The following is a 57,226-nucleotide window of genomic DNA, read 5'->3' as shown; positions in this document are numbered from 1 at the left end:
GTGCGAACGCACCATCCGCAACTACGACCCGTGCATCTCGTGCTCGGCACACTTCCTCGCACTCGACGTGGTGCGCCGGTGACCGGGCCGCAGGCCGTCGTTATCGGCGTCGGGAACGAGTTTCGCCGCGACGATGGGATCGGCCCTGCCGTGGCCCGAGACATCGAAGCGCTCGATCTGCCCGATGTTGTCGTCACCGTGCGCGACGGCGAACCGACCGGACTGCTAGATGCGTGGGACGGCGCCGAGCTCGCCGTCATCGTGGACGCCGTTGAATGTGAACCGTCCACTCCGGGCCGCGTCTGGTGTACCACTGTCGACGCCCTGCGTGAACTCACCACCGCAACCAGCTCCCACGCCCTCGGCATCCCCGACGCGGTGCCACTCGGACGAGCGCTCGGCCGCCTCCCCCGTGAGCTCGTCGTCATCGCCGTGGAAGCAGCGACCCTCGACCTCGGCGTCGGCCTGTCCGGTCCCGTCGCGGCAGCGCGCCCACGAGTCGTTCGGGCGACCTTGACCGAGCTGGCGCGCGCCGGGATCGCAACCGGATAGGTGCATCGGTGCGCGGCCGGACCACGCACCGTCACATGCTCTTGGTCATCGCGGCCGATGACGTTCGGCACCTCACAGCCGAGTCGGTCGGGCGAGATGCTTTGTTCGACACTCCGATACACGCCGACTCGAACGTCGCGACCTGAAGGGCAGCGGAATGAGCACCCGACATGATGCGGATCGACACCAGTTGACATCGGCTGCGGTGGTGGTGGGGACCGATGGGTCCGCGTCCGCCGATGCCGCCGTCCGATGGGCGGCCGAAACGGCGGCTCGGAAGGGACGGCAGTTGCTGATCGTGCACGGCCTCGACCTCGCGGTCTCGCGCGCGGTCCTCGGGACCCACCTCATCATGGTGTCGTCGGTCATCGAGGCGATGCACGGTCATGGCAATCGCATCCTGGCCGAGGCTCGCGCCCTTGCGCGCGACATCGCTCCGGATCGGACCGTGGCCACCGAACTCTCCGAAGCGAACCCGGCGAAGTTGCTGATCACGCTCTCGGAAGGCGCGCACCTCGTTGTCATGGGTGCCACCAGGGGCGTCGGCACGCTCGCGCACGTCGGATCGACATTGCTCGCGGTGGCAGGGCACGGCCACGGCGCGACCGTGGTCGTGCCCGGCACCGGAGAACCGACGCATCGCGGCGGGCCCGTTGTGGTGGGCGCGGACGGCAGCCCGGTCGGTGAGGCCGCCCTCGGCGCGGCATTCGCCGAGGCGTCCGAGCGCAATGCCGAACTCGTCACCGTGCACGCCTGGAGCGATCTGACCATGGGCGAGTACGCCGGAAGTTCATATCTCGAAATCCCCATCGTCGACCTCGAGATCGCCGAACACGCACTGCTGGCCGAGCGTCTCGCGGGTTGGCAGGAGAAATACCCTGACGTCACCGTGACCCGCAAGGTCTCCGTTGCCGGGCCGCGCGAGCAGTTGGCGAACTGGTCGAAGTCCGCACAGCTGCTCGTGGTCGGCAGCCGCGGCCGCGGCGGATTCCGCGGTCTACTCCTCGGCTCGACCAGCAGTTGGCTCGTGCAGCATGCGGACTGTCCGGTCATGGTCGTGCACCCGAATTAGTTTCGCGTGCGCCGCTTCGTCCGAGCGCAGACCGGGTGATCATGTGTCGGATCAATCAGAAGTGGCGGTCCCCTGGACGATCCGGCCCAACCGACCAACGGCAATCGTTCGGGGTCCTTCGGCACTGTGCGACCGGGCCCGCCGCGGCCGAAGCTGAGTCGTACGCCCCAGGTAGAGACCATGTGCCCTCGAGAACGGGCGCAAGTCCCTTATCGACCGATATAGCGGCGGTCGACACTCGAAGCTATGACCGACAGCAACCCCTCTCCCACCGCCAACGTGCCCGACCATCCGACGGTGCTGGCGGCCATGCGGCTGGCCAGCCGGGCGCCGTCGGTGCACAACACCCAGCCGTGGCGCTGCGAGTTCGACGGCACTCGGCTGCACCTGCGCCGCGATAACGACCGGCTGCTGAGCGCGACGGACCCGCTGGGCAGGCAATTGGTGATCAGCTGCGGCGCGATGCTGCACCACGTGCGCACCGCGTTCGCGGCGCAGGGTTGGCACACCGATGTCACACGGCTGCCCGATCCGGAGCAACCCGACTACCTGGCGGTCATCGACTTCCGACGGTGGCCCGACCCACCGGACAGCGTGCGTGCCCGCGCCCGCGCTATCGATCAGCGGCGCACCGACCGGCTGCCGATGCTGGCGCCGACCGACTGGCCGCAAGTCGTGCACACCGTACAGATGCTGGTGATACCCCACGACCTGGAGCTGACTGCCCTCGACGACAGCGTCCGCCCCCGGCTCGCGGCCGCCTCTGAACACGCCACCGCAACGCGCCGCTACGATATGGAGTACCAGTCCGAATTGCGTTGGTGGTCCGGACATTCCAGCGGACCGGAGGGCGTTCCACGCAATGCACTGGTCTCCGACGCCGAATTCGCCCGCGTGGGTGTGGGACGCACCTTCCCGTCCGCGCCGCATTCGGCCCGCCGCGGCACACTGGAGGACCGGTCGCGACTGCTGGTGCTCAGCTCGAGCAGCGATTCCCAACCCAACTGGCTGCACACTGGAGAGGTGCTGTCCGCGGTGCTACTCGAGTGCACAGTTGCCGGATTGGCGACCTGCGCACTGACCCATATCACCGAATTGCCCACGGGCCGAAGGGTCCTCGCGAGCCTGCTTGCTTATCCCGGCGTGCCGCAGGTCGTGATCCGCATCGGCACAGCGCCCGACAATGAACCCGATATCCCGCCATCGCCCCGCCGCCCCCTCGTCGAAATCCTCAGCATCCGCAGGTGACGCCGCGCCGTCTTCACGATGCGAGCCGACGATCGGGTCGGCTCACGTGGCCGCGAAATGGATCACACTCCCGCGATGTCGCGGCGGTCGAAGACCGGCAGGGCGGCCACCAGTGCCACCGCACCGGCCAAAGCCAGCCAGCCGTATTCCGCGGGGAGCCCGGCGCCGAGTGGGCCGCCCTCGATCGCCTGATGGAACGGCGACGCCGGTCCCCATGGCCGCACGGCCTCGACCAGTTTGCTCGCGACGTAGAGCACATACGCGCCGACCGCGAACACCGACGTGATGGCAAGTGCCACAGTGCGTTTACCGGTGGCCGCGCCGACAGCCAGCGCGAGCCAGCCGAATTCGATGCCGAGCAGCACCATCGACAATGCTCCGGTGAGCGCGGCGCCGATTGCGATGTGCAGACCGAAGATCGCCGAACACACCACGATCGCACCGAACAGCACCGCGCCCAGCGTGAGCACGGCGGTCGCGAGCACGGCCGCCTGTTCGAGCGCCAAGCGCACCGGCGAGACCCTGGTCACCAAGAGCACCTCGAGTGTGCCGAGTTCCTCTTCACCCGCGATCGCCCGCGCGCCGCGGCTTATCGCAAAGACCAGGAAAAGGATCGGCAGCAACATGCTGAACAGTTCCGCGTTCAGGAAGCCGGTGCCGGTGCCGAAGGCGTCCAGATTTAACAGCTTGCGCAGCGGCTCGGGATAGTTCGCCAGAAACTCGCGCAAACCAGCCATGCCCGAGATCGACGGCCACAATGCGCTTTCCATCAGCACCAGCGCGACGATTCCGATACTCCAGCCGATCAGCCCGCGCCGCTGATCGCGCAGACTCTTCAGATAGACGTTGCGCAGCATGGTCTTTCACTCCTGTCCGTAGTAGGTGAGGAAGACCTCTTCGAGATCCGGTTCATGGCTGGCAATGTCGACCACGTCGTAGGGCGCGACGGCTTTGAGAAGTTCCGCGGTCGAACCGTCCACGTCGATGTGCACGGCGACGGTGTTCTGTTCGACCCGCCGCACGCCCTCGATTCGGCGCAGCGTGCTCAGGTCCGGCGGCTCGCCAGCGAAGGTGAGGTCGATGCGGTGGCGTGCCCGGGTGGTCAGCTCGGCCACCGAATGCTCGGCGATCACTCGTCCTTCCCGCAGCATGGCGACGGTATCGGCGACGGCCTGCACCTCCGAGAGCACATGGGAGGACAGGAAGACCGTGCGTCCGGCGTCGCGCGCTTCGCGTACCATCGCGAGGAATTCGCGCTGTACCAAGGGATCCAACCCCTGTGTCGGCTCATCGAGCACCAGCAGATCCGGCTCGGACATGAACGCCTGCACGATGCCGACCTTTTGCCGGTTGCCGTGCGACATCGCGCCTATGCGGACCGTCGGATCCAGGTCCAGCCGTTTGACCAGCGCGTCACGTACCGCAGGATCGACGTCGCCGCGCAGGTTTGCCAGATACTCGAGATACTGCTGCGCGGTCAGATCCTGATATGCGACGAATTGTCCGGGCAGATAGCCGATGCAGCGCTGGGCCGCCTCGCGTTCACGGACCGTGTCCGAACCCTGTACCCACGCCGAACCGCGCGTGGGGCGCATGAGTCCGACCAGGATTCGGATCGTGGTCGTCTTGCCCGCGCCGTTGGGCCCCAGGTAGCCGAAAACGACCCCGGGCGGGATCCGCAGCGTGACATCGATCAGCGCAGGTTTGCGACCGTAGTATTTCGTCAGCCCATCCATCCGAATCATCGGGGGCACCCTTCCTTCTCGCAGGCGGCAAGGCGCCGGCTATCTCGACTATCGGCCGACGTACGTCCTTGTCCCAGAGCCCGATGACCCGCTCACCGAGGACGTTCGTCCCCGCTCCCCCGGCGCACCGCCACCGCCGTCACCTTGTGCTCCGACAACTTCCGCCGCGGTGAGCTGCCGCGTCGAAGGCCGTATGGGCGACGCAGGCGGGCGCGCTCACTTTCGCGGGACCGCACCGCCGTGCGTGCGCAGGGTGTCGAGCCGACTCGCGTACTCCTCCGCATCGATCTCTCCGCGTGCGAAACGCTCCGCCAGCAGGTCTTCCGCGCTGCGCAACCGGTCATCGGTCGAGGTCGCGCCGTCGGGCCGGGTGACCATTCGGATCACGAGCACGAAGGCCGCTATCAACAACCCCCAGAACACCACCATCCCGATGCTCATCCAGGCATATCCCCAGCCGCTGAGATCATGGTCGTACCAATACATCATGTCGGACATCTCCTTCACCCACGGACCGGCCCACCACGGGTCTCGGTTCGTTCGGGGTCACCCCACCGTGCGCTCCGCTGGACCGCCGGGAGCAGGGCCGATCGCCCCATCTTTCGGGTACCAACGACCAGGAAACGGGGCCGACGGGGAGAACAGACCATCGGGCGCCTGTGATACCGATGAACGATCTTGTGCCGCACTGGATTACCGAGATGCGCCAGCCGTGATGGTGTGCGCGGACGACGGCGCAGGCCCAGCCCAGCCAACCCGGATTACGAACTCGAGTTCGGAAAGCCGTTGTGGGACGTTACGAATGAGGACCTTGGTCCCACAGCCATGGGGGACGACGCCTCTCTCTCGGTGGGAACGTGCTGACAACGGCGGCTCTTTCAGCCGACCGACTCATCGACGTCGCCGTCCCGAGTCGGTCCGGCGGCGGGTGCCGGATGTGCCCGCAACTGCTCGGCGAACCACATGGCCGCCACGTAGGCAGCCCGCTGCGATATCCGCAGATCGGCCGATCCGGGACCGTGCCCGGCCAGCACGGTGACCCGGTGCTCGCACCGCATCGTCTCGGCCGCACGATGATTGACGGTACGCACGCGGATGTCGAGGCCACCGACAAGGAACAGCGTCGGTGCCATGACACCGCCCAGCCGTGCACCAGCCAGGTCGGGTCGGGCGCCCCGCACAACCACGGCGCGGATCTTGTCGCGCGGTTCCGCCGCCGCCCAGAGCGCGGCGGGGGCCTCGGAACCGGCACCGAAGTATCCGACCGGAAGCTCCCGGCAGATCGATGAACTCCGCAAACATCGGCGAGTGATGGCGAGGCGAGTGCCCAGCAGTTCGACGTCGAAAACTTTGGCGCCAACGATCGCCTCGGCCGATGTCAGCAGATCGATCGACAACGTCGCCAGGCGATGTCCGGCGAATACCTCGACCACGGAGGTATTACGTGGGGTATGCCGGTTGCTCCCACTGCCGTGTGCGAAGACGACAATGCCGACAGGGTGATCCGGTATCCGCAGATGCGCGGCGAGTTCGACCGCGCCGATGGGGATCGCCACCTCTTGGTCGCATACTGCGGCGGTATCGACTGTTGTCATGACGGACCAACCTCTCTGTGCCGCTGCTCATTCGGCGCTGGATCGCAATCGCAGGCCAGCGCGAACAGGCGGGTACGGTATTCGAACCGACCGATCCGGCCCGTCCACAGTTCGGCGAGTAACGCGTTCTCCATATCCAGTGCCCGCCAAACCTGTCCTGGATCGGCCCACTCGACGGTCAGCCGCGCGGGGAGCCGCGGCGGCGAATCATCGACCTCGGCCGATGTGCCCGGATCGGTGCTGCGAGTAACCGACCGGGCGCCGGGACCACGCTGCTCACCGCTGCCGGAGCTGACAAACCACCACAGCGCCAGCAACACCGTCGGGAACCCGATCACGGCCACGACACCTGCGATCATCATGAACCTCCCGGTCCTGCCCACTGTCGCTACGCCCAGAGCGGGCGCCATGCGGCGGACATCACCTGAGTGTCGATTCCACCTGCTGGCCGAGCACCCGAGTAGGGCATCCCGTAGTCCGGTGTATCGACTGTCGGCCGGTCCTGAGTGACTAAAGTCCACACCGCGGAGTTCCAGCGAGGTGACCAAGGACTGCGCCCCGATCGGGGTGCATGCGATCGCGCCGCTCCTCGCCGATGCCATCGCGCGCATTCATCACCAGCATGCGCTGCGCGAATTGCCTCCCCGGGTAGCACTCCATTCGGACAGCGGCTCAGGCCGCCGGTAGCCGCCAGCCGGTGGCGATCGACACGAAAGGACCAGTCGGTGTCCGGCTCATGGTGTCGCAAGACCATCGCGGACAAGGGCTTTGGGCCCTGTGCAGCCCAGTGGGGGCAGCGCAGGCTGAGGCGGTACCGATCGGCATCCGAGGAGCCCGTCATCCGTCGCCTGTCGTGCGCCGCCCGGGCGGATGACATTGGTCAACGCCGCCGCTACCCGGTGGCCCTACCCCGCGCACACGGCTCGGTGGACAGTGACGGTATGGCTACCGGCGACCACGGAACGTGCTGTGCTCGTCGTGTACGCCATCGCACAGGCAGCCACCTTCAACGCGGCACGGATGCGTCCGTCGTACCTACACCAACGCACCGCTGACGAACGCGGAGTGGGCTGTCGAGGAGTGAGGTCCGATGGTCACCAGAGCCGACCACAACACCATCGTCGTCGGTGTGGACGATTCCGCGACGGCGTTGAATGCGGCGCGCTGGGCGGCCTACCTCGCCGGCGCACTGCACGCGCCGCTGCTGATCGCCCACGCGCTGCCGCACCCGCACACCGTCGCGCAGCAGCTGGCCGACCGCGTCCATGCGCCGCACGCATACGACGCCGCCACCCAAACCCTGGATCGAACCTGCCGACTCGTGCGCACCTGCGACCCGGAACTGACGGTCGAGGCCACACTGCCCGGTGGCCCGCCCACCAAGGCGCTCGTGGAGCTGAGTGCGCATGCCCGCATTGTCGTGGTGGGTGCGCAGAGCGCCTACGAGGGAAGGCTGATCGGATCGACCACAGTGCATGTCGCCGAGCATGCGCACTGCCCGGTCGGGGTGTGGCGCGGCGCGAACGGCAGGCCCATTCCCCGCGGTAAGCCGGTGGTGGTCGGCGTGGACGGGACCGAGCTCAGCATCCCGGCCATCGCCCACGGTTTCGAGATCGCCGCGGCATTGGGGGTGCCGCTGGCCGCGGTGCACTGCTGGCCCTCGCGTATCGAACCGGTGGGCCACCATCTCGACCGTGGCGAGCAGGAACGTACCCTGCTGGCCGAGTCCTTGGCCGGATGGTGCACGGAATACCCGGATGTCGAGGTCATCGAAATGCCCGTCCCCGGCCTGGCCCGCTCAGTGCTGAACGAGATGGCGCAGGATGCGCAACTGCTCGTCGTCGGCAGCCATGGCTACTCGACCGCGACGGCTTTGCTATTCGGGTCGACCAGCCGGGACCTGCTCCACCACACGAGCTGCCCGGTACTCGTATGCCGGTCGTAACGATGCGGTCGCGCACCATGTCCATTTCCGGCGCGCCCGCGCAACCGGAGAGTGAGCGTGAACCCAGCGCGGGGAAATGCCTTGAACGGCCGCCGTTCTCCCGTGGTCGACCGGCGCACAGCTACCGCAGCCGAAACCGGGACCATCGGCTCACACCGGGGCAACCTTCGGCCCTTGGATGGTGGCCGAATGGGACACAGGCTGAGCGATAAGAATCCATCATCGCACCGGGGCAGCACCCAGGAGGCCAACCATGTCGCATCACGACGATCCCCTCGCGCCCGCTGTGCAGACTGCCCGCGACTGGCTGCGCGCTGTCGCCGACAGTCTCGACACCGATGACCGGGCCTTCGCCTACCGGGCGCTGCGCGCGTGGCTGCACACCGTGCGCGACCGCATCAGTGTCAGCAGCTCGGCGCATCTGGCGGCGCAACTGCCCGAGGTCCTGCGTGGGGCCTATTACGAGGGCTGGGTGCCGAGCCACGTGCCGGTCCGGCATGGCATCACCGAATTTCTCCGGCAGTTCGCCAGGGAGTCGGGCATCGACGAGGACGAGGTCGGCCCGGTCGCGGGCGCGGTCACGGCGGCATTGTCCGAGCTGTTCTCCCCTGGACAGTTGGCCCGGGTCTTCGCGGTCCTGCCGATGCAGCTCTACGGCGTGCTGTGCGGTGCGCGAACGGCCGTCGACGAATCGCTGATCGAATGGCAAGCGGTCGCCGAGGAGCCGGCAGTCGATCCGCTCGCCGGTCTCCAGGACCGCGTCCAGGCGCTCGGCGACGCCGTTGCCGTGCTGGCGCGCGGCCTCGAACGACTGCCTGCCGAGGAACCCGACCGCGACCGCTCGACCCAGGCGGCCCAGCAGGCACACCGTATTCTGCTCGCCGAAGGTCTGGTCGGCACCGAGACGCGGGAGCGCTGAGGTGCTACGTGCGACGATCCCGCTGGGCCGGGTCGCGGGCATTCGAGTCGGCGTGCACTGGTCGGTGCTGGTCACCCTCGGACTGTTCACCTATCTGCTGGGCCGCTCGCTGGCCGATGCGCACGGGAACTCGGTGCTGGTCTGGCTGGTCGCAGCGACCGGCGCGGTAGGTTTGCTCGCCACGCTGCTGGCTCATGAGCTGGCGCATTCGATCGTCGCGCGCCGCAGTGGCACCCGGGTCGAAGTGGTGGTGTTGTGGCTGCTCGGCGGGGTCTCCGAACTCGGCGACGAACCGAAGGACCCGCGCTCGGATCTGCGCATTGCAATGGCCGGACCGCTCACCAGCCTCGGGATCGGCGTCATCGTGCTCGTCGTCGCGAACCTCATCGGCCCACTGATGGGCGGACCGGTGCCGGATATGCTCGGCTGGCTCGGCGCAATGAATGTTGTGCTGGCCGTGTTCAATCTGCTGCCGGGTGCGCCGCTGGACGGTGGTCGGGTACTGCGCGCGCTGATCTGGCGGCGCACCGGAGATCGGTTGCGCGCCACCACCATTGCCGCGCACAGTGGCCGGATCCTCGGGCTCGGTCTGCTCATCCTCGGCGGCGCGGAGCTGCTACTGGTCGGCAATGCCGGTGGACTGTGGCTGATGCTGCTCGGCTGGTTCCTGTACTCGGCCGCGAATGTCGAGCTCGCCGCCGCCGGACTGCGACATCGGCTGGGCGACACCCGGATTCGCGATGTCATGACCGAACATCCGCTGTCGGTTTCCGCCGGCTGGTCCGTCGCCGATCTGCTGCGCTCCCAGATCGTGCATACCGATCACCGGGTATTCCCTGTCACAGACCCGGCGGGTCGGCCGATCGGAGTGCTGTCGTGGTCCGATCTGACGGCACTGCCGGCTGCCGCGCGCGCCACCACCGCGGTGGGCAAAGTTGCCCGCACACTGCCACCGACAGCCCGAGTGTCCGGCGACGATTTGCTCAGCGCCGTGGCGGCCAAGGTGGTGCTGCGACCCGACTTCGACATCATCACGGTGATCGACCCACACGAGCGACTCATCGGCGTGGTCACCGCGACGGATCTGACGCTGGCCGTCCAGCGCAGCGCCCTCGGTCTGCCCGCCCGCCGATCCGAACGGTTTCGACCACCGAATACCGGACTCTGACATAACAATTCGGCCCGCGCCGAGCGGGCCAGGTGCTGGGAGGCCAGCGATGAGTCGAACGCAGGCAGAGCACGAAAGGCCCCGGCCGATCTTCCGGGACCGGCATGAGGCGGGCCGGGTGCTTGCCGGACTGCTCGAACACTATCGCGGCGATCCGGATGTCCTCGTACTCGGACTGCCCCGCGGCGGTGTTCCGGTCGCATGGGAGGTGGCCGCGGCGCTGAGCGCACCGCTGGACGCCTTGGTCGTGCGCAAGCTCGGCGCACCGGGCCATCCCGAGTTCGCGATCGGCGCACTCGCCACCGGCGGCCGCATCATCCTCAACGACGATATGGTGCGCGCCCTGCAACTGACCGCTGACCAGGTGCGCAGCATCGCCCGCGATGAGGCCCAGGAGATGGTTCGGCGGGAGGCGACCTACCGCGCCGACCGCGGCCCGATCGAGGTGACCGGACGGACGGTGATCCTGGTCGACGACGGATTGGCCACCGGCGCGAGCATGTTCGCCGCCATCGAGGCGATCCGTGCGGGCGAGCCGAAGCGGATCGTGGTCGCGGTCCCCGCCGCACCGGAGTCGACCTGTCGAGAACTCGGTGCCTCGGTCGACGAAATGGTCTGCGCGACAATGCCTTCGCCGTTCCGCGCGGTCGGCGAATGGTTCTGGGACTTCACCCAGGTCACTGACGAGCAGGTGCGCATTCTGCTGAGCATATCGACCACCGGCACCGCCGTCCCGCGCATCGACGCCGCGGACACCATTCGGGCCGCGGCCATCGACGCGCCCGACGGTGTCCCGCCCATCCAGGTGCTCGAGGAACTCATCGGCGACGCTCGGTTCGTGCTGATCGGTGAGAGTTCGCACGGTACACACGAGTTCTACCGAGCCCGGGCGGCGATCACGCGCTGGCTGATCGAGGAGAAGGGCTTCACCGCCGTCGCCGCCGAGGCGGACTGGCCCGATGCCTATCGGGTGAACCAGTACGTGCACGGACGCGGCACCGACACCACCGCCGAACAGGCGCTGCGCGGATTCGAACGCTTCCCGGCCTGGATGTGGCGCAATACCGAGGTGCGCGAATTCGTCGCCTGGCTGCGCGCACACAACGCCGAACAACAACGCGACAACCGAATTCAGACCGGCTTCTACGGTCTGGACCTCTACAGCCTGCACCGCTCGATGCACGAGGTCGTCGATTATCTCGACCGCGTCGAGCCGCAGGCCGCGCAGCGCGCCAAGGATCGCTACGCCTGCTTCGATCACGTCGTGGGCGACGATGGCCAGACCTACGGTTTCGCCGCCGCCTTCGGCGCGGGCAAATCCTGTGAGGCCCAAGTGATCCGGCAGTTATTGGAGTTGCAGCGCCTCGCGATCGCCCGCGGCGAGCTGGAACCCGTAACCGCCGATGAACAGTTCGACGCTCTGCGCAACGCCTGGTCGGTGCGCGACGCCGAGGCCTACTACCGGGCCATGTTCGGCGACCGAGTGTCCTCCTGGAATCTGCGCGACGAGCATATGGCTGACACCCTCGACGCACTCGCCAACCATCTGGACCGCTCCGGCGGCCCTGGAGCCCGAATCGTGGTGTGGGCGCACAACTCCCACATCGGCGATGCCCGCGCCACCGAACTGGGCAGCGAAGGCGAACTCAATCTCGGCCAGTTGACCCGCGAACGCCACGGCGATGCCTGCCGCGTCATCGGCTTCAGCACCTGCTCCGGCACGGTCACCGCCGCAGGAGACTGGGGCGGGCCCGCCATCCGCGAAACCGTCCGCCCCGCACTGCCATCCAGCACGGAAGAGTTGCTGCACGACACCGGCAGCCCGGAATTCCTACTCCGCATGGATATTCCGGGTGAGGCCACCGACCTGCTGCGTCAACCGCGGCTGCAGCGCGCCATCGGCGTGATCTACCGACCCGGCACCGAACGCCAGAGCCACTATTTCCACACCAGACCCGCCGACCAATTCGACGCACTCATCCACATCGACCGCACCACCGCGCTGGAACCGCTGGAACCGACCGGCGAATGGGTCGCGGGCACGATCCCCGAGACGTACCCGTCCGGTCTGTAACGAACCGCGGCACGGTCGGCTCGGGCCACCCAACACTACGGCCGACATACCGATGACGTTGGACCATCGCCTCGTCACTCGGGCTGCCGCACGCGAAGGCCACGCCTATCCACCCCTGAGCCAGCGCGCAGCGGCGCGGACCAAAGCCGGTACACCTTCCTCGCACGCCCCGACAACCCCGACGTCTCTCGCTGCAGAGCACGGCGCAGCGGGCGCACGCACCCGAGGTTGGCTTTGGTCGTGCATTTTGACCTCGATTGGTCGTGAATTGCGGCAGCGGTTGGTGGTCTGCGGCCGCATCCTGGTCGCGAAAACGAACATCGCTCGATCAGCGTGTCGGTCGGGTGGGGAGTCGCCGTATATCTGTGCGCAGCGATCGGCTCGCAATTGTTGCGACCCAGTAGCCTCGCTGGTCATGCGCGTACTAGTCCTCGAGGACGATCCTGAACTTGGCGCAGCAATCGTCAGAGGGCTGCGTGAGGCTGGCTGCGCGGTCGACTTCGCCAAGAATCTCGCCGAGGCCGATTTCAAACTCGCCGTCAACGCTTATGACTGTTTGGTCGCTGATCGCATACTGCCCGACGGTGATGCCCTCACCCTCCTCTCCGCCCAACGTGCGGCGGGATCTACCCTCCCGGTCCTGCTGCTTACCGCGCTGGACGCGATCGCCGACCGGGTGGCCGGCTTCGAGCACGGTGCCGACGACTACCTCGTCAAGCCCTTCGCATTCGCTGAGCTCAATGCCCGTGTGCGTACCCTGTGCCGCCGTGGTCAGCCCGCCCGGCTGCCCGAGCTACGCGTCGGCGACCTGATTCTCGACCTTCCACGTCGTCAGGTGCGGCGAGACGGCGTGGAGCTCGCCCTGACCGCGAAGGAGTTCGCGGTGTTGGAGGTCCTGATGCTGCGTGCCGGGGAGGTGGTCACCCGGACCGACCTCATCGAACGCTGCTGGGACGAGCACGCCGAACCATTCTCCAACGTCGTCGACGTTCTCATCGGCCAGCTGCGTCGCCGGCTGGGCCCACCCGAGCTCATCGTGACAGTGCGCGGCGCGGGCTACCGCATCGCCGACCCGGCTCCAGGTCTGTGAAGTCGTCGCGCCCGCCCGCCGCCGCGCGCCTGCATCGCGTCCGGTGGAAGATGACCCTGCTCTTCGCCGCGACGACCGCGGTCTGCCTGCTGGTGCTCGTTGCCATCGCAGTCCGCACCGACGACCATTCCCGCACGAACGATCTCGACAACTCTGTCAGCCACCGCGCCGACGGCCTCGCCCGCACCCTCTTCTACGATGCGGTCGGCACGCTGCGGGCCGATTCGCTGCCGGAGGACGAACTCGCCCGCAGCGCCGAAGCGCTCGGCATTCTCGAGGCACTCCCGAACTCCGGACCTCGAATCCGCTACGCCTACTCCTCCCAGGCCGCCCTGCCAGCACAGCGGGAACTCGACGAGATCTGGCGGGAAGTCGAACGTGACCAGGAGACCATCCTGGTCACTACCTCCGCAGTCAACGGGCGTGAGTATCGCTGGGCCGCGGCTTCGGTCTGGGACAACGACAGGATCGGCGCCGTCGTGCTGGTCGGAGCCGACCCTGCGCAGGGCGAGGCGGATCACCGGCGGCTGATCCAGTGGCTGGCCCTGGGCTGCGCGGCACTCGTGTTGGTTGCCGCGGCAGTGGGCCACCTGTTATCGGGGCGTGCGATGCGCCCAGCTCTTCGGGGACTCGAGCAGCAAGAGCAGTTCCTCGCCGAAGCTGCCCACGAACTGCGCACGCCACTGGCCACTTTGCGCTTGGTGGTGGAGGAAGGCAGCGCCGCACCGCAACAGGCGCCCGCGGCATTGGACCAGGCAGTCCGGCTGGTCGATCGGCTTGGCCGACTCGTCACCGGGCTGCTCGCCCGCGCCCGCGTGGAAGCCGCCACCCAGGAAGTCGAACTCGCCCCGCTGCGCCTGGACCAGCTGGTCGAACGGACCATCGCGGAACTGCCGGACTCCACCGGCGTCACCGTCACTACCGCCGAGGTGGTGATCGTCGACGGGGATTCCGGGCTGCTGGCCCAGGCGCTCCGAAATCTTGTCGAGAACGCCCTACGACATGGCGGCGGCACCCCGGTCGAGGTGAGTGTCACCGCTGGCCGGGTCGCTGTGCGTGATCACGGTCCCGGCGTGCCGCCCGAGGACCGTACCCGGGTGTTCGAGCGGCATGTCACCGGCACTGCGAGCACCGGTACCGGTCTCGCCATCGTGCGCTGGGTGGCCGAGCTGCACGGCGGCACCGCCCGGCTTTCCCAGGCTCCCGGAGGCGGGGCAATGGTGGAGCTGCTGTTGCCAGAGTGCACGAGCCGCTGACGCGCCCGGGCAGGATCGGCCACCCTCGTGCCGGGGCCACCTCATCTTCTTCTCATGTAGCACCAGAAAGGGTGGAGCCATGTCCGCCCTTTCATTTCGCCTCGCGTGGAGCTCGCATTCCACCGCACTCGTTGTCACCCTCGCACTCGCAGCATGCGCACTGCCCACCGATGTGGCCGCCCAAGCCAGCCCACCCGAGATCCGGGTCGATCAGGTCGGTTACATCGTCGGGCAGGCAAAACAGGCCTTCGTTATGGGTTCGGAGGCGGAACTGAGCCGAGCCGGCTACCGGTTGGTGGACGACCATGGCACCATCGTGGCCACCGGCCAGGTCGGCGGGCGCACCGGCAGCTGGAACAGCAAGTATCCGGCCGTCCACACCGTGGACCTGTCCGGGGTCGATACCCCGGGCAGCTACCGACTCGAGCTCACCGGCACGGCATTCGGGCGCTCCCCACAGTTCCGCATTGCACCCGCCATGGACTTGCTCACCCCGCTCGTGGAGAACAACGTTCGCTTCTTCCGAACCCAGCGCGACGGTGCGGATGTCCTGCCCAATGTCCTGCACCGCAAGCCCGCACATCTGGCCGACCGCCGCGCAACGGTCTACGCCACCCCGCGGTACAACGAGGACGGCACCGAACTGCTCGACGGGAAGCTGACCCCGGTGAGTGGTCCAGTCGATGTCTCGGGCGGCTGGTCCGACGCTGGTGACTTCCTCAAGTTCACCCACACCACCGCCTACAGCACCGCCGATCTGCTGCTGGCTCTACGTGCCGCTCCGCACACTGCGGGCCTGCCCGAGGAGGTCGAGCAAGGATTGGCCTGGCTGGACAAGATGTGGGAGGGCAAGAGTGGCACTCTCTACGCCCAAGTCGGTATCGGTGCCGGCAACGACCAGATCCGTACCGACCACGACCTCTGGCGGCTGCCCGAGACCGATGACGAACTGGACGTGCAACCAGGTGACCCGGACTACCTGATAAAGAACCGGCCGGTCTTCCGGGCCAACGAGCCCGGCACGCCGATCAGTCCCAACCTGGCCGGCCGCATGGCAGCGGTCTTCGCGCTCGCTGCGCAAAACAGCGCCAATAGCGATCGAGCCGCTGCCAAGTCCTGGCTGGACAAGGCCGCCGCCATCTACACCCAGGCCGACACGTCACCTGACGGCGAACTGATCACCGCCTTCCCGCACAACTTTTACCCCGAAGACTCTTGGCAAGACGATATGGAGTTCGGCGCCACCGAAATGAGCCTGGCCGCCATGGCATTAGGTGACGCACGAGCTGGCGACTGGCAGCAGCAGGGCACCCACTGGGCGAAGCAGTACATCGACTCCGACACCAAAGGCACCCTCGGCGTCGCCGACGTCAGCGCACTCGCCCACGCCGACCTGCTCACCGTTGTCAAGCCAGACAGCCAGGACGGCGCAGAGCTACAAAGTGACCTGCGCCGCCAATTGGACGACGGGGTGAGCCGGGCCGCCGAGGATCCCTTCGGAGCAGGCGCGGTATACACCGACTTCGACTCGGTACCGCACGCTTTCGGCCTGGTCGCCACCGCACGGCTGTATGGGAGGGCCACCGGCGACCACCGCTACGACGAGTTCGGCGCGCAACAGCGCGGCTGGGCACTGGGCGCCAACTCCTGGGGCAGCACCTTCATGATCGGCGCAGGCGAGGTCTACCCGCACTGCCCAGAACACCAAGTGGCCAACCTCGGTGGCAGCCTCGACGGCACGGGCGAGATCCTGCGAGGAGCTGTGGTCAACGGGCCGAATGCCGCAGAAAAGCTCGACGAACTCAATACCTTTCCGACGATGAAGCGCTGTTCCTCGAATCCTGGTACGGCCTGGACCGACTTCGACGGGGGCAAGGCCCGCTTCGTCGACGACGTGGGCGCCTGGCAGACCGTCGAACCCTCGATCGACTTCACCTCCACCGCAATGCTGGCCTTCGCCTTGTCTCAGGGGTGAACCGAGCCGCAATCGACGGCACACCGCCCAAGGTTGTCGACACCAACCCCCGACAACCGGGATTCGAACGGGCTCAGCCATATCCGCATACGCCCGATTCCCGGCGACTGCCTCGGTGCAGAGGGTCAGCTCTTGCCGGTGCCGGAATCGTTGATCGGGCAGAGCGGCAGGCTCTTTCGGACCCAGTCGCAAGTGGCCAGGAGTATGGATGGCGGCGGGATCGACGTTGGGGTTGGCGATCCCATGAATTGTCTTTAGGCCCTGTGGTTGGGGACCAACGACAGCCGTGCTCGGCCGGTGCGGATTTCTAATCTACCGGTAACCGGATCAGCGGAACCGAAGGGATACGCACAGGAAGGTAGCGACATCACATGTCCGCCAACGCCATCAACCCTCCCGTCGTGGTCGGCATCGACGGCTCTGAAACCGCGGCCGAGGCCGCCCGCTGGGCCGCCGTCGAGGCCGTCCACCACCGCGCGCCGCTGCACATCGTGCACGCCATCGGCGCCCAGGTCGACTTCGGACCGAACATCTCGATCGACCAGATCGACTATGACGTGTATCGACAAGAAGGTGCGGCCGCCGTCGCCGCGGCGAGTGAGTTCGCCACAGCGGCCGCCGCACCCGTCGGTGACCTCGACATCGCCACCTTCGTCGTCGAGGCGCTGCCGATCCCGGTCCTGCTCGACCGATCGAAGGACGCCCGCATGCTGGTCGTCGGCACCCGCGGTCTGGGCGCGTTCCGCCGCGGCCTACTCGGCTCGGTCAGCACCGCCGCGGCCCGGCATGCGCACTGTCCTGTGGCGGTCATCCCCGAACCCGAGCGCTACTCGGTGAAGCGACTGCTGGGCCCGGTGCTGGTCGGCGTCGACGGCTCCCCGAGCAGCATCCGCGCCATCGAGATCGCCTTCGATGAGGCCGTTCATCGCAATGTCGCGGTGCGGGCGGTGCTCACCTGGACCGAATTCAACCGCTACATCCCCAGCGCGGACATGCAGCAAGCAGCCGAGGAACTGCTGTCCGAAAGCCTGGCCGGTTACGCGGAGAAGTATCCGGACCTCGAAGTACAGCGGGTGGTCGTCGAGGATCGACCAGCCAGACGCCTACTCGCCGAATCGATGGACACCCAAATGATCGTCGTCGGCAGCCATGGCCGCGGCGGCTTCGCGGGCATGACGCTGGGCTCGGTCAGCCAAGCCGTCCTACACGCCGCCGACTGCCCACTCATCATCGTCCGCGCGCAGAGCTGAGCGGTCACGTCTCGGTAGTGCGGGAGAACCCCCGGAACCCGGACGGTGATCCAGGGGTCTGCTCTTGGCACGACCGCGGGTCTTGCACGTCACCGTTGCGCGTTCAGGGCGGCGTCCAACAGCACTCGGCGTTCAGCGGCGGCCACGGTGCGGCGGACCGTGTCGATCGCGTCCGGGTTGACCGAGATGGAGGTGATGCCCATGCGGACAAGGTGTTCGGCGAAATTGGGGTGGGTGGAGGGCGCCTGGCCGCACAGCGAGGATGGGATGCCGTGGGCGCGGGCGGTCTGCACGATCTGTTCGATCGTCGCCAGCACGGCCGGATCGGCCTCGTCGAAAACCTCCGCGCACAATTGCGAGTCGCGGTCCACACCGAGAACGAGCTGGGTGAGGTCGTTGCTGCCGATGGAGACGCCGTCGATGCCGAGGCCGATGTATTCGGGTAGCCAGTGCACGACCGAGGGAACCTCGGCCATTACCCAGCGATGCAGGCCGCGGGCCCGTCCGAGCGGGCTGGCGTCGACGAGCTCGAGGCATGCCTCCAGTTCCCAGCGGGTGCGCACGAACGGAATCATCAAATGCACGTTCGGGTACTGCTCGCGCACTCGAGCCAGCGCGGCCAGCTCTAGTGCGAACATCTCCGGCTCGCGGATGTAGCGGAAACAGCCCCGATATCCGATCATCGGGTTGTCCTCCACCGGCTCGTACTGCTCGCCGCCGGTCAGTCCGCGGAATTCGTTGCTGCGCAGGTCGGTTGCGCGATAGATCACCGGACGGGGCGCGAAGGCCGAAGCAATCCCGCCGAGCGAGTCGGCCATCCGGGTGACGAAGCCTTCCTGCTCGCCGCGCGCGATCAGGTCGTGCGGGTGCCGCCCGCCGAGCGCGCTGGTCAGCAGGAACTCGGCGCGAAGCAGTCCGAGGCCGTCCACGTCCTGTGCCGCAACGGCTTCCGCGATATCGGGCATGGCGAGGTTGGCGTAGATCTTGGTGGCGGTGGTGACCCTCGCCCGGGGCGCGGCAGCCACCTCGTCGGCACGGACCGGCCGGGTGACCGCGCCCGCGACGACCCGACCCCTTCCACCGTTGACGGTGACGATCTGCCCGTCCATGAGATCCTTTGTCGCCGTTCGGGTACCGACGACGCAGGGCACCCCCAGTTCCCGGGCGACGATGGCGGCGTGACAGGTGACGCCGCCGCTATCGGTGACCAGTGCCGCGGCCTTGCGGATGGTCGGCACCCAGTCCGGCGTTGTCATTTCGGCGACCAGGATCTCCCCGTCCTGCAGTAGCTGCCCCTCGGACGGTCCGGCGAGTACCCGAACGGCACCACTGGCCACCCCCGGTGCGGCGGCCAACCCGGTCACCAATGCCGTTCCTTCGCCCGTGTCGGTGTGCGGCGCTTGCACGGTACCGAGGGTGGTGATCGGGCGGGCCTGGACCAGCCATATCCGATCGCCCTCGATCGCCCACTCCACATCCTGCGGTCTGCCGTAGTGCTTTTCGGCCGCCATGGCAAGCCGGGCGATCGCGCGTACTTGCTCGTTATCGAGTGCCCGCCCCTGGTCGTCCGCATCGACCTCGATGGTCCGGTCGCCAGCTCCATCCACGCTGCGGACGATCGCGAAGCCCTGTTTTCCGGTATGCGACTCCAGAATTCGCAGATCCTCCTTGGCGAGAACGTAGTGGTCGGGCTCGACGGCTCCGGAGACCACGACCTCGCCCTGCCCGCGTGCCGCCTCGATTACGATCCGGCTCTCGTCGCCCGTCCCCGGATCGGCGGTGAACGCCACCCCACTGCGTTCCGCCGCGACCATCACCTGCACCACGACGGCCATTGCCGGTTCACCGGTGAACTTCCGTTCGGCGCGGTAGGTTTCGGCACGCGGACTGAACAGCGACGCCCAGCAGGAGCGCACCGCCTCGACCACGTCTGCAGCGCCGCGCACATTTGTCGCCGTCACATTCATCCCGGCGAATGAAGCGGAGGCGCTGTCCTCCCCGGTGGCCGAGGAGCGAACTGCGACCAGCGCGGGCCCGTCCGCGCCACCGAGTCCGTCGTAGGCGTGCACGATCTGTGCTTCGAGGTCCTCGGGCATGCCCGCCTTGGCCACCAGCGCATGCAGCCGGTCACAGCGCTGGGCGAGTTGGGCGTGGTCACCGACAGCGGCCAGCGCGGCGCGATGCTCCGCGGCCAGATCATCGGCCACCCCGCTGCGCCGCATGGCTTCCAGATAGCCCGAGCGCAGCACGATGAACGCTGCGGGCACGGGCAGCCGCGCAGCGGTCAGCTCCCCCAGATTGGCGCCCTTGCCGCCCGCCTCGACCTCGTCGGCCAGTCCGATAGCGGCGATGTCACGTACAAAGTCCATGCCTCGACTGTGCGCGGCGGCGGGCTCCGCCAGCGAGAGGACAATGCCGACCGGCTGGCGGCCGAAAGTCCTTTGTTCCGGTCGTACCACTCGCCGCTGCTCAGTCGCTCACCAAGACGTTGCGGCAAGCGGCAATCCTCTGCCTCAGCGAGAATCACCGCACGGACGACGCGAATTCCGAACCGCGCGCCTGCGGACCAACCGACAGCCGCCGTGAACCGGCCAGCAGCACGCAGCCCCGGTCGCCTGCGCCATCACCAAGTCACAAGGGGTGCACCACGTCGGCAACTGCGCGGCGCGGGGTCATCGGAACCGGCTCGGCGCTGGTCGCCGCCCAGCCAATTCGGATGATGACCTGTGGAAATCCACTGTCGGACAGCACATCCGCACGTACGAGATCACGAGTGCCCGGCAATTCCAGCGGTTCGGTGAGCGGACAGGTAGCCAAGCCGAATCCGGTGGCGGCCAGCAGTACCGCGCTGGTGGCTTCCCCGGCGCGCAGTCGGGACAGCGGATCATCGGAGGCGGTGTGCACCAGCAACAGGGCGCCGCCGTCGTCGAGATCGTGGATCACCGCCTCGGTCAGCGCGGAGCTGTGGAACTCGCGGGTCAGCGGATCGGTGGCGACCACGGCATTGCGTGCGGGCACCCCTTCCGCGGCCGCGTGTCGTCCGCTCCACTCGGCCAACTCGGCCTGATAGCCGCTGTCGACGAGATGCTGACGCGACGCATCCTTGAAGGCCCGCACCAGCCCGATGCGGGTCGAGCCACCGGGAATCTCACTGACCAACACCCCCTCGGCGATGCCCGCCCCGATGATCGCAGCGATGTGCGCGGCCGGAATCTCCCACGTTGTGACCCGCCGCCGGTCGGTACGGCGCTGGCTGATCGCGCGGGCCGCCGCGACCATATCGGCGTCCGGTATCACCGGAGCGAACTCGATGGCCGCAAGATGGTCGGGCTGGGTCGGATTCGGGAATCGATGCACGACGGTGTCCCACCCGAACGAGCGCGCCGCCACCCGGAAGTGATGCAGCGCTGCACCGCAACTGATCATCAGTTCGCGCCGATCCGGATCGGTCTGCGGCAGTCGACGGCTGTCGTCGGCGTACAAGTGCACTGTGGTATCGCCGACGCGCCACTGCCAAGGCTGGGTGTTATGCACCGACGGCGCGCGCACGGCCAGCGCCAACGCGGCCCGCACGCTATCGGCATCAGGATGCCTACTAGCCATTGCTGTTCCTTGTCCTCGACGCCAACATCTGTGCCGCTACGGTCGCATCCGCCGATGTCGGCGCCAAAGAGGCCAAAGGCCACAACTCGATGGCCCGGTGACCTCTTCACCGATCACAACGCGCCGGACAGATGCAGCGTCGAACTCGCCCCTCGCACCCACGGCACTCGATCGGGTCGACCGGACCGGCGCTGTTGGCCCCGAACTCCGACATCGTCCGGCGCGACTCGCGTGTGACCGCGGCATCGAACGATTTGTTGGCGAATCGATTCCGGCGAATTCCAGGCTGATGCGGTTCGTCGCCGACGCGAACCGAGCGCCGATCGTGATCAGCGGGCCGTGGCGATCTCCGTGGCGTCGAATGGATCCAGCACGTCCTCGACCGCGCGCCGTGGTGCAGGCGGCAGCGCCGCGAGACCGGTCGGCAACCAACCGATCCGGATGACTGCCTGCGCATGCGTGGTGTTGTCGAGCACGCCGACGCGAATCTTCTTGCGTAGTTCGGGGATCTCCAACGGCTCGGTCACCAGGCAGGTGGCCAATCCGATGTTGGTCGCGGTCAACAGCATCGCGCTCACGGCTTCGCCCGCACACAGTCGCGCCAGCCGGTCATCGGCTGTCGTGCCCAGCACCAGCAGCTCGGCATAGTCGGGTTCGCGCTTCGGGTCGACCAATCGATGCTGGGCAAACGCCCGGGCGGGAACCCTTTGTGCAGCCAGTGGCGGCAGAGCGTTCAGCGCCGGGACGCCGTGCACTGCGTCGTGTCTGCCGCTCCAGGCGGCCAGCTCGAATTGATAGTTCGGATCTCCGGAATGTTGCCGTGCCGCGGCGCGCATCGCTTCGACGAGCTGATCGCGCGATCCGTAGGCCGCTTGGCGAACGATGCCGCCGTGCACCCCGGCGCGCTCGGCGAGCAGACCGAGATAGCCGGGCGGGATGGGCCGGGAGCTGTAGTGTCTGCGGTCGGTCTGTCTGCGGGTGATCGCGGCGCTCAGCGCGGTATCGGTCATGGTCGGCCGATGCGGCACGAGTTCGATCGATGCCAGGTGGTTCGGATTCACCGCATCCGGCAATCGCTGCACCACGGCCGACCATCCCAGCCCTGCGAGCGCTATGCGCAGGTGGTGCAGTGCGGCGCCGCAGCTCAGCACCAGGTCACGTTGATCGGGATCGGTCGATGGGAGCGCTCGTGCCGGATCGAGGTAGAGGTGCAGGCCGCGGTCTCCGATCCGGAACCGCCACGGCTGGGTGTTGTGAACCGACGGCGCCCGCACGGCGAGCGCGAGCGCCGCCTCGATGGTGTGATAGTCGGGCAGCCTGTCATTCATCGTCGTCCCTCCGTCCCTGTCTCGTAGTGAATATCCACGCTGCCATCGGCGACCGATCGTCGGTAAGGGCAGGACGGCACCTTCTCGTGGGACTTCTGCAGCAGTACATCAACCGGGTCTGACAGCTGCGAAAGTCCCTTCACCTCGGTGACCTTCGGCCATCACCTGGCCGGGCCACGATGCGAAATCCTTGGAACACCACGATCGAGCACACCGAAGGGTTCGCGCCATGCCCGGATTCGCCGCACCTGCCGAGCTACGGGAGACCCACACCGGACTGGTTGTGCTGTACGGAGACCGGGCCTACAAGGTAAAGAAGGCGGTCCGCACCGACTTCCTCGACTTCAGCACACCGCAACTGCGCGAGCACGCCTGCGTTAGGGAACTCGAATTGAACAACCGCCTGGCTCCGGACGTATATCTCGGCCTGGCCCATCTCAGCGACCCCACGGGCTCCCCCGCTGAGCCGGTGCTGGTCATGCGCCGCATGCCCGAAGACGGCCGTTTGTCCAACATCCTGGCCGACCGGGCGAAGAGCATAACGGAGCTGTCTGCGCTGGTACAGGTGCTGGCAAGCTTCCACGACAGGGCCCGTCGCGGACCGGAGATCGATGCGGAGGGCACCGCGGACGCGCTGCGCCATCGGTGGCAGGTGCTGCTGCGCAGTCTTGCCGAACAGCGGGCCGACGTCGCCGACCCGGATCTCCTCGACCGGATCGAGCGGCTCGCGATGCGCTACCTCGACGGCCGAGAACCCTTGCTGAACAACAGGATCGCCGCCGGACACCTCGTGGACGGGCACGGTGACCTGCAGGCCGAGGACATCTTCGAACTGCCCGACGGTTTCCGCGTCCTGGATTGCCTGGACTTCGACGACCGGCTGCGTTACGTCGATCGCCTCGACGATCTCGCGTTCCTTGCCATGGATTTGGAGTTCCGCGGGCATACCGAACTGGGCGAGCGGCTGCTCGACGACTACCAGCGGATCACTGAGGATCCGGCGCCCGCCTCGTTGCGTGATCACTACATTGCCTATCGGGCGCTCGTGCGCGCGAAGGTGGACGCCATCCGATTCGGCCAGGGCGAGTCTGCGGCCCGCGACCGTGTGCACCGGCACCTGCGGCTCGCGCTGGGCCACCTCGAGCGGGCCGCCGTTCGTCTGGTGCTGGTCGGCGGATTACCCGGAACCGGGAAATCGACCATTTCCATAGAGCTTTCGGCGAGCACGGGAGCGGTCGTGCTCTCCAGTGATCATGTGCGCAAGCAGCTACGGGCCAGCGGTGAGGTCACCGGTCCGACCGGAACCTTCGGCACCGGAACGTATTCCGCTGCCGGTAAAGCTCGTGTCTACACCGAACTGCGGAGCCGGGCCCAAAAGCTGCTGGCCCTCGGCCGTTCGGTGATCCTGGATGCCAGCTGGATCGACGCGGACGAGCGGCAGCGAGCAGCGACACTCGCGGCCGAGACAAACGCCGACCTGCTGCAATTGCGGTGCCACTGCCCGCCCTCGGTGGCGGAACGCCGCATCCGTCTGCGCGCCGACGGTGATTCCGATGCGACCCCCCAGATTGCCGCCGATATGTCGGCCATCGCAGCGGTCTGGCCGCAGGCCACACCCGTGGACACTGGACTCGTGCTCGCCGACACCGCCGCCGCGGCACTGCGCGCGTGGCACAACACTGTTCACACCGAACAGGTAAGGGACTTCGGTCACCAATCAGGGGTCGAACTCCGTCCCGTGATCACCGGCAGCACCCTACGCTGAATGAATGTTGCACGGAGACACAGCAGAATGACCAGAGTGTTCCTGGTGGACGACCACCACATTGTGCGTCGTGGAGTGTCCGACCTGATCAGCGCCGAGCCCGACCTCGAAGTCATCGGTGAGGCGGGCAGCGTATCCCAGGCGATGGCGCGCATCCCGGCCCTGCGTCCCGACGTCGTGGTCCTCGACGTGCGCCTGCCCGATGGCAATGGCATCGAACTATGCCGCGAACTGCTGAACCAGCAACCCGAACTACGGTGCCTGATCCTCACCTCGTTCACCGACGAGCAGGCCATGCTCGACGCCATTCTGGCGGGGGCCCGCGGCTACGTGGTCAAAGACATCGACACCCTCGAACTGATCGATGCCATCCGCGAAGTCGGCGCGGGAAAATCCCTGCTCGACAACCGGGCCGCCGCCGCGCTCATGGCGAAACTGCGCGAGGAAGCCACGTCCAAGTCCGGGCCGCTGGCCACGCTCACCGACCAGGAGCGAACGCTGCTCGAACTGCTCGGTGAGGGGCTGACGAACCGGCAGATCGCAAGCCGCATGTTCCTGGCCGAGAAGACCGTGAAGAACTATGTCTCCCGGCTGTTGACCAAGCTCGGCGTCGAACGACGCACCCAGGCCGCGGTGCTGGCCACGAAGCTCAACCCGGCACACAAGGAGGAATGAGCAGGCACCCGCAGCATCTCGAGACCTGGAATCGAGCATCGCCGTACGAGGAAGTGACATCGCACTGCCGTAGACCGGTCCCGATAGCTGCCCACGATGCGACCGGGATCAGGCACTCACTCGGGCCTATGCCGCGGTGATTATCTTGATAATCGCAGCTACAAGTTGGCCGTCGGGATCGCTGAGACGCTGCAAGGATTTGCGATCCACCAACAGGGATCCAAGAGTGAGGTCTACGAATTCGGCACCGACCTGCTCGACAGATCTGCGTCCTTCCGGCTCGAACCACGTCCACGCCCATTGCGCGGCACCGAAGATGAGCAGGCTCCGGACGCTCGTGTCGACGGGCCGGAACTCACCCGCCGCAGTGCCCGCCTCGAGCAAGCTGTGCAGGATTCCGATGTATTGCCTTCGCAGCTTGCGTCCCTCGGAGTTCTCATCCTGCAGCGCGAACCGTGCGACCTCGCGCTGGAATGCGACAGTCCGATTTCGATCGTGCACCTGATAGAGGATGGCCGCGTACAACAGCCCGGCCAGTTGCTCGGTGGGCGTAGAAAACTCCGAAACAATTCGCTCGGCCTCATCGATGCGACGCCGCATATAGGCAAGATGCAGAGCGTCCAGCAACCGCGCCTTCGTGCCGTAATGATGCACGATCAAGCCCTGGGAGATGCCCAACTCACTTGCCACACCACTGAAGCTGGTGCCGTCGTAGCCCTTCTCGGCAACATGGCGCGTGAAAATGTCGAGAATCGCGTCCGACTTGCCCGGTCCCGCCGCACGCCTACTCACCCGATCCCACCCCTCCTCGTCCAAATTTCCGGACACTCTAGCACCCACCGACTGGCCAACCCGGTCGTTGACTGAGTGCGCAGTCAGTACTAGCATTGTGCGCCGAGTCACAGCGGCGTACTTCGTTGCGTCAACCAGCAACCTCGAATCAGTCGAGCAATCAACTATGAAACAGCACGTCTATCCCGCTGAGGCGGTCATCGAACAACGAGCATCAGAACTCCACATTCGAATTTGCGCCTATGGCCTGTCGAACCTGCTCACTACGAGTAGCGGCCAGCGTGTCGGCGTCGCCGACCAGCGGTACGCGCCGCCCACCGAAATCATCACTTGCTCGAGGGCACCATCCGATCTGCGCTTCGCATGACCGGCCTTTCTGACGCCGCCGCCATCATCTCGACGCGCATCGCTCGAGGTGGCGACTACGACGGCCTGCTGATAAAGGACTATCTGGCGCGCCTGAAACCTCGACCCGCGATGAAGGACATGTGATGACCGAGGACGCGGGTATGGCGGAGGCGCGGGAGGATCCGGTGAATGATCCAGCATTTCTGCTGTCGCCGGATCGACTGTTGGCCGCGATTGCCGGGCGCCTTGCCGAGCCGTTTCCGCTGATCGCGTGGGCGAGGGAACTGGGCGATTTACATGCCGCCCTTATTTCGGCGGTTTTGAATCCTCGGCGTCCGCCCGACGTCACCGAGGCAGCCCTGCATGCGGATATTTCGAAGGTCATCGACAAGATCAATTCTTGGGCGGTGTTCTATGTCCGCCATAGCCGGTGCGCCCGTCGCCACACGCACTCCTTTGGTGAGGTGATCAGCCATGTCGCGAAGACCTATGCCGAGGCGTGGTGGACGGTGCTGCACTCCGACTGTGAGGAGCTTCGGCACTCGGCGTGGGTCCATCTCGGCGAGGTCCGTGAAGGCTATGCGCAACTCATCGGTGACATCCGGATAGGCCGCGTCCAACTCCCACTCGGATGGCGAGGCATCCGACATACCCGACAAAACGACAGCACTTCGCCAGCACCGGAAACCGGCAGGGATGACGAGTCAGACGGCGAGCTGACCGAGTTGGCGCAATAGCTGATCGGCGGTGCGCGCGTTGCGGTATGCGACGTATGCGGCCCATGCCCAGCCGACGATCGACACGGCATACCAGTACAGCCGCCAATCTGTCGGATGCAGGCCGCCTCCGAGTCCAGTGGCGAGCGGCACCATGAATACCGCGGCGAGCCCGGTATAGAGCACGCGCTGGCGCGAGGCTGCATTTTGCGCTTGTTCCAGGCGCGGGATCCATGATTCGGCGGTCGCGTCCGGGGGTAACTGGCGAGCTTTCAATGCGCGGCCGATTTCACGATTTGTGCCTCTGTCGGCAGATTCGAACACTCGGACAGGACGCATATATCGCCACACGAATACAGATACGACAACGACCGGTACGAGCGCGATGATGATCGCGACCATGATTCACCTACCCGCAGTGTGGGCAAGATCGTCGAGGACTCCGTCCGCGAACCGCCATTGGAGATGGATCGTGGTGAGGTTGACAGCCGAAGCGGCGAGCGCGAGCAGATAGACATAGAGCAGCACATTGCTCGGGTGCGGATTCGTTGCGATCTCGGTGATCAGCAGCGCCGACCAGAGCGCGGTGAGTGCGATGAACAGACCACGCACCCATACCGGACGCACCCGAGCATGAACGAGATCCGTCATCCGCTCCTGCGGCCCGTTCGGGAGCGGCGCCTGGCTGCGACGCCGCTCCGGAATCACCAACCGGCGCACCAGGAGCCCGGCGATGACTGTGGTCAGCGCAATGACAGCGATGAGATGCAAAAGATACCTGTCTTTCCTCAGGTGAGACTTCGTCGGCCAGCACGAATAGATTCCGTCACGTGCGCAGTCGGCGATAGCAACCCATGGGTGGGCATTGCCTCCACCTCACTCTTCGGCCACGGACCATCGGCCGAACACCGCCTACCCCAACGCTGCAGGTCACCCGAGGGGTTTCGGCTCGACGATCGGCAGATCCTCGCCTTCTCGCAGCACACGAGTCCGGAACCGGCGACTGATGTGCTCGATCGTGGTGCACAACCATTGCGCGTCGACCCGGGCGGCCCGCTCGAGACGCATGCGCCGCACCCGAAACGGCAGCAGTCGCAATGCCGCCGGTCCATCACCGGGATGAATTGACGCGAGATACAACAGCCTCAGGTCGGTTCGGTAGGACTTATAGCCCCCGATGCCTTCATAGTCATTGATGATGTCACCGCAGCCGTACAGGATCAGCCGGTCACGATAGATCTCGATCGGGCGGGGATGATGCGAGGAATGCCCGTGTACGACATCGATACCGGCATCGATCAACCGATGCGCGAACTGTATTTCACTCGGCCCCACCCCGTAGCCCCAATTCGGCCCCCAGTGCACGGACACGACCGTGATATCTCCGGTGTGCTTGTGCGCCAACACCTTTGCCGCGACGTCGTCGGCCGATGAGTCGTCGATCAACCACACACCCGGACGGTCGTCATGGGCCGCCCAAGATCCGGGAACACCGCTCGACCGCGCCGCGATGGCCGCGATTACGGCCCGATGTTCGTTGCGGAGGGGCAACACCGTCGGTCGCAGCGCGGTTTCGGCGTCGGCTCCGGCCCCGACGCCGTGGATTCCCGCGGTCGCCAGTGCGTCGAGGGTGTCTTTCATTCCGCGGCAACCGAAATCGAGGATGTGATTGTTGGCCAGCGCGCACACGTCGGGCCGAATCACGGTGAGCGCCGGAAGGTTGTGTGGATGCATCCGATAGTGAACACCCTTGTAGTCGGCGAAGTCACCGTCCGCGGTGATCGTGGTTTCCAGATTGAGCAACCGGATATCGGGTGCGAGAGTCTCCAGCATGGGCAACGCGTCACCCCACGGCCAGCCGAAGTCCACGGGGTGCGGGATCGGCCCGTTCGCCCGCTCGGCCAGCTCGACGTAGATACGGGCGTCATCGACGTGAGGTTCGCGCAATGTCGCGTCTCCGGGATGCGGCAGGATCTGATCGACGCCACGACCCAGCATGACGTCACCGCCCAGCAATACGGTCACCGGATCATCGACCACACCGAACCACCCACTGTCGTTCCGTCGGCACCACCACCATCGCACCGACCCGATCGGACTCCGAGAGTTCGAGGGCCTCGTGGCGGATGAACGAAGCGACCCAGCACGGACGTGATCCGCGCTGCGCCGAGCTCTTCCCCTGTGCCGGGCCGGGATAGATGGTGCATCACCCCCGTGGCATGCGGGCTCGCTCCAGCAGTTCCGCGATCCCGTGCTCGATGCCCTCGGCGATCAGATCGATATCGGGGGTGGTGTCGTAGTCGCCGGTGATGCCGAAGGTCAGTTGGTCGGTGTAGCTGAGGATCGCGATGGTGGTGCGTAGTCGCATGGCGATCGGGATGCACGGGAGGATTTCCAGGACCTCGTGGCCCTGTAGCGATAACCGCCGCCGCGGACCGGGCACATTTGTGGCCAGGGCGCTGACTCCGTGCTGGGGGTAGTGCATCGCCAGCCGCAGGGTCCACGCGATGAGCGCGAACGGGACCCACCCCGCCATCGAGAGCAGGGACTTCTCGGCCTCCGCCGCACCGCTCGACCGGTGCCGTGACATGCGCTCGTGGACGGCGTCGAGCCGCTCGACCGGATCGGAGACCTCGATCGGCAGATACGGCAGCATGGCCGAAACCCGATTGTCGAGAACATATTTCGCGTCCTCATGGCGCATCGACACCGGGATCAGAATGCGGATCTTGTCGGCGGTCGGTTCCTCGCCGCGTTTGTGCAGCACGGTTCGGTAGGCCGATGCGATCGCGGCGAGGGCGACATCGTTGACGGTCACGGCGAACGCGGCACGGATCTCCCCGATGTCCGCCAGCGATGTCCGGGCGACGGCGTAGCGCCGCTGTCGGCCGATCGGACCGTTGAAGGAGGTTTCAGCGGTCGGCGTGACGGCCGCGTACACGACCGGAATCAGGGCACGCGCCGTGTCGACGGCCAGTCGCGGTGCCGCAATCGACAAGCGAATGCCATGGGCCGCCAGTCCGAACACACCGATTCGCCGGGGCGGCCCGGTGGTCGCGCGCGGTGCACTCGTGCCGGATTCCGGATCGCAGAAGCTCTTGAACAGGCCTATTCCGGAGATTCCGTCCACCATCGTGTGGTGGGCCTTGATCATCAGCGCCCAACGGTTGTCTGCCAGATGCTCGATGACGACGCATTGCCACAGCGGGTGGTCGCGGTCGAGTCTTTCCTCGATTTCGGTCGCGATCAGTTCGCGCAGCGCCGCCTCATCGCCGGGCGTCGGTAGGGCCGTCCACCGGAGGTGATGTGCCAAATCGAAATTCGGATCGTCCTCCCATACCGGCGCGGTGAGATCCAAGGTGGCCCGGCGCACTCGCTGGCGGAGCCGGATATTGCGGTCCAAGCCGCTGGTCATCGCCGCGGTGAACTGCTCGCGCGTAGGCACCGGACCAGCGAGGATCGCCACCGCAGCGATTCCGAGGCTGATGTGGCGGTCGGTGTCTTCCAATTCCATGAAACCCGAATCCAGCGGGCCCAATCCGGTCATCGCCGATGCCTATCCCGGCAGCCGCCGAGGCCCCGCCGTCGGCTGGGAAACTGCCTACGACAGCAATTGTCCGATCCGGGTCGGCCTCGAGGTGAGATGCCAAGGTAACCGGGGACGGTGACGTTGGCCCTCCGTACGACGACCGCCGTGCGCTCAGCCCATCGCCAGGTCGCGGCGACGGAACGCGAACAGCGCGGCACCGAAGGATCCAAGCCCGATCGCCGTGACCCAGAGTGCGGGCGCGAGTGCGAACTGCTGCATCGGTACCCGGGCCAGCGCGTGGAACGGGCTCAGCTGCAGCGACCAGTTCGGCGCCTTCAGCGCGCTGCCCAGTGCGTCCCACAGGAAGACGGTCGCCACCAGCGCGTAGACAAAGGCGACCGCACGCGGCGCCACGCCGAGCACCGCTGCGGTGACGCCGACGGTGACCACGATGAGTGGCAGGCTGTTGGCCGCCGCGGCGAACAGCGAGCCGATGCCGACCCGCACGCCGGTCGCCGCCGCACCCGTCCAGATCGCCGCCGCCGCGATCACGCACACCACCATCGCCAGACCGACGGCCAGCAGCGCCCGACCACACAGCCAGCCAATGCGCGAGCGCGGCATCGCCAGCACGATCTCCAGCCGTCCCGAGGCTTCTTCACCGCGCGCGGCGACCAGCAATGTCACCGCAAGCAGCGCTGCGATCAGCTGGATAAGGGAATAGAACGCGGCGATGAAGCCGTCGACGGCGATCTTATCGCCGAAGAACTGGGCATACACCGGTGCGCGGCGCAGGAAGTCCAGCGCGGTCTTCACCATGGCGCCCATCAGCAATGCGTAGGTTGCCGTACCGACCAGCCAGAAACCCAGATGCGCCGCCTCGTCGCGCAGCGCCGCCTGCCACGACGCACCCAACAGCGCCCGGCGGGCCGGTCTGCTGTCGCGCACCGGCAGCACACCGGCTCCGATGTCCCGCATCGCCAGTAGCGGCAGCGAAATCACTATGGGCACAACGATTCCCACCGCGATCACGGTGAGCACCAGCGGCGACGGCGTGGCGGGTGGACGCAACAGTTCGAACCAGCCCAGCGGCGTCACCCAGCGCAGCCACGGAATTCCGACGCCGATATCGGCGGGTGCGCGCAGGATGAAGGCGGCCACCAGAATTCCGGCGGCCAGCAGTCGTGCCGCCCGGACGGTGCCTGCCAGCTGACTGGTCAGCGCCGCGATCGCCGCGAAAAGCAATGCTGGAAGTACCAGCTGGAGGCCGAGTTCCACACAGTTGGCGAAGGTGACCAGATGCTGTGCGACACCGTCGGCCGCCAAGGCGGTCACACTCACCGCGCCGATCACCACGGCCTGCAGCGCCGTGGCGGTCAGCACCGCCGCGAACCACCGCCGCCGCGGCTGCAGACCGCTGAGCACCAATTCGCCACGGCCAGCGTCCTCTTCGCCGCGCAGCGCCCCGGTGGTGATGATCGCGGCCCACATCGCCATGATGATTCCGGCGAAGGTCATATTGCGCCACGCGACCCAGCCCGCCGGATCTGCGATGTCATAGGGGTAGCCGTACAGCACCCGAAGTGCGGTGTTGTTGACGAACGGTCCGAGTATCGCTGTGCGCGTGGCCTTGTCCGGGAATACCGAGACGAATGCCTGTAGCTGTGCGGTGCACAGCACCGCCATCAGCACCGTCAGCACGAGCAGCGACATCCGGTTGGCGCGCAGCCTGGCGCCGACCATGACCGCCCAGCCGCGCACGGCCGCGTTCATCGGTCCGCCTCGGATGCGATCGGGTCGGGATCGGCGGTCTCGTGGTGATAGTGGATGAGGAAGATCTCTTCCAGGCTCGGTTCCCGGCTGTCGAGGGTCACCACCGGCATACCGGCGAGTGCGGCGAGCAGCGGTCCCATATCACCGCGCACCTGCAGTGCCAGCTGATGATCGGCGCGGTCGGCGACTTCGACACCATCGAGACGGCGAAGCGGTTCGATATCGACATCGGGCTCGGCGAAACTCACCTCGACGCTGCGGGCCGACAGATGCCGCAGCTGGGCCATCGTCCCCTCATCGATGAGCCGACCCGCGCGCAGGATGCCGACCCGATCACAGACCGCCTCGACCTCGCTGAGCACATGGGAGGACAGGAAGATCGTCTGACCACGTGCCTTCGCCTGGGCGACGGTCTCCCGGAACGCCGCCTCCATCAGCGGATCCAGCCCGGAGGTCGGTTCGTCGAGGATCAGGATCTCGGCGCGCGTGGCGAAGGCCGCCACCAGCTGCACCTTCTGCCGATTGCCCTTGGACAGGGCGCGGATCTTCTTGTCCGCGTCGAAATCGAACCGCTTCATCAGCACGTCGCGGTAGGCGCGATCGCATCCACCCCGCAGATTCGCCAGATAGTCCAGCGTTTCGGCGCCGGTCAGCGCGGGCCACAAGGTGGGCTCGGAGGCCACATAAGCACAATGCCGATGCGCCGCGACCGGATCCGCCCAGGCATCGCACCCCGCAATCCGCGCCGTGCCCGCAGTCGGCCGATGCAGCCCGAGCAGCACCCGGATCGTCGTCGTCTTCCCGGCCCCATTCGGCCCCAGAAACCCATAGATCTCACCCCCAGCAATATCCACATCAAGCCGATCCAGCGCCAACGTCCGACCGTATCGCTTCGTCAACCCCGTCGCCTCGATAACACCCACAACGCACCTCCCTCCACCCCCGGATGCCACCCCCATTCTCTTCCCACCCGCCCACCAACCACCACGACCCATCAGTCGAGAATGCGCTGGTGTTGGTGCGCTCTCGACGTTTACCTGCATGAACGCATGGTGATCGCTTGTCCAGGGGTCTGGTGACGCAGGGGGCTGCTGGGGCTAGGGGCGGACTCGGAAGGTCCAGCCGGGGGGTAGGTGTTCGAGCTGGCCTCGGCATTCGATCTGGATGGGGGGCAGATCTCCCGGTTGCGATCGGACCTCTATGCCTGCACCGCTGATCCGGATTCCGAGTCGGTGGCCGCGGTAGGTGATCGGGAATGTCAGCGCGCCGAGGGAGGGCGGCCAGTGTGGCGCGAATATCAAACGGTCGCTACGGGTTTCGAGTCCGGTGAAGCAGCGTTGCAATAGGTCGATGCTGCCGGCCATTGCAGCGAGGTGGATGCCCTCGGCGGTGGTGCCGCCCTGGATATCACCGATATCGGATTCGAGGACGCTGTCGAAGAACTCCATGGCGCGGTCCCGGTTGGCGCGGGCCAGCACCCAAGAATGTACGACGCTGCTCAGGGTCGAACCGTGTGAGGTACGGGCGAGGTAGTAGTCGATGGTGCGCGGGATCATCGGAGCGGGCAGGTCGTAGCCGAGTTCTGCAAGGAGTTCCCGTAATTCGTCGGAGGACAGCAGGTAGAACAGCATCAGCACGTCGGCCTGTTTAGCGGCCCGGTAGCGATTGATGTCATCGCCCTCCGCCTCCAGTATTCGGTCCAGTCGCTGTATGTCGCCGTACCGTTGCCGGTAGTGCGCCCAATCGAGTTCGGCCAGTTGGTCGTAGCCCTCGAACTGGCTGATGATGCCGTCGTGGAACGGCACGTACATGCGGCGGCCGACGTCTGCCCAGTGCTGCGGCTCCGATGGCGCCACACCGAGGGTTTCCAGCAGTTCGGCGCGTTCCCGGGGCGCGAGCAGGTCCAGGGCGTCGAGCGCGCGCCGGATCGCCCAGACCGCCATGATGTTGGTGTAGGCATTGTCGTCTATGCCGTCGAAAGGCCTTGCCGGATAGCCGGAATGGAACTCGTCCGGACCGATCACCCCCCGGATTCGGTAGCGGTCCCGGGTGGTGTCATAGGTGGCGATGCTGGCCCAGAACCGGGCGATCTCCACCAACATCTCGGTACCGCATTCGCGTAGGAACTCGCGGTCGCCGGTGACTTGGTAGTACTGCCACACGTTGTAGGCAACCGCGATACCGATGTGATTCGCCCGCTGGCTCGGGTCGGGATTCCACCGCCCGGATCGTGGATTCAGATGCAACTGCTGGCTTTCCTCGCGCCCGTCGCTGCCGGACTGCCATGGGAACATCGCTCCGACGTAACCGTTCTCGTGTGCCGCGCGTCGAGCCTCGGGCAGCCGCCGGTGGCGATACCGGAGCAATGCGCGGGTCAGGGCAGGAAACCGCAGGTTCAGCACCGGGAAGACGAACAGTTCATCCCAGAACACGTGTCCGCGATACGCCTCACCGTGCAATCCGCGCGCCGGGACACCGACGTCGAGGTCGGCGGTATTGGGCGAGAGCGTCTGCAGCAGGTGCAGCAGGTGCAGACGCAGGACACGTACCGCGTTCTTGCGGTCTTCGAGTTCGATGGACAGCCGGTCCCACAGGCGTTCCCAGGCCGCGATATGGCCGCTGAGCAGTTGCTCGAACCCGCCCTCGACACTCAGCCAGCGCACGACCTCCTCCTCCGGCGTCGAAGCCGCGTGATCATGTCCGGTGCAGATGGTGACCATCTTCTCCAGGGTGACGCCCGCCCCGGCGGTCACTTCGATGGTGAAATCATGTCCGATCGCTCCATCTTGTTCGACGAATTCCCCCGCCCGGTCGATAATTTCCCCGTTCCGCAGGATCCTGCTGCGCCCAGCGAGCGCCACCGGAATTCCGGATTTGCTGGTCTGCACCGCCAGCAATACCGAATCCGTGGACAGTTTCCTCGCCCGGACCACGGTGAGATGATCGCCGGACAGCCCCCGATAACGCTCCACCAACGAATTGCGCACGGCCCCGTCGAGCGCCGAGCGGATCACCAGGCGTCCCGACCAATTTTCGGCGACGACCGTCGACTGCAGCGCACAGACATGCGGCCGGTGCATGGCGACCAGCCGTCGCTGCTCGACCGCAGTGATCCGGCCCGTGGCATCGCGGAACCGAAAGCGGCGGGTGAGCACTGCCCGACGCAGGTCCAGTTCCTGTCGATAGGACAGCAATTCGGCGGTGTCGACATCGAACCAGTCGCCGTCCTCGATCCGGAACGACACCGGCAGCCAGTTCGGCAGGTTGACCAGACTCTCGTTGGCGACTGTGCGCCCGGAGATCTCGTCGGTGAGCCGGTTGTAGATACCGGCGGCGTAAGTCCCGGGATAGTGGTGCTCCCCGGCCCGTGCTTCCGGTGCGGCACCTCGCGTGGCGAAGTAGCCGTTACCGACCGTGCAGAGTGCTTCGCGGAGTTTCTCCGTGTGGGGGTCATAGCCGTCGAAGGCCAGTGTCCAGGCATCGACCGCATCCGCATCGGATTCGCGGTGCATGGTCCCGGCCAGCCGGTCGAGGAGTTTCCTGACTCGGCCCGGACCGTCCACTGCGAACCGTGCTGCTGTGCGCCGATCGCCATCCTCGCTGTGGCGCACCACGATTCCGATGCCGTGTGCCGTAACGGCGTCGAAGGCGTCCTCATCGGTAAGATCGTCGCCGAGGTAGATCGGCAGCTCCGGGTGGGGCAGCTGATCCAGGATCCAATCCAGCGCCCGACCCTTGTCCCAGTCGGTATCGGGGCGCAGTTCGGTCACCTTGCGACCGTTGGCGATGCGAAGTCCGGACTGTTGCGCGACCGCGTGGACGGCTCCGATCACGCGGGCCGCAACCTCCTGCGCGGCATTGCGATAGTGCACGGCGACGGCGAATCGCTTGTGCTCCACCAGAATTCCGGGAGTATCGGCCATTCGACGGGTGAGCTCGTCTGCGGCAGCGGCGATGGCGTGCTCGGTGGCCGGTGCCGCGTCGTGTACATGGTGGCCGCCGTCGGGATCGAGCAATTCGAAGCCGTGGCTGCCCGCGTACCAGATCCCGTCCAGCCCTACCCGTTTCCGCAGATCCGTGAGATCGCGACCGCTGATGATCGCAATTGGGCAGACACCGGCGAGTTCGGTGATCGCGGCCGCCGCGCCTTCGACGAGGGCGGCGGTGTCCGGATCGGGCACGATATCGGCGAGCGTTCCGTCGAAGTCCATCAGCACGGCCACATTCGCGGTATCGAGCAGGGCTGATATCCGGGGCCAGGATTCCAGCGCATCGGGAATCTCCGACATGCGCCGGAACCCGGCGCGCACCCGTACCTCGGCCAGATCGGCAACCACGACATCGGCGCCGTGCGAACGCAGTTGATCGGCGTGCCCGGTTCGGTCGATGCCGATCACCAGAGCGAAACCGCCCCGCCGACCGGCCGTGACCCCCGCTTCGGCGTCTTCGACGACGACCGTCCGGCCCGGCTCTGCGCCGAGCCGCCGAGCCGCCTCGACCAACATGGCCGGATCGGGTTTTCCCGGCAGCCCCAGGCTTTCGGCGACTATGCCGTCGACACGCACCGCGAACAGGTCCCCGATCCCGGCCGCCGTGAGCACCTGGGCACAGTTGCGGCTGGCCGAGAAGACCGCGGTACCGATCCCCGCGTCGTGCAGTTCACGCACCAATGTGACGGTGGACTTGAAGACCGGAACGCCGCTGTGGGCCAACCGATCCCGAAACAGATGATCCTTCCGGTTGCCGAGGCCGCAGACGGTGTCGGCATTCTCCGGATCGGACGGATCGCCCCAGGGCAGCGAAATACCGCGTGCGGCGAGGAAATCCGCGACACCGCTGTATCTCGGCTTGCCGTCGACGAAGCGCTGGTAGTCCGCCGCGGTGAACGGAGAGTGATCCTGCCCGGGCCCGGCGGGGCGAGCGGCCAGGAAGTCATCGAACAGTTCGGTCCACGCCGCGGCGTGCATCGAGGCACTGTCGGTGACCACACCGTCCATATCGAAGATCACCGCGTCATATCGGCGCGCGTCGATCAATTGCGCGGTCTGCTCGCCTGCGTCCACGGCTCAAGCCTGGGTCCAGGCGTAGCTCCACCCATCGAGATCGTGGTCGTACCGATACATCATCTCGGGCATCTCCTCGACATCACGAACCGGCGCATACTGCGGACCGGTCCGGTAGGTAGCACCACTGTGCGCCCCCACGTGCGGCGTCGGCAGGGCCGATCGCCCGTCCAGCGGGTGACCAATGGCCCCGGCGATTTCGAATACCCGTCGAGTGAGGCAATGAATCTCGTCGCCGGGATATCGATCTTGTCGAACCGGCCGGTGCCGAGCGCATCCGGCCGCAGAAACTTCAGAATGCCCTCGAAGAGAGAGACCGCGCCGACATACAGGATCAGCACCACCGAGACGGCGCCGTGGTGGTGGTGATTCGGGCGAGCCAGTTGCCGTTATCGAACATGCGACCTGCCTTTTCGGCGACAATTCTATGAGGACCGGAGATCCGGTACAGGATGCGGCGGGCCTGGCCCGTACGTCATCGCCGAGCCGCTGAAGCCTGGCCAAGATCTTCGGCCCTGCTCGCCCGCAACGCCACCATCGAACGATGAGCGGAGATGCCGAAACCAGCCACAAGGAGGCCCATCGTGACTACAGCCCAAGACATCATGCGGTCCGACGTGGAACGCATCGGCGTGCGCGACACCATGGACACCGCCGCGCAGCGCATGCTCCGGTACGACGTCGGAGCGCTGCCGATCTGCGACGGTGAGGGGTGTCCCGTCGGCATCGTGACCGACCGCGACATCATCGTCAAGGTTGTCGGGGTCGGCGCGAATCCGAAGACGACCACCGCAGGTGAAATGGCACAGGGTGCCGACGAGTTGCACACGGTCGAAATCGATACCGATATCGACGATGTGGTGGCACTCATGGAACGATTTCGGATCCGACGGCTCCCGGTGACCGAACACGGCCTGCTTGCCGGCATCATCACCGAGGCCGACCTGGCACGACACCTGTCCGAGGCGACAGTCGGCGAGTTCGTCGAGGCGGTTTGCGCCCCGAACCTCCCGAGTGTCGCCGACGCTTGATCCGCCCGGATCGCAGAATCGCAGGCTGGGTGCTACGAAATTCGGAGTGCCTGGGAGGGCCAGCGATGCCACACAACGATCCTGCGCGGGACCTACTACTGGGCCCGATCAGCGTGAGCGAATGACGATCACCGGGACCTCGACCGCATGCAGAAGGGCATTGCTGGTCGAGCCGAGCAGCATGCTCGAGAAGCCGCCGCGGCCGTGACTACCGACGACAACCAGTTGGGCGTTTCCCGATCGGTCGAGCAGTGCGCGGGCGGGCCTGTCGGCCACGGTGATCCGGTGCACCGTTACATCCGGATAGCGTTCGCCGAAGCCTGCGAGGCTCTCCGAGAGCAGTGCCTCGGCGACATCGTGGGCGGCATCCCACCCAGCGACGGGCAGGTCCGATCCGCTGGTGTCGCTCCAGGCGTGCAGGGCGATGAGGTCAACCTTGCGGCGGGAGGCCTCCTCGAAGGCGATTTCGACCGCTGGCACACTGTTGGCGCTGCCGTCGACGCCGACCAGCACCGGCTGGGTCGCCGACACCGCGTCGATCGCCGATATTCCGTGGATCACCGCGACCGGGCAGTGCGCGTGATGGGTGACGGCGGTACTGACCGAGCCGAGCAGCCCACGCTGGAAGGCACCGAGGCCCCGGCTGCCGACCACCAACATTCCGGCATGGGTGGAGCGCTCGATCAGCGTCATCGGGACCAGCTCGAACGTCACCTCGGTGGTGATCGCGAGGTCTTCCCCCGGCGCGGCGGTTCGCGCCACACGAGTGGCCTCGGTGACGATGCGCTCGCCGTCGCGACGCAGCCACTCCGTATCGTCGTCGGTGAGCAGCGCACCCGGCCCGAAGCCGGTGGGAATCGCTACCGAGGTGAGGATATGTAGGCGCCTGTGGTGCAGCGCGGCTTCGACGGCTGCCCAGGCCGCGGCCTGATATGAGTTCGCCGACCCGTCGACTGCCGCGAGGATCGGCTTATCCAGTGCTGTGGTATGCGAAACAGGCTCGCCTGTCACGGGCATTCCTCGGCGACCGGGCGACCGAGATTGCGCCACTGCTGGGCCCATCCGGTGCTCCGCTGCCGAGACAGCAGCCAGCCCCCGCCGCGCAGCAACAACCATGCGCTCAACCAGACACCGGCCAGTACCACCAAGCTCGCGCCGAGACCGGCCAATGCTGCCGCGGCCAGGCGCGGTGGGGCGGACGTCGGAGCGCCGTCGGGTCCGACCCACACCGGCACATCCTTGCCGAGGGCCGCACTGCGGGGCACCGGCACGATCCCGATACCTTCTCGGCCGTTGTCGTTCCATTGCACCGTCGCCTCGAAACGACGTGCCGGAGTCCATACCGGCGGGGTCGTGACCGTCGCATCGACCACGAATTTCGTCGCCTGTTCGGTCTGAATACGGGCGGCCTGGGAGGTGTAGGTGGCGGTGCCGATCGCCGCCGCCATCGGCACGGCGAGGACCACAGCGAGCGATACGACGATCCGCAGCAGGGTTTCGTATCGACCCAATAGGCGCATCGGCCTGCGCGGGCTCCGTAGCAGCAGCAACCACAGCCGGACGAGGCGGGTCCACGAGTCGTGGAGCGGGATGGCAGCAGACATCTGTGGCACCTCTATCGACGGCGTTAACACAACTTCGAGCATCCCGCTCGGTCGGATCGGTGGGCAGAGACGAAAGTCATAGACCATTAGGGTCCTCGGACCCCGCATCACGGTCGGCCCGGAACGCTTCGATCGCTGTCGGCAGGGTGGGATAGAGGTGCTGGTCGCCGATTTTGGCGGTTAATCCTGCGGCATCGAGGTCGTCGCGCAGGTCCTTTTTGACCCGCGCCATGGCGAAGACGATGCCGCGCGCCGCCAGCTCCGACCGAAGCTGTTCGACCGCGTCGAGCGCGGTGAGGTCCACTTCCACATTGGCCTCGGCATTGAGCACGAACCAGCGCGCCGGCCGCCCGCCGTGCTCGACGCATGAGTCGACCGCCGCGAGAGCGCGCCGCCGGAAGTCTTCGGCATTGGCGAAGCACAGGGGTGCGTCGTAGCGGTAGATCACGACTCCGGGAACCAGTTCTGCCTCCGGATAGTCATCCACGTCGTGCATGCCGGCAAGCCCGGGAACAAACCCGAGAATGGCGTCGTGGGCCCGCGCGATCCGACGCAGCAGATCGAAGATCGACAACGCGATCGCCACCAGCACGCCGTAGAGAACGCCGAGCGCCAGCACCGCGACGACCGTGCCGAGCGCCAGCACCAGCTCACTGCGTCGGAACCGGGCGATCCGCCGGAACTCGACCAGATCGATCAAGCGCAATGCCGCGTAGATGACGAGCGCACCGAGCGCCGCCTTGGGAAAGGAAGCCAGGATACCCCGCGCGCCGAGCAGCACGGCGAACAAACCTCCCAGTGCCACAATGGAATACAGCTGCGTGCGGGCGCCCATGGCATCCGCGATCGTGGTCCGGCTGCTGCTGCAACTCACCGGGAAACCGTGCAGTAGCCCGGCCGCCACATTGGTTGCCCCCAGCGCGGCGAGTTCGGTATTCGCCTCGACATGATCGCCGTGCCGGGCCGCGAACGCACGCGCGGTGAGCGCATTGTCGGAGAAGCCGACCACGGCGATGCCGACCGCGGGCAGAATCAGTTGCGCAATATCTCCGGCCGCCACATCGGACAGACCGGGCACCGGAATCCCGGCTGGGATGGACCCGATGACCTCGATGCCGTACCGCTGTAACGAGAACATCGCCACCACCGCGGCGGCCAGTAGCACCGCCAACAGCGGTCCTGGCACTCGCGGCGCCCGCCAGGACAGCAATAGCAGTCCAACGAGCACTGCCGCGGCGAGCACACTGGTCTGCCAATGCCAGTTATCCAGCTGTGCCGCGAACGAACGCAATTGGGTGAGAAACGACTCCCCCTCGACCGGCACACCGGTCACCCGCCCGAGCTGGCCGACGATCATCATCCCCGCGGTACCGGCCAGATATCCCACCAGAACCGGTTTGGACAGCAGGTCGGCCAGCACGCCGAGCCGGGCCACCGCACCGATCAGGCACAGCCCGCCGACCAGCAGGGCGAGCACCGCCGCGAGGGACGCATAGCGGCCCGGATCACCGAGCGCGAGCGGGGCCAGTGCGACCGCGGTGAGCAAAGCGGTTGTCGACTCGGGCCCCACCGATAGCTGCCGCGAGGTAGCGAACAGGATGTAGACCGCCAGTGGCCCGATCGCCGCCCACAGCCCGACCACCGGCGGCAGACCCGCCACCGTCGCATAAGCCATCACCTGTGGCACGAGATATGCGGCCACGGTGATACCGGCGACCACGTCGGACCGGAGCCACGCCCGCTGGTAGCCATCGAATTGCCGCAGCCCCGGAAGGAAACGTGCCAGCACCCTTCCAGCATTGTGCGTCGCGGAACCCGACGCGACAGCCGAAAGTACTCAACCGGGGCGATGTGGGTACCACGGCCGACGTATCAATATGTCGGAATACCCATCATTGCCGATCCGTTCGTGGCGGGGATGACTGTGGCGCTGCACTGCGCTGATGCGTAGGTCGGATCGGATCGAGGCGGGGTATGGCTGTTCGCGATCATTGTCATGCTCATCGCGGTGCCCGCCGCGGGTGCGGCGGGCACCGCGAGCTACACCGCCGCGGCAAGCCGGATCCGGGCCGAGAACGCGACAAAAGTCGCTGTGCCCGCGACGATCGCGATGTCTCCGGAAAGAGTCGTGACCGTCGGCGCATACGCGGCGGCCACCGGACGATTCGAGGCGACAGTGCGGTGGGACCAGCATCGACGGTCCGGGACGACGACCACCGAGGTGCCCGACAAGTCCGCGCCGGGTGATGAGGTGCGGGCAGGTCGATCAGACACGGGCACGTTCGCGGGCCAGAGCGCGGTCGCGCTGTTCCTCGAAACGCGGGATCTGCACCTGTGCCAGGTCTTCGAGAAACGTGGCGAGCCGTTCCCGGACCTGTTCGCCGCGCGCGCTGAAATCGGTGCGGCCGAACAGATTCCACTGCCGTAGCACCGGCTGCAGTACCTCTTCGAGGTGCTGGCGCAGGTCGTAGACACCGTGCTTGGCCATGAGTACGCCGTTGCGGCGGAAGTTCGGCATTCCGGCGCCGGGCATCCGGAAGTTCTGCACGATATTGGCGATGGCCTCGATCGCCTGATCCGGCACCAGATCCAGTGCCGCGCCGCACATGGTGCGATAGAAGATCATGTGCAGGTTCTCGTCGGCGGCGATGCGCTGCAACATCTTGTCGGCGACCGCGTCCGCACAGACTCGGGCGGTATTGCGGTGGGTGACCCGGGTGGCCAACTCCTGAAAGCTCACGTAGGCAACCGAATGCAAGAATCCGGCACCGCTGTCGACTTCGGCCGGGCCGACCCCGGACGAGAAGCCGTTGGTCATGTGCACCATTCTGGCTTCTTCCAGCGCGACCGGATCGACGCCTCGGGTCACCACCAGATAGTCGCGAATCACGGTGCTGTGGCGCATTTCTTCGGCGGTCCACCGGCCGACCCAGGTGCCCCACGCACCGTCGCGGGAGAAGTTCTCGGATATTTCGCGGTGATAGGAGGGCAGATTGTCCTCGGTGAGCAGATTCGTGATCATCGCGGCCTTGGCGACCTCGCTGAGCGAGGATTGATCGGCCTCCCAATCGATTCCGCCGAGGGCGGCGAAGTTCCGGCCTTCATCCCATGGCACGTAGTCGTGCGGATGCCAATCCTTGGACATCGACAGGTGCCGGTGCACGCACTCCTCGGCCATCGGCTCCAGTTCGGCCAGTATCTCGCGTTGGGTCAGCTCACGCGTCAATTGGTGTTGCCTACCTTTCCTTCTCGATGAGTCCGCCGACGTCGGCTCCCCATGCCACCACCGCGGCCCGATGCCGCCCAGGGGCGAAGGTCCCCGGCAACCCAGGACCGAATGCCTCAACTTCGGAGCCGCGAGAATCACATTCGACGCCGCGGCGCGAGCCGACTCGCGCCGATTGTGACCATGGACCCTGGATCCTGTGCGCAATGCCTGTCGCGGTCGCTGTTGTCGGCGTCGACACTCGAAGCATGAACGCAAGCGACCGTGCGAGCACACCCGATCTGGGGGACGTGCGAATGGCGCTGATGCTCGCCTGCCGGGCCCCATCGGTGCACAACACTCAGCCGTGGCGCTGGGTGTTCGACGGTGCGCGACTGCAGTTGCACAGCGATACCGACAGGCTGTTGCGCTCGGCCGACCCGCTCGGCAGACAACTGGTGATCAGCTGCGGTGCCGTGCTCGACCACGCGCGCCTGGCCTTCATGTCGATGGGCTGGTTCGCCGAGGTCACCCGATTCCCGGATCCGAATGTGCCCGGGCACTTGGCCACCCTCGAGTTCCGGCCGTGGCCCGGCGCGCTGAATACGACTGCCGCCAGGATCCGCGCCATCCGCCGACGCCGCACCGACCGGTTGCCGATGCTGGCGCCGCCCGGCTGGCTCGATGTGCTCGCCACGGTGCGCGAACTGGCACGGCCACACCATGTGTCGGTCGACGAGATCGCCGAGAGCAACCGGCCGCGGCTGGCCGCGGCCACCGAGCACGCCACCGCGCTGCGCCGCTACGATATGCCGTATCAAACCGAATTACATTGGTGGACAGGGCATTCGGACACTCGGGAAGGTGTCCCGGTGGCTGCGCTCGTATCGGATGCCGAGGCGGTTAGGGTCGATGTCGGGCGCCCCTTCCCATCCGCGCCGTATTCGGTCCGCCGCAGCGATCTCGAGGACAAGGCCCGGCTGCTGGTACTGAGCACCCTCGGTGAGACACCCGCGCAGTGGCTGCATACCGGCGAGGCGCTGTCGGAGTTGCTCCTCGAATGCACCGCACGCGGCCTGGCGACCTGTGCACTGACCCACATCACCGAACTCGCCACCAGCCGATCAGTGATCACCGATCTGATCCCCCAGCCGGATCTACCGCAGGTCGTGGTCCGTATCGGCACCGCACCAGAAGACACCGACCCCACTCCGACGCCACGGCGCCCACTCGACGAGGTACTGGAGATCCGTGCGGTCTGAGCGCCAATTCTCATCCGGCTCGTCGCCACGAGGAATGCGCGGAGGTCGGAATCAACTGCCGGACGCCGGGTTTGCGGTCGGCCCGCCCGCAGCCTAGCCGGCGAACACGCGCCAGCATGGCGCGGTCCGTGCGGGATGGCCGAAAGTCCCTCGGCGTGCGTCAGTTGGGCACTATGCGCGTGCCCTGCACGGACGTAGCGTCAGGGACGAAGGAATTTCCGCAGGTAGAAGGCAGAGGAGAGCGAAATGCGGGCCCGGGTCGTCTACGAATCGATGTTCGGCAACACCGCAGCCATTGCCAAGGCGATCGCAGCGGGAGTGAGCGAATACGGTGAGGTCGAGGTGCTGGATGTGGTGGCCGCCGCCCAGCGCCCCGAGCCGATGGTGGATCTGCTGGTGGTCGGCGCTCCCACACATGCCTTCGGGATGAGCCGGGCCCGAACCCGGCGTGACGCGGCGACACGGACCGAGGCGCCGGTCGCAGTCGACATCGGTATGCGGGAATGGCTGGACGCGGCGCTGCCGGTGCCACCGGGCTCGCGGGCCGCGGCCTTCGGAACCAAGGCGGCGAAACCGTCCTGGCTGCCGGGATCGGCCGCGCGAGGTGCCGGAAAACGGTTGCGGCGCTTGGGATATGAGTTGGCCGACGTACCACAGGACTTCTTCGTCGACGGTACCCTCGGCCCGCTCACCGCCGGCGAGTTGGAACGCGCGCGGGCATGGGCCGATCGCTTGGCCCACACTGAACTCGACCGCAGCGCGCACCGGTCCTGAGACCGGCGGAGGCACAATGTCGTACCGGGTCACGGTCGTCGAATCGAATACCACTGCCATGCTCGAACTGCGCCGGACCGTGCGCGCCGACCATGCTGGCGACGATGTCCGCGCGGGCATGCGGGCCCTCTATGAGTTGGCCGAGCGCACCGGCCTGGCCCCGGCCGGAGCCCCCTCGACGACGTATCTGGGCATGCTCGGACCAGGTATGACCACGGATGTGGACTTCGGCCTCCCGGTGGCCGACGGCGCACTCGATGACATTGCTGAACAAGTCAGCCTGCGCCGTCTCGAGCCCAGATTGTTCGCCAGCACCAGACACCGCGGCGACTATCAACGCATCGGCGACGCCTACCGTGCGCTCGACGAATGGATCCGCGCCTCGAACTATCAGCCGGTCGGACCGCCGACCGAGGTGTATCTGATCGCACCGGAGGCGGCGGTACGACCCGGTGATCTCGTGACCGAGATCCGCAGGCCGGTCGCTGCCGCCCTCGCCATCCGGGTGCCCGCACTGTTCGCCGCTACCGTCTCGGAGCTTCGAAAGGCATTGGCCGAGCAGGGCTTCGGCATCATGACCGAGATAGACATGCGCGCCACGCTGCGGGCGAAGCTCGACATCTGGATGGACGAGTATCTGATTCTCGGCGCCTGTAACCCGGTCCTCGCGCAACGGGCGCTGGCCGCCGATCCCCGAGTCGGTCTGTTGTTGCCCTGCAATGTCGTCGTGCGCACAGACGACGACACCACACTCGTCGAGGCGGCCGACCCGGTATTGCTGCTGTGCGGCGAGCTGCTGCACCACACCGACCAGCCCGAACTACACGCGGTCGCCCGAGAGGCGCGCGAACGCTTATCAGCTGCCCTCGAAACCGTCGAAAAGCGTTTGCCGGAAACGAAATAGCCCTCGTTGTGATCAGCTGTCCACCGACTCCGCTGAGCGGGCCAAGGATGCTGAGATCTGCGCTTCGGTCAGCACCTCTCGCGTGCTGAACGGAACACACGGCGATTCCATCCTCGACAGTTCGTCGTTCATCAGCGACGCGACGGCACGAATCGAGTTGCGATGCACGACATCACGCGCCGCTGCATCGGCGAGCGAGCCAGCCTGCTGCAGCTGAGCCAGCTCTTCGACGACTGCGTACACCGGCGATCGGGGTGGATCTTCACGACCTTTCCGCCGATCACGATCACCCCGCCGCCGTCATCTTCCACGCCGACGATGACCCTGCCCGGTCCGGCAACCGGCCGACTGTCCGGCCGCTGGGTAACTTCCAGTGTTGCCACCCGCGTATCGAGTACGTGACTACTTGAATTGCGGAGCCCGTCCGGGCCGACACCGGACCGGTTCGTCTACAACGCGTCGATGCAGGTGGGGCCAGGTCCGCCAGAGCCGGAACGCCGCCTGCGGCCTCGGTGCAATGCGCGTACGCTTATGTATCTATACCGGTCAGTAAGGTGTGCCACCGGTTCGCCGGGAGGTGGAGATGCTTAGCATCACCGAGCAGTTCAGCACCGAACGCGCCCCATGCGGGAAACTGAGGGGCGGGGCTCGCCACCGTGAAGACGACGAAGCGGGCCTGGTTATCGACGATCTGCATTACGACTGTGGCTGCCGCAAGATTCGGCACGAATACCACGACGGCTGCGTTCGGATCGAAACGGTCCGCCATGACGGCAAGGTCCTGATGGACGAGCGCAGCGCCGACTTCGAGGCCTGACCCACGATGGTGGTGCACGATGACCGCTTCTCACGATGTCGTGATCGTCGGCGGGGGCGGCGCGGGCCTGCGTGCGGCCATCGCCATCGCCGAACACAATCCGCGGTTGAGTATCGCGATCGTTTCCAAGGTCTATCCGATGCGCAGCCACACCGTCTCTGCCGAGGGTGGCGCCGCCGCAGTCGCCGGTCCCGGCGACAGCTTGGAAGAACACGCATACGACACGGTCTCCGGCAGCGATTGGCTCTGTGACCAGGACGCTGTCGAGGCCTTCGTCGAGGAAGCACCGCGGGAGCTGCTGCAGCTGGAGCATTGGGGCTGTCCATGGAGCCGTCGATCGGACGGGCACATCGCGGTACGGGCGTTCGGCGGCATGACGAACAACCGCACCTGGTTCGCAGCCGATAAGACCGGTTTCCACTTGTTGCACACCCTGTTCCAGACCGCACTGTCGTATCGAGACATCGTCAGATACGACGAATGGTTCGCCACCACATTGCTCATCGACGACGGCAAGGTGGGCGGCATCGTAGCCATCGAACTGGCCACCGGACGCGTCGAAACCATTCTCGCCAGCGCTGTCATCGTGTGCACCGGCGGCTGTGGCCGGGTGTATCCGTTCACCACCAACGCCAATATCAACACCGGCGATGGTATGGCGTTGGCCTACCGGGCAGGCGCGCCGCTCAAAGATATGGAGTTCGTCCAGTACCACCCGACCGGCCTTCCGTTCACGGGCATCTTGATCACCGAGGCGGCGCGCGCGGAGGGCGGCTGGCTGCTCAACAAGGACGGTTACCGCTACCTGCAGGATTACGACCTCGGGACGCCATCACCGGTGCCGGTGATGCGCAGCATGGAACTCGGGCCACGCGACCGGCTGTCACAGGCTTTCGTGCACGAACTCGACAAGGGCCGGACCATCGGCACACCGTACGGACACGTCGTCCACCTCGACCTGCGCCACCTCGGTGCCGATCTCATCGACACGAAACTGCCGTTCGTGCGCGAGCTGTGCTCGAAGTACCAGAACATCGACCCGGTGCGGGAACTGATCCCGGTACGCCCGGTCGTGCACTACATGATGGGCGGCATCCATACCGACATCCACGGCGCGACACCCCTGGAGGGCCTGTACGCCGTCGGAGAGGTCGCCTGCGTCAGTATCAATGGCGCCAACCGGCTCGGTTCGAATTCCCTGCCGGAGTTGCTGGTCTTCGGTGCGCGAGCCGGTCGTGCCGCCGCCGAGTACACGAGCTCGGCCTCCGCCCGCCGGACATCGGCGGTCCTGGCACGCGGCCGCGCCGAACAGGACCGGCTGGAACGAGGCCTCGCCCGACATGCCGAGGGATCCGAACGCATCGCCCACATCCGCACCGAGATGCAGGAGACGCTGGAGACCAGTGCCGGGATCTACCGAGACGGCGACTTCCTCGCCGAGGCTGCCGACAAGGTGCGCGAGCTTCGCGATCGATTCGGCCGCGCTCGCCTCGATGATCACAGCCGAGCGTTCAACACCGAACTGGTGGCGATGCTGGAACTGTCCTGCATGCTCGACGTGGCCGAATGCATCGTCGCCTGCGCGCTGGCACGGGAGGAATCCCGGGGTGCGCACCAACGGACCGATTTCCCCGCCAGGAACGACCAGCGATTCCTGGCCCATTCGCTGGTCCATCGACAGCCGGACGGTTCGGGTCGCGTCTCGTACCTCCCGGTAACGATTACTCGCTGGCCTCCGGGCGAACGCGTATATGGGAGGTGATGGCGATGGCGGACCGGATAACCCTGCAGGTCGCGCGCTATCGACCGGATCGAGATGACGAACCGGTAATGCAGTTGTACGAGGTTCCGCTGCGCAAGGAATGGACGGTGCTCGACGGCCTCAACTACATCAAGGACTACCTCGACGGCACGGTGTCGTACCGGTGGTCGTGCCGGATGGGTATCTGCGGTAGCTGCGGTATGACCGTCAACGGCGAGCCACAACTGAGCTGCGCCACATTCCTGACCGACTACGCGCCGGGGCCGGTGCGGGTCGAGCCATTGCGCAACTTTCCGGTGATCCGGGATCTCGTCATAGAGATCAGCGACTTCATGCACAAGCTGACCGCGGTCAAGCCATGGCTGATCAGGAAGGAAGATCGGCCGCTCGATGACGGCGAGTACCTGCAAACACCGTCTGAAATGGACGAATACAAGAAGTACAGCATGTGCATCAACTGCATGCTCTGCTACTCGGCCTGTCCGGTCTTCGCGCTCGAGCCCGAGTTCATCGGTCCGGCGGCAATCGCGCTTGGCCAACGCTACAACCTCGACTCGCGCGATGAAGGCGCCGCAGATCGGCGCGACGTGCTGGCCTCCGCCGAGGGCGTATGGTCGTGCACCTTCGTCGGCGAGTGCACCACCGCCTGCCCCAAAGGGGTCGACCCGGCAGGTGCGATCCAACGCTACAAGCTGACCGCGGCCACGCAATCGCTGCGGGATTTCCTCATGCCTTGGCGCGCACGATGACCACGACACCCCGGTTGTACCGAAAGCCGGTCTCCACGTTCTGGTGGGCGCGACGTCGCTCGTACCTGATCTTCGCCCTGCGCGAACTCAGCAGCGTGTTCGTCGCCTGGTTCGTGGTATTTCTCCTGCTTCTGGTCCATGCGGTCAGTTCCGGAAACGAGGAGTACCAGCGGTTTCTCAGTTGGAGCGCAACTGGGTGGGTGGTTGCACTGAACACGATCGCTCTGCTGTTCGTGCTGCTGCACACGGTCACCTGGTTCAGCCTCGCGCCCAAGGCGATGGTGCTGCGGATACGGAACCGGCGCGTTGCACCGGGGGTGATCGTTGGGCTGAACTACCTGCTGTGGGGCCTGCTGACGGCGATCGTGTTGTTGGTGGTGCTGTGATGACGACGAAAAAGAGGTCCCTGGAACCGTTGGCGTGGCTGCTGTTCGGCATCGGCGGAATGGCCGCCGCGCTGCTCATACCGGTGCTGCTGTTCCTGTTCGGCCTCGCCTTCCCATTGGACTGGCTTCCCGCGCCGGACCACGCACACCTGCTCGCGGTGTTGCGTCATCCTGTCACCCGGCTGGTACTTTTCGGACTCTGTGTGCTGGCTCTGTTCCATTGGGCCCACCGCTTCCGGTACACGGTGGAGCACGGCTTGCGGCTCGAGCAGTTCAGTGGGTTGATCATCCTGGTCTGCTACGGCGGAGCCGTCATCGGCTCGGGAATTGCGGCTTACCTCCTGCTGCGCGTGCCGTCTTAATCGGTCCAGGCGACAGCGCGCAGCGGAAACGAGCCCATCCCGTGTACGGGCGCTGGTAGCGCGACGAGCCTGGCACCGATGTCGGGAACCGCGTCCAGGTTCGTCATATGTTCGATGATCGGGATTCCCGCACCGAGCAGCGCATGGTGGCACGGCCGCGTCGGCAGGGACATATCGTCGATGTCGAGCGAGTCGATTCCCACCAACGCCACATTGGCGGCGACCAGCGCATCCGCGACCTCGCCGACCAGGAATGGATGGCCGGGCTCCCAGTATGCGGACGAACCCCACCGGGCCGACCATCCGGTGTGCACGAGCACCGCCTTGCCCCAGAGCCGCGCCGGGTCGCCGAGCATATCCGGTCCAATCGCACGGATTTTCGCCGCGCGGATCATTACGATCGGCACGTTGAACAGCCGTTCCAGCGGCAGCTCGGCGATATCGGCGCCATCGGCGTGGAATTGGAAGGGCGCATCGATATGGGTCCCGGTATTGCCGACCATATCCACGCGCGCAATGTCGTAGGTCATGTCGATCAGTGGCGACTGCCCACGCGAAATATCGGTAGTGACTCGCGGTTCGGGCAAGCCAGGGTAGGTGAGCATGCCGTCCGCGATCCGATGGGAGAGCTCCACAATCGCTCTGCTCATACCAGGGACGGTACCGGTCGATACCGCGGTTCGCGGGCAGCAGTCGCCCATCTACCGCTTTCGTTGTCAGCGCGCTCCGCAGGTCCCCGTGGGGGTGTACTGGCAGGGGTTTTCGTTGCGGCCCCGGTACTGATCGTGGTTGTCGCTATTGGAGCGCACTCCATATCCGTAGCCGCTGTTGTTCTGACTGTGGTCGGTGCTATTCGGGCGCGATCCGGATCCATAGCCATGGCTGTTCCCGGGGGCGTGCGAATCCCGAGGTCCGGCCGAGGCCGCGAAAAGGTGAGGTGAGGCGATCGTCAGGGTCACTAGCGCGATGCTGATCAGCGTCACGATCACCACTCGACGGACCGTCCAGAACTTTGTTGCGATCTCCATCAGTCTTCATCCCGTCAATCAATGTGCCGCTATATAGCGATACGTTAATCGATGGGACGTCGTTAGGGAAAGGTGTTTTCGTGGATTCGGGCACGCCGGATCGCGTCGACGCCTCTGAATAGGCCTGATGACCTGCGCTTTTGGGGGCGGCTCAGATGTACGCGCGAGTGCGAACGGCGAACTGTGGCTGGACACAACTCGATCAGGTGCTCGAGCGAGCGGCCGAGCCGGTCCAGCTTGGTGACCACCACCTGATCACCGGCACGGTCGGCCGACAGCCGCGGCGAGCGGACGGCGCACTACCCAACGGCTGCTGGTAACGTACGCCGCCGCCCGAAATCCCCGTCGCTCAGCTGATGCGGCTGATTACCTTGGCGAAGTCGGTGATGCTGGTGGCTGGGATCGCGAAGTGGGTCAGCCGGTACCGCTCACGGTAGCGGTACAGCGTTTCGGCGATCTGGTCGGGAGAACCGTGCAGGACCCCCGGTAGGGCGAGTAGTTCCTCCTCCGAGAGGTCCGGGGCGAACATGCGCGGCAGCGAGAGGTCGGGTTCACCCTGGTCGGCCAAATGCACGGCTGCCACAGTGAGACCGAGTTCCAGATGGTCGAATCGCGCCCCGGCTGCCGTGCGGAGGAACTCCACACGTTCGGCGAGGGAGCGCTCGGCGGCCTCCGGCGTGAACGGGCGCTCGGTCACAGGTATGTTGGCCAGGGAGATGACGTCGGCGTGGGGCGCAACGGTGCGTAGCAGCCGGTCACCGCGACCGGCCACCACGATCGGTGGTGCGGGGTGTTGGGATACAGATGGCTCGCCTGCGGCGAACATCCGGCGTAGTTCGGTGATGGTGTGTTCCAGATGCTCGATGCGCTTACCGGCGGACGGGAACGGTAGCCCGGCCGCCGCGAATTCGGTCTGCGCCCATCCTGCTCCGAGTCCGAGTTCGAGGCGGCCGCCGCATGCCAGGTCGGTCGTTGCCGCATCTCGGGCCAGGAGTGCCGGGTTGTAGAAGGCCGTGTTGAGGACGAATGTGCCCAGTCGAGGCCTGGTGGTTACCGCGGCGAGTGCGGTCAAGAGGGGAAACGGGGCCGGCATACCGATGTGATCCGGAACGAGGATCACGTCGTAGCCCAGATCTTCTGCCGCACGGGCCTCATCCAGCAATTCGGCATGCGATGCGGTCACCGATAGATTGGCTCCGAAACGAAACAGCTTGTCACTCATAGGGTTACCTCTCTGTACGGATGCTTGCGATCTATCACGCCTCGCCGATAGCCGACTTTGCTCGAGTCGCCGTGGCTCGTTTGCTGTCCCGGCCGTGGATGCGGGGGTCGGTCGGACGGGGCGGTCCTGACCTAACGACAGCCGTGGGCGCTCTGACGCCAGTCGCCAGAGAACGGTTCGTTCGCGCGCTCGGGCAGCATGGAGCGGGTCGGTGCTGTCTGTGCTGCGTGAGTGGCGCGGAGCCGTTTCGTGTCTGGCTATGACCTCGAGACCGGCGTCGGAGATGCGTGCGAGAAGCTCGTCGCGGGTCCGGAGGCCGAGATGTTCGGCGAGGTCCGACAGGATCAGCCACCCTTCACCGTGTGGCGTGAGGTGGTTCGCAAGGCTGCCGAGAAAGCGGTTCAGCACGCCGGACGCGGGGTCGTAGATCCCGATTTCCAAAGCCGAGGTCGGATTTCCTGGTAGCCAGGGCGGGTTGCATACGATCAGGTCGGCGTGGCGGCGCCCGGCAGGCCAGAGATCCGCCTCGGTAACTCGAACCCGGCCGGAGAGACCGAGGCGTTGCATGTTCTCGCGCGCGCACTGCACTGCGCGCGGGTTGATGTCGGTCGCCAGTACTGCTCGGGCGCCGCGCCGGGCGAGAATGGCAGCGAGCACCCCGGTTCCGGTGCCGACGTCGAACACGACCGGGTGATCGATACCGCGCGGCAAAGGGGCAGAGGCAACGAGATCGATGTACTCGTTGCGGGTGGGAGCGAAGACACCATACGCGGGGCGGAGCCGTCCGCCCAGAGCAGCGATGTCGATACCCTTGCAGCGCCACTCGTAGGCGCCGATGACGCCGAGAAGTTCAGGAAGCGAGACAAGCGTTACTCCACTGGAGCCGTCATCTGACTCATTCGTCGGCTTCCCATACGCATGCTCGCACGCCGCGCGCGCGTCAGGTGCCCGACGTAGTCGAATCGAGTGATCTCGCTCCAGCGCGACCAATATTTTGCCGAGCAGCGCTGCTCGTTCCGAGCGGGCCTTCCTGTGTCCATGGAAGGCGGCGTCGAGGCCACTGCCTGCAGATGCCGGACTCGATCGCTGCGGTAGGCGGCGGTCCATGGCACGCATAAGCTGCCTGGCGTTGTGGAAGTCGCCTTGCCAGAGCAGACCCGAGCCTGACTGGGCCAGCCGTAGGGCCGCGGGTGCGGAGATATGATCGTCGACGACAACGATGCGGGCTGGTGCCGGAGTCCTGTTCTCGGAGTGCCAGCGGGCGGTTCGTCTGGTTCCGTTCTCGGTCCAACTGACCGTGGACATGTGATGCTCCCGTGATGGTCGAAGGTGTCACTGGTCGACGACGCTTCGAAGGGGAGCAGGCGCGTGCTACTCGCTGATCATGAAGAAGGCAGCACGGCTCGCTCCTGTGCCGAAGCGCGGTAGCAGCGGTCGCCCAAGACCATGCCCATGTTCACAGCAGTTCAGTTCCTTCCGATCGGATACGCAGAGCCAATACTCGCACGACGACACGGTTCGGTCCGAATGCACGATGATCGATCCGTCAGCGACGTTGTGCCCCGCAACATGGGGTGCCAGTAAGGATCGTGTCACCAGCCGCAAGTCGGGGGTGAAACCCGAGCGCGGGGGTCGTAAGGATCGTGTCATGTACCGCAATTGTCCAGTGCTGGTGGTGATCTCGGTGTAGCTTGCGCGGCTGTGGTGCGCACCGGCACCGCCTCCACCGAGGCGATCCTGCGCCGGTTCATGAAGGCCAACTCCACGCACCCGACCTATTAGGCGATGATCGAACTCGGCCGCGCCCAGAAGACCGTGTTCCTGGCCCGCTACCTGCGCTCTCCGGAGCTCCAGCGGGAGATCAACAGCGGACTGAACGTGGTCGAGGCGTGGAACGGCGCGAACTGGATCATCTTCTACGGCAAGAACTCCGAAATCGCCTCGAACCGCCGCGACGAGCAGGAGATGAGTGTGTTGTGCCTGCGGATCTGCCAGGCCGCCCTGGTCTATATGAACGTGCTGATGATCCAGGACATCCTCGACGACCCCGACTGCCCGGTCGAACTGACCGCCGAGGACGAACGCGGGCTGACCCCGCTGTTCTGGTCCCACGTGCTCCCCTACGGTGAGGTGAAGCTGAACATGAACAGCCGCCTGGCATTTGGATAGAGCTCACGGTGGTCTCTCAGCGTCATATGGCACCGAGGACGGGTGGGTCAGCGGACGTCGGCGCTTCGCGCGGCCCGGCCGTCGAGCAGACGTCGGATCTTCTGGTCCGGATACGGGGTGCACCGGCTCTCCTGCTGGAACGCACGCATGAACGCGGACATCGGCGCGGCGATCGGCGCGTGCCGGGTCAGGACCGCGGCAACCTCCGCCGGGATGCCCGCCGGCAGTTTGCCCTCGGCGATGGCGCATGCCATGGCTGCCCGTTTCTCCCGGTCCTCCCACCGGAACCCGTAGAAGGCGGTGAGCAACCAGTTCACCAGGTAGGTGGCAGTGAAGCCGCAGTCGTAGCTCTGGTTCTGGTCGAGGAATGCGGTCTCGGCTGGCGAGAGGTCGAACCCGGAGGAGAGCGCGAGTCCGTAGTCGCCGAAGTAGAGGCGCTGACCGTCGGTGAGGATGTTGTGGAAGTGCGCGTCGATGTGCAGCAGCCCGCGGTTGTTCATGAACTCGGTGCCGATGGCCAGCTCTCGTTCCACCATGGCGCAGGCCCGGTCGGCGGCGCCGACGCCCACCTCGATCTGGACGTTGAGCCACTGGTGCAGTGTCTGCGGGATGTACTCCAGGAATAGCGCGATGCTCGCCGAAGAGTCCCGCACGGCCTCGATCCGGCGACGTACCTGGGGTCTGTCGTCCCAGTAGGCGACGGTGCGATCGATGTCGGCGAGCTCGGCCGGCAGCGGCGTCGTGTCCGGCAGCACCCGCCAGTGATACATCAGCGGAAAGCCTTCGTATTCGGCGGCGAGCACCCAGTTCGTGGTCATGATGTGCACGGCAAGCTCACGCCACGCCCCGAAGCCCGCTCCACCGATGAGACCGACGCCGTAATGGTAGAACTGCGGTAGGTCGAACAGGTTCGCCGTGGACCGGACGTGCTCGGGCTGTCGTTCCAGGTCGGTGAGGGGCACTCGCTTCACGAAGACCGAGGTTCCGGCGACCTCCAGTAGCGCTGACTTCCCGCCGATGCTGGCGCCGATCGGGGTGGCTGCGTCCACGAGCTCGCGCAACGCGTGATCGCTGTACAGCGCAAGGGCCGTGGAGACGGCGCTATGGTCGTGCAGGCGCGCCGGGCGCGACATGTCGCGGGTCGTCGCCGCGTCAGATAACGAGGACGCCACTGCGTCAAGGGAATTCGCTGCGGCCTTCATCTGCACGCCGACCTCGATTCAGCCATGACCACGCGGTCGCGCCGTATCAGCTCTTCGGAGACTGCCAGGCCGACCGAGCCAACTGCTCCGCCAGGGCGTCGACCTGGCGAACGCCCGCTCGGAACGCTTCAGGCCAGCAAGCAAAGACGTCGGGATTGGTCGCGTACGCGTTGAACACGTCGACCGTGGCGGCATCCGGGCCGAAATGCACCACAGCATCGGCCGCAACCCCGGCAAGTTCGGCACGAAGGGGCTCACGCGGCCACTGATACGCCAGCGGCTCGATGACCAGAACGAGATCCGCGTCCGCAGCGACGTCCGCGTTGGTCGCCGACCATATCCCGCCATCAATGTAGTGGCGGTCCTCCACCACGACCGGCGGGAATGCTCCAGGAAGCGCGCGGCTGCCACGGTGGCGGTCGTCAGCGATACACCACTATCGCGGTTCCAGACCCGGCGCTGACCGCTCTCGGCATCGACAACGACGACCTGTAGCCGTTCATCCGGCCAGGTGTTGCCGCCGATGAACCACTCCGTCGGCTCGATATGCTCCGGCTGGGCCGGTTCTTCGGCCATCGCCATCTGGCCCACCTTGCGCCGTGCCACATCACGATCCGCATTTCGATCGAACAGCACGGAAAACACTGCAGCCAGCAGTTCAGGCTTACGCGGAGGGTGCGGCACCGTGACCCCAGCGGGGAACGGACTGTCGGCAAGCGAATCGAGATCGCGGCCGGTAACCAGCATGGCACCGACCGACGCGCCCGCGGACGTGCCCACTATCAAATCGGCTGCACCCAAATCGATACCCCGGCGACGCAATTCAGCGGCCAGACCCGCCATCCACGCACCGCCACAGATACTGCCCCCACCCAATACAACCGAACGCCGGACGGTCTCGTTGAACGGTCGATCGACAATATTCCCCACCATGCGGCCATCCTAGCCATGCTGATCATCCTCGCAAGTCATCGTGTTCATCGCGCCACTGTCGAAACCTTTGGCGGACAGCGCCATTGAGCGGATCCGCATGAAGCCGACCCGCTCGGCGCGCTTGTAGACAGTGCCGCTGCCGATGAGCTGGCCAAAGCTAGCGCCAGACCAGGCATCATGCAACGCACCGCATAACCGCCGATCGCGCGGTGGGCTGGGCGAAAACGTTTCGTTTCTGTCCCACGAGCACCCGCCCGCCGCGCACTCGCGAACCCGCAGCTCGCGCGATGACCCGAATGGGTCACAACCCGTGTGCGAAATCTACGGGACAGAAC

General features: G+C 66.1%; 56 protein-coding genes and 3 pseudogenes (1 of these 59 running past the window's edge). 30 read left to right on the top strand and 29 right to left on the bottom strand.

What is annotated here, in order from left to right; all coding sequences use genetic code 11:
- From ABZ293_RS25100 to ABZ293_RS25085, 4 genes are all read left to right on the top strand, one after another.
- Positions 1–82 carry the 3' end of a Ni/Fe hydrogenase subunit alpha gene (locus ABZ293_RS25100; protein WP_355184361.1) on the top strand. 1,211 nt of this gene lie to the left of the window's left edge, so the window shows 82 of its 1,293 coding nt (coding positions 1,212–1,293); its start codon lies off the left edge, out of view; the stop codon is at positions 80–82.
- Positions 79–552: a hydrogenase maturation protease gene (locus ABZ293_RS25095; RefSeq protein ID WP_355184359.1), complete on the top strand. Its 474-nt coding sequence runs from the start codon at positions 79–81 to the stop codon at positions 550–552. The genes ABZ293_RS25100 and ABZ293_RS25095 overlap by 4 nt, the downstream gene beginning before the upstream one ends.
- Positions 553–709: 157 nt before the next feature.
- On the top strand, positions 710–1,624 hold the full coding sequence (locus tag ABZ293_RS25090) for a universal stress protein (protein WP_355184357.1): 915 nt from the start codon (positions 710–712) through the stop codon (positions 1,622–1,624).
- A gap of 246 nt (positions 1,625–1,870) precedes the next feature.
- Entirely contained in the window at positions 1,871–2,872 is a 1,002-nt protein-coding gene (locus tag ABZ293_RS25085) for a hypothetical protein (protein ID WP_355184355.1), read from the top strand.
- Positions 2,873–2,934: 62 nt separating this feature from the next.
- On the opposite strand, the gene ABZ293_RS25080 is transcribed toward ABZ293_RS25085, so the two are convergent.
- The 5 genes from ABZ293_RS25080 to ABZ293_RS25060 form a co-directional block, all read right to left on the bottom strand.
- On the bottom strand, positions 2,935–3,729 hold the full coding sequence (locus ABZ293_RS25080; RefSeq protein WP_355184353.1) for an ABC transporter permease subunit: 795 nt from the start codon (positions 3,727–3,729) through the stop codon (positions 2,935–2,937).
- Positions 3,730–3,735: 6 nt separating this feature from the next.
- Positions 3,736–4,617: an ABC transporter ATP-binding protein gene (locus tag ABZ293_RS25075; protein ID WP_355184351.1), complete on the bottom strand. Its 882-nt coding sequence runs from the start codon at positions 4,615–4,617 to the stop codon at positions 3,736–3,738.
- A 216-nt stretch (positions 4,618–4,833) separates the two neighbouring features.
- Positions 4,834–5,106 (bottom strand): SHOCT domain-containing protein, encoded by a 273-nt coding sequence (locus tag ABZ293_RS25070; RefSeq protein WP_355184440.1) that lies wholly within the window; start codon positions 5,104–5,106, stop codon positions 4,834–4,836.
- A 389-nt stretch (positions 5,107–5,495) separates the two neighbouring features.
- Complete coding sequence (locus ABZ293_RS25065) at positions 5,496–6,212, bottom strand: hypothetical protein (protein WP_355184349.1); 717 nt, start codon at positions 6,210–6,212, stop codon at positions 5,496–5,498.
- The gene (locus ABZ293_RS25060) at positions 6,209–6,571 is read right to left on the bottom strand and encodes a hypothetical protein (protein ID WP_355184347.1); all 363 of its coding nucleotides are present in this window, start codon (positions 6,569–6,571) and stop codon (positions 6,209–6,211) included. Before ABZ293_RS25060 ends, ABZ293_RS25065 begins: the two co-directional genes overlap by 4 nt.
- Before the next feature lie 731 nt (positions 6,572–7,302).
- Here ABZ293_RS25060 and ABZ293_RS25055 point away from each other — a divergent pair.
- The 8 genes from ABZ293_RS25055 (at position 7,303) to ABZ293_RS25020 (ending at position 17,889) form a co-directional block, all read left to right on the top strand.
- Positions 7,303–8,157, top strand: coding sequence for a universal stress protein (locus ABZ293_RS25055; protein ID WP_355184345.1), 855 nt, complete (start codon positions 7,303–7,305; stop codon positions 8,155–8,157).
- Positions 8,158–8,410: 253 nt separating this feature from the next.
- The gene (locus ABZ293_RS25050; RefSeq protein ID WP_355184343.1) at positions 8,411–9,076 is read left to right on the top strand and encodes a DUF2267 domain-containing protein; all 666 of its coding nucleotides are present in this window, start codon (positions 8,411–8,413) and stop codon (positions 9,074–9,076) included.
- A gap of 1 nt (position 9,077) precedes the next feature.
- Positions 9,078–10,244: a site-2 protease family protein gene (locus ABZ293_RS25045; RefSeq protein WP_355184341.1), complete on the top strand. Its 1,167-nt coding sequence runs from the start codon at positions 9,078–9,080 to the stop codon at positions 10,242–10,244.
- Between the two features lie 49 nt (positions 10,245–10,293).
- Positions 10,294–12,318, top strand: a complete 2,025-nt coding sequence (locus ABZ293_RS25040) for an erythromycin esterase family protein (RefSeq protein WP_355184339.1) — start codon at positions 10,294–10,296, stop codon at positions 12,316–12,318.
- A 415-nt stretch (positions 12,319–12,733) separates the two neighbouring features.
- Positions 12,734–13,408 carry a response regulator transcription factor gene (locus ABZ293_RS25035; protein WP_355184337.1) on the top strand — a complete coding sequence of 225 codons (675 nt, stop codon included), beginning with the start codon at positions 12,734–12,736 and terminating at the stop codon, positions 13,406–13,408.
- Between the two features lie 50 nt (positions 13,409–13,458).
- Positions 13,459–14,664, top strand: coding sequence for a HAMP domain-containing sensor histidine kinase (locus ABZ293_RS25030; protein WP_355184335.1), 1,206 nt, complete (start codon positions 13,459–13,461; stop codon positions 14,662–14,664).
- Between the two features lie 79 nt (positions 14,665–14,743).
- A complete protein-coding gene (locus tag ABZ293_RS25025; protein WP_355184333.1) occupies positions 14,744–16,639 on the top strand; it encodes a glycoside hydrolase family 9 protein in 1,896 nt (631 codons plus the stop codon).
- A 371-nt stretch (positions 16,640–17,010) separates the two neighbouring features.
- Positions 17,011–17,889 (top strand): universal stress protein, encoded by an 879-nt coding sequence (locus ABZ293_RS25020; protein ID WP_355184331.1) that lies wholly within the window; start codon positions 17,011–17,013, stop codon positions 17,887–17,889.
- Positions 17,890–17,978: 89 nt separating this feature from the next.
- Here ABZ293_RS25020 and ppsA read toward each other — a convergent pair whose 3' ends face one another.
- The 3 genes from ppsA to ABZ293_RS25005 form a co-directional block, all read right to left on the bottom strand.
- Complete coding sequence (gene ppsA, locus ABZ293_RS25015; RefSeq protein ID WP_355184329.1) at positions 17,979–20,258, bottom strand: phosphoenolpyruvate synthase; 2,280 nt, start codon at positions 20,256–20,258, stop codon at positions 17,979–17,981.
- A 262-nt stretch (positions 20,259–20,520) separates the two neighbouring features.
- Positions 20,521–21,492, bottom strand: coding sequence for an NAD(P)H nitroreductase (locus ABZ293_RS25010; RefSeq protein WP_355184327.1), 972 nt, complete (start codon positions 21,490–21,492; stop codon positions 20,521–20,523).
- Positions 21,493–21,821: 329 nt separating this feature from the next.
- A complete protein-coding gene (locus ABZ293_RS25005) occupies positions 21,822–22,820 on the bottom strand; it encodes an NAD(P)H nitroreductase (protein WP_355184325.1) in 999 nt (332 codons plus the stop codon).
- A 229-nt stretch (positions 22,821–23,049) separates the two neighbouring features.
- Here ABZ293_RS25005 and ABZ293_RS25000 point away from each other — a divergent pair, with 229 nt between their 5' ends.
- Positions 23,050–24,585 (top strand): AAA family ATPase, encoded by a 1,536-nt coding sequence (locus ABZ293_RS25000; RefSeq protein WP_355184323.1) that lies wholly within the window; start codon positions 23,050–23,052, stop codon positions 24,583–24,585.
- A 27-nt stretch (positions 24,586–24,612) separates the two neighbouring features.
- Positions 24,613–25,260 carry a response regulator transcription factor gene (locus tag ABZ293_RS24995; RefSeq protein WP_355184321.1) on the top strand — a complete coding sequence of 216 codons (648 nt, stop codon included), beginning with the start codon at positions 24,613–24,615 and terminating at the stop codon, positions 25,258–25,260.
- A gap of 126 nt (positions 25,261–25,386) precedes the next feature.
- Here ABZ293_RS24995 and ABZ293_RS24990 read toward each other — a convergent pair whose 3' ends face one another.
- Entirely contained in the window at positions 25,387–26,088 is a 702-nt protein-coding gene (locus tag ABZ293_RS24990) for a TetR/AcrR family transcriptional regulator (RefSeq protein ID WP_355184319.1), read from the bottom strand.
- A gap of 294 nt (positions 26,089–26,382) precedes the next feature.
- On the opposite strand from ABZ293_RS24990, the gene ABZ293_RS24985 reads away from it, so the two are divergent.
- Together ABZ293_RS24985 and ABZ293_RS24980 are read left to right on the top strand one after the other, a co-directional pair.
- Positions 26,383–26,544 (top strand): hypothetical protein, encoded by a 162-nt coding sequence (locus tag ABZ293_RS24985; RefSeq protein WP_355184317.1) that lies wholly within the window; start codon positions 26,383–26,385, stop codon positions 26,542–26,544.
- A complete protein-coding gene (locus ABZ293_RS24980) occupies positions 26,544–27,137 on the top strand; it encodes a hypothetical protein (RefSeq protein ID WP_355184315.1) in 594 nt (197 codons plus the stop codon). Before ABZ293_RS24985 ends, ABZ293_RS24980 begins: the two co-directional genes overlap by 1 nt.
- Here ABZ293_RS24980 and ABZ293_RS24975 read toward each other — a convergent pair.
- The 8 genes and pseudogenes from ABZ293_RS24975 to ABZ293_RS24940 form a co-directional block, all read right to left on the bottom strand.
- A complete protein-coding gene (locus tag ABZ293_RS24975; protein WP_355184313.1) occupies positions 27,105–27,518 on the bottom strand; it encodes a hypothetical protein in 414 nt (137 codons plus the stop codon). The two genes, ABZ293_RS24980 and ABZ293_RS24975, sit on opposite strands and share 33 nt — an antisense overlap.
- Before the next feature lie 3 nt (positions 27,519–27,521).
- Positions 27,522–27,887 carry a hypothetical protein gene (locus tag ABZ293_RS24970; RefSeq protein ID WP_355184311.1) on the bottom strand — a complete coding sequence of 122 codons (366 nt, stop codon included), beginning with the start codon at positions 27,885–27,887 and terminating at the stop codon, positions 27,522–27,524.
- A 159-nt stretch (positions 27,888–28,046) separates the two neighbouring features.
- Positions 28,047–29,156 (bottom strand): CapA family protein, encoded by a 1,110-nt coding sequence (locus ABZ293_RS24965; protein WP_355184309.1) that lies wholly within the window; start codon positions 29,154–29,156, stop codon positions 28,047–28,049.
- Between the two features lie 166 nt (positions 29,157–29,322).
- Positions 29,323–30,663 carry a wax ester/triacylglycerol synthase family O-acyltransferase gene (locus ABZ293_RS24960; protein WP_355184307.1) on the bottom strand — a complete coding sequence of 447 codons (1,341 nt, stop codon included), beginning with the start codon at positions 30,661–30,663 and terminating at the stop codon, positions 29,323–29,325.
- Between the two features lie 153 nt (positions 30,664–30,816).
- Positions 30,817–32,418 carry a hypothetical protein gene (locus ABZ293_RS24955; protein ID WP_355184305.1) on the bottom strand — a complete coding sequence of 534 codons (1,602 nt, stop codon included), beginning with the start codon at positions 32,416–32,418 and terminating at the stop codon, positions 30,817–30,819.
- The gene (locus ABZ293_RS24950) at positions 32,415–33,377 is read right to left on the bottom strand and encodes an ABC transporter ATP-binding protein (protein ID WP_355184303.1); all 963 of its coding nucleotides are present in this window, start codon (positions 33,375–33,377) and stop codon (positions 32,415–32,417) included. The genes ABZ293_RS24955 and ABZ293_RS24950 overlap by 4 nt, the downstream gene beginning before the upstream one ends.
- A 138-nt stretch (positions 33,378–33,515) precedes the next feature.
- Positions 33,516–37,481: a trehalose-phosphatase gene (gene otsB, locus ABZ293_RS24945; RefSeq protein ID WP_355184301.1), complete on the bottom strand. Its 3,966-nt coding sequence runs from the start codon at positions 37,479–37,481 to the stop codon at positions 33,516–33,518.
- A gap of 206 nt (positions 37,482–37,687) precedes the next feature.
- Positions 37,688–37,864: pseudogene (locus ABZ293_RS24940) on the bottom strand (hypothetical protein); the annotation flags it as partial.
- 201 nt (positions 37,865–38,065) lie between these two features.
- Here ABZ293_RS24940 and ABZ293_RS24935 point away from each other — a divergent pair.
- On the top strand, positions 38,066–38,512 hold the full coding sequence (locus ABZ293_RS24935) for a CBS domain-containing protein (RefSeq protein ID WP_354952364.1): 447 nt from the start codon (positions 38,066–38,068) through the stop codon (positions 38,510–38,512).
- A 108-nt stretch (positions 38,513–38,620) separates the two neighbouring features.
- On the opposite strand, the gene ABZ293_RS24930 is transcribed toward ABZ293_RS24935, so the two are convergent.
- From ABZ293_RS24930 to ABZ293_RS24910, 5 genes are all read right to left on the bottom strand, one after another.
- On the bottom strand, positions 38,621–39,529 hold the full coding sequence (locus ABZ293_RS24930) for a universal stress protein (RefSeq protein ID WP_355184299.1): 909 nt from the start codon (positions 39,527–39,529) through the stop codon (positions 38,621–38,623).
- Positions 39,520–40,116 (bottom strand): hypothetical protein, encoded by a 597-nt coding sequence (locus tag ABZ293_RS24925; protein ID WP_355184297.1) that lies wholly within the window; start codon positions 40,114–40,116, stop codon positions 39,520–39,522. The genes ABZ293_RS24930 and ABZ293_RS24925 overlap by 10 nt, the downstream gene beginning before the upstream one ends.
- Before the next feature lie 76 nt (positions 40,117–40,192).
- Complete coding sequence (gene sulP, locus ABZ293_RS24920; protein ID WP_355184295.1) at positions 40,193–41,905, bottom strand: sulfate permease; 1,713 nt, start codon at positions 41,903–41,905, stop codon at positions 40,193–40,195.
- Positions 41,906–42,156: 251 nt separating this feature from the next.
- Positions 42,157–42,390: a hypothetical protein gene (locus ABZ293_RS24915; protein ID WP_355184293.1), complete on the bottom strand. Its 234-nt coding sequence runs from the start codon at positions 42,388–42,390 to the stop codon at positions 42,157–42,159.
- Positions 42,383–43,342, bottom strand: a complete 960-nt coding sequence (locus ABZ293_RS24910; RefSeq protein ID WP_355184291.1) for an acyl-ACP desaturase — start codon at positions 43,340–43,342, stop codon at positions 42,383–42,385. The genes ABZ293_RS24915 and ABZ293_RS24910 overlap by 8 nt, the downstream gene beginning before the upstream one ends.
- Positions 43,343–43,590: 248 nt before the next feature.
- On the opposite strand from ABZ293_RS24910, the gene ABZ293_RS24905 reads away from it, so the two are divergent.
- The 10 genes and pseudogenes from ABZ293_RS24905 to frdD all read left to right on the top strand — a co-directional run bounded on the left by ABZ293_RS24905 (position 43,591) and on the right by frdD (position 50,337).
- Positions 43,591–44,583: a hypothetical protein gene (locus ABZ293_RS24905; RefSeq protein ID WP_355184289.1), complete on the top strand. Its 993-nt coding sequence runs from the start codon at positions 43,591–43,593 to the stop codon at positions 44,581–44,583.
- Positions 44,584–44,829: 246 nt separating this feature from the next.
- Positions 44,830–45,357: a flavodoxin domain-containing protein gene (locus ABZ293_RS24900; protein ID WP_355184287.1), complete on the top strand. Its 528-nt coding sequence runs from the start codon at positions 44,830–44,832 to the stop codon at positions 45,355–45,357.
- Positions 45,358–45,373: 16 nt separating this feature from the next.
- A pseudogene (locus tag ABZ293_RS24895) lies at positions 45,374–45,829 on the top strand (GyrI-like domain-containing protein); the annotation flags it as partial.
- A 27-nt stretch (positions 45,830–45,856) separates the two neighbouring features.
- Positions 45,857–46,261 (top strand): DUF302 domain-containing protein, encoded by a 405-nt coding sequence (locus tag ABZ293_RS24890; RefSeq protein ID WP_355184438.1) that lies wholly within the window; start codon positions 45,857–45,859, stop codon positions 46,259–46,261.
- A gap of 162 nt (positions 46,262–46,423) precedes the next feature.
- Positions 46,424–46,663 (top strand): hypothetical protein, encoded by a 240-nt coding sequence (locus ABZ293_RS24885; protein ID WP_355184285.1) that lies wholly within the window; start codon positions 46,424–46,426, stop codon positions 46,661–46,663.
- A gap of 181 nt (positions 46,664–46,844) precedes the next feature.
- Complete coding sequence (locus tag ABZ293_RS24880) at positions 46,845–47,078, top strand: hypothetical protein (protein ID WP_355184283.1); 234 nt, start codon at positions 46,845–46,847, stop codon at positions 47,076–47,078.
- A gap of 19 nt (positions 47,079–47,097) precedes the next feature.
- Positions 47,098–48,840, top strand: a complete 1,743-nt coding sequence (frdA, locus tag ABZ293_RS24875) for a fumarate reductase (quinol) flavoprotein subunit (RefSeq protein WP_355184281.1) — start codon at positions 47,098–47,100, stop codon at positions 48,838–48,840.
- A 5-nt stretch (positions 48,841–48,845) separates the two neighbouring features.
- A complete protein-coding gene (locus ABZ293_RS24870) occupies positions 48,846–49,589 on the top strand; it encodes a succinate dehydrogenase/fumarate reductase iron-sulfur subunit (RefSeq protein ID WP_354952342.1) in 744 nt (247 codons plus the stop codon).
- The gene (locus ABZ293_RS24865) at positions 49,586–49,975 is read left to right on the top strand and encodes a fumarate reductase subunit C (protein ID WP_355184436.1); all 390 of its coding nucleotides are present in this window, start codon (positions 49,586–49,588) and stop codon (positions 49,973–49,975) included. Before ABZ293_RS24870 ends, ABZ293_RS24865 begins: the two co-directional genes overlap by 4 nt.
- The gene (frdD, locus tag ABZ293_RS24860) at positions 49,975–50,337 is read left to right on the top strand and encodes a fumarate reductase subunit FrdD (RefSeq protein ID WP_355184279.1); all 363 of its coding nucleotides are present in this window, start codon (positions 49,975–49,977) and stop codon (positions 50,335–50,337) included. Before ABZ293_RS24865 ends, frdD begins: the two co-directional genes overlap by 1 nt.
- Here frdD and ABZ293_RS24855 read toward each other — a convergent pair.
- From ABZ293_RS24855 to ABZ293_RS24835, 5 genes and pseudogenes are all read right to left on the bottom strand, one after another.
- A complete protein-coding gene (locus ABZ293_RS24855; RefSeq protein ID WP_355184277.1) occupies positions 50,334–50,987 on the bottom strand; it encodes a cyclase family protein in 654 nt (217 codons plus the stop codon). The two genes, frdD and ABZ293_RS24855, sit on opposite strands and share 4 nt — an antisense overlap.
- 66 nt (positions 50,988–51,053) lie before the next feature.
- Positions 51,054–51,365, bottom strand: a complete 312-nt coding sequence (locus tag ABZ293_RS24850; protein ID WP_355184275.1) for a hypothetical protein — start codon at positions 51,363–51,365, stop codon at positions 51,054–51,056.
- A gap of 62 nt (positions 51,366–51,427) precedes the next feature.
- Positions 51,428–51,643, bottom strand: a complete 216-nt coding sequence (locus tag ABZ293_RS24845) for a recombinase family protein (protein ID WP_355184434.1) — start codon at positions 51,641–51,643, stop codon at positions 51,428–51,430.
- 71 nt (positions 51,644–51,714) lie between these two features.
- Positions 51,715–52,587, bottom strand: a complete 873-nt coding sequence (locus tag ABZ293_RS24840) for a TIGR03621 family F420-dependent LLM class oxidoreductase (protein WP_355184432.1) — start codon at positions 52,585–52,587, stop codon at positions 51,715–51,717.
- Between the two features lie 153 nt (positions 52,588–52,740).
- A pseudogene (locus ABZ293_RS24835) lies at positions 52,741–53,892 on the bottom strand (class I SAM-dependent methyltransferase); the annotation flags it as partial.
- Between the two features lie 354 nt (positions 53,893–54,246).
- Here ABZ293_RS24835 and ABZ293_RS24830 point away from each other — a divergent pair.
- Positions 54,247–54,369 (top strand): hypothetical protein, encoded by a 123-nt coding sequence (locus ABZ293_RS24830; protein WP_355184273.1) that lies wholly within the window; start codon positions 54,247–54,249, stop codon positions 54,367–54,369.
- A gap of 3 nt (positions 54,370–54,372) precedes the next feature.
- Positions 54,373–54,756 carry a Tn3 family transposase gene (locus tag ABZ293_RS24825; protein ID WP_355184271.1) on the top strand — a complete coding sequence of 128 codons (384 nt, stop codon included), beginning with the start codon at positions 54,373–54,375 and terminating at the stop codon, positions 54,754–54,756.
- 47 nt (positions 54,757–54,803) lie between these two features.
- Here ABZ293_RS24825 and ABZ293_RS24820 read toward each other — a convergent pair whose 3' ends face one another.
- Positions 54,804–55,889 carry a protein kinase family protein gene (locus tag ABZ293_RS24820; RefSeq protein ID WP_355184269.1) on the bottom strand — a complete coding sequence of 362 codons (1,086 nt, stop codon included), beginning with the start codon at positions 55,887–55,889 and terminating at the stop codon, positions 54,804–54,806.
- Positions 55,890–56,004: 115 nt separating this feature from the next.
- The gene (locus ABZ293_RS24815) at positions 56,005–56,331 is read right to left on the bottom strand and encodes a hypothetical protein (protein WP_355184267.1); all 327 of its coding nucleotides are present in this window, start codon (positions 56,329–56,331) and stop codon (positions 56,005–56,007) included.
- Positions 56,332–56,504: 173 nt separating this feature from the next.
- Between ABZ293_RS24815 and ABZ293_RS24810 the strand changes: the two genes are divergently transcribed.
- Entirely contained in the window at positions 56,505–56,978 is a 474-nt protein-coding gene (locus ABZ293_RS24810; protein ID WP_355184265.1) for a hypothetical protein, read from the top strand.
- Positions 56,979–57,226 lie beyond the last annotated feature (248 nt).

It is taken from the genome of Nocardia sp. NPDC005998 (assembly GCF_040614395.1).
Lineage (GTDB): Bacteria > Actinomycetota > Actinomycetes > Mycobacteriales > Mycobacteriaceae > Nocardia.
Note: the sequence above shows the minus strand (reverse complement) of the source record. Positions and strands in the feature narration are given on the sequence as shown.

Bases quoted from the DNA above. Each gene is read 5' to 3' on its own strand.
- ABZ293_RS24980 (WP_355184315.1), top strand. From the start codon at position 26,544: ATGACCGAGGACGCGGGTATGGCGGAGGCGCGGGAGGATCCGGTGAAT.
- ABZ293_RS24825 (WP_355184271.1), top strand. From the start codon at position 54,373: ATGATCGAACTCGGCCGCGCCCAGAAGACCGTGTTCCTGGCCCGCTAC.
- ABZ293_RS24955 (WP_355184305.1), bottom strand. From the start codon at position 32,418: ATGAACGCGGCCGTGCGCGGCTGGGCGGTCATGGTCGGCGCCAGGCTG.
- ABZ293_RS25010 (WP_355184327.1), bottom strand. From the start codon at position 21,492: ATGGCTAGTAGGCATCCTGATGCCGATAGCGTGCGGGCCGCGTTGGCG.
- ABZ293_RS25025 (WP_355184333.1), top strand. From the start codon at position 14,744: ATGTCCGCCCTTTCATTTCGCCTCGCGTGGAGCTCGCATTCCACCGCA.
- ABZ293_RS25060 (WP_355184347.1), bottom strand. From the start codon at position 6,571: ATGATCGCAGGTGTCGTGGCCGTGATCGGGTTCCCGACGGTGTTGCTG.
- ABZ293_RS25090 (WP_355184357.1), top strand. From the start codon at position 710: ATGAGCACCCGACATGATGCGGATCGACACCAGTTGACATCGGCTGCG.
- ABZ293_RS24925 (WP_355184297.1), bottom strand. From the start codon at position 40,116: ATGTCTGCTGCCATCCCGCTCCACGACTCGTGGACCCGCCTCGTCCGG.
- ABZ293_RS25035 (WP_355184337.1), top strand. From the start codon at position 12,734: ATGCGCGTACTAGTCCTCGAGGACGATCCTGAACTTGGCGCAGCAATC.
- ABZ293_RS24810 (WP_355184265.1), top strand. From the start codon at position 56,505: ATGCTCCGGCTGGGCCGGTTCTTCGGCCATCGCCATCTGGCCCACCTT.
- ABZ293_RS24960 (WP_355184307.1), bottom strand. From the start codon at position 30,663: ATGACCGGATTGGGCCCGCTGGATTCGGGTTTCATGGAATTGGAAGAC.
- ABZ293_RS25040 (WP_355184339.1), top strand. From the start codon at position 10,294: ATGAGTCGAACGCAGGCAGAGCACGAAAGGCCCCGGCCGATCTTCCGG.
- ABZ293_RS24900 (WP_355184287.1), top strand. From the start codon at position 44,830: ATGCGGGCCCGGGTCGTCTACGAATCGATGTTCGGCAACACCGCAGCC.
- ABZ293_RS24840 (WP_355184432.1), bottom strand. From the start codon at position 52,587: ATGAGTGACAAGCTGTTTCGTTTCGGAGCCAATCTATCGGTGACCGCA.
- ABZ293_RS25075 (WP_355184351.1), bottom strand. From the start codon at position 4,617: ATGATTCGGATGGATGGGCTGACGAAATACTACGGTCGCAAACCTGCG.
- ABZ293_RS24905 (WP_355184289.1), top strand. From the start codon at position 43,591: ATGAACGCAAGCGACCGTGCGAGCACACCCGATCTGGGGGACGTGCGA.
- frdA (WP_355184281.1), top strand. From the start codon at position 47,098: ATGACCGCTTCTCACGATGTCGTGATCGTCGGCGGGGGCGGCGCGGGC.
- ABZ293_RS24855 (WP_355184277.1), bottom strand. From the start codon at position 50,987: ATGAGCAGAGCGATTGTGGAGCTCTCCCATCGGATCGCGGACGGCATG.
- ABZ293_RS24950 (WP_355184303.1), bottom strand. From the start codon at position 33,377: ATGGGGGTGGCATCCGGGGGTGGAGGGAGGTGCGTTGTGGGTGTTATC.
- ABZ293_RS24995 (WP_355184321.1), top strand. From the start codon at position 24,613: ATGACCAGAGTGTTCCTGGTGGACGACCACCACATTGTGCGTCGTGGA.
- ABZ293_RS25065 (WP_355184349.1), bottom strand. From the start codon at position 6,212: ATGACAACAGTCGATACCGCCGCAGTATGCGACCAAGAGGTGGCGATC.
- ABZ293_RS25020 (WP_355184331.1), top strand. From the start codon at position 17,011: ATGTCCGCCAACGCCATCAACCCTCCCGTCGTGGTCGGCATCGACGGC.
- ABZ293_RS25030 (WP_355184335.1), top strand. From the start codon at position 13,459: ATGACCCTGCTCTTCGCCGCGACGACCGCGGTCTGCCTGCTGGTGCTC.
- ABZ293_RS24865 (WP_355184436.1), top strand. From the start codon at position 49,586: ATGACCACGACACCCCGGTTGTACCGAAAGCCGGTCTCCACGTTCTGG.
- ABZ293_RS24850 (WP_355184275.1), bottom strand. From the start codon at position 51,365: ATGGAGATCGCAACAAAGTTCTGGACGGTCCGTCGAGTGGTGATCGTG.
- ABZ293_RS24930 (WP_355184299.1), bottom strand. From the start codon at position 39,529: ATGCCCGTGACAGGCGAGCCTGTTTCGCATACCACAGCACTGGATAAG.
- ABZ293_RS25000 (WP_355184323.1), top strand. From the start codon at position 23,050: ATGCCCGGATTCGCCGCACCTGCCGAGCTACGGGAGACCCACACCGGA.
- ABZ293_RS24820 (WP_355184269.1), bottom strand. From the start codon at position 55,889: ATGTCGCGCCCGGCGCGCCTGCACGACCATAGCGCCGTCTCCACGGCC.
- ABZ293_RS24880 (WP_355184283.1), top strand. From the start codon at position 46,845: ATGCTTAGCATCACCGAGCAGTTCAGCACCGAACGCGCCCCATGCGGG.
- ABZ293_RS24870 (WP_354952342.1), top strand. From the start codon at position 48,846: ATGGCGGACCGGATAACCCTGCAGGTCGCGCGCTATCGACCGGATCGA.
- ppsA (WP_355184329.1), bottom strand. From the start codon at position 20,258: ATGGACTTTGTACGTGACATCGCCGCTATCGGACTGGCCGACGAGGTC.
- ABZ293_RS25005 (WP_355184325.1), bottom strand. From the start codon at position 22,820: ATGAATGACAGGCTGCCCGACTATCACACCATCGAGGCGGCGCTCGCG.
- frdD (WP_355184279.1), top strand. From the start codon at position 49,975: ATGACGACGAAAAAGAGGTCCCTGGAACCGTTGGCGTGGCTGCTGTTC.
- ABZ293_RS25070 (WP_355184440.1), bottom strand. From the start codon at position 5,106: ATGATGTATTGGTACGACCATGATCTCAGCGGCTGGGGATATGCCTGG.
- ABZ293_RS25080 (WP_355184353.1), bottom strand. From the start codon at position 3,729: ATGCTGCGCAACGTCTATCTGAAGAGTCTGCGCGATCAGCGGCGCGGG.
- ABZ293_RS24975 (WP_355184313.1), bottom strand. From the start codon at position 27,518: ATGGTCGCGATCATCATCGCGCTCGTACCGGTCGTTGTCGTATCTGTA.
- ABZ293_RS25085 (WP_355184355.1), top strand. From the start codon at position 1,871: ATGACCGACAGCAACCCCTCTCCCACCGCCAACGTGCCCGACCATCCG.
- ABZ293_RS25055 (WP_355184345.1), top strand. From the start codon at position 7,303: ATGGTCACCAGAGCCGACCACAACACCATCGTCGTCGGTGTGGACGAT.
- ABZ293_RS25050 (WP_355184343.1), top strand. From the start codon at position 8,411: ATGTCGCATCACGACGATCCCCTCGCGCCCGCTGTGCAGACTGCCCGC.
- ABZ293_RS24885 (WP_355184285.1), top strand. From the start codon at position 46,424: ATGCACGACATCACGCGCCGCTGCATCGGCGAGCGAGCCAGCCTGCTG.